Source organism: Kitasatospora sp. NPDC090308 (assembly GCF_044769485.1).
In the GTDB taxonomy this organism is placed as follows: Bacteria; Actinomycetota; Actinomycetes; order Streptomycetales; family Streptomycetaceae; genus Kitasatospora; species Kitasatospora fiedleri.
The window spans coordinates 199,047-255,748 of sequence record NZ_JBIVXY010000002.1; the positions used below are offsets into that span (position 1 = coordinate 199,047).

At 74.3% G+C, this 56,702-nt stretch carries 50 protein-coding genes and 1 tRNA gene; 24 read left to right on the plus strand and 27 right to left on the minus strand.

The genetic code is table 11. The annotated features are described in order from the left end of the window. Positions 1-162 precede the first annotated feature (162 nt). A complete protein-coding gene (locus tag ACIQVD_RS04895; protein ID WP_014137624.1) occupies positions 163-891 on the minus strand; it encodes a GPP34 family phosphoprotein in 729 nt (242 codons plus the stop codon). 299 nt (positions 892-1,190) lie between these two features. Between ACIQVD_RS04895 and ACIQVD_RS04900 the strand changes: the two genes are divergently transcribed. Next, complete coding sequence (locus ACIQVD_RS04900; RefSeq protein ID WP_402286067.1) at positions 1,191-3,599, plus strand: hypothetical protein; 2,409 nt, start codon at positions 1,191-1,193, stop codon at positions 3,597-3,599. 137 nt (positions 3,600-3,736) lie between these two features. On the opposite strand, the gene ACIQVD_RS04905 is transcribed toward ACIQVD_RS04900, so the two are convergent. The 3 genes from ACIQVD_RS04905 to ACIQVD_RS04915 form a co-directional block, all read right to left on the minus strand. Further along, entirely contained in the window at positions 3,737-4,648 is a 912-nt protein-coding gene (locus ACIQVD_RS04905) for a ribonuclease BN (RefSeq protein WP_400682370.1), read from the minus strand. A gap of 73 nt (positions 4,649-4,721) precedes the next feature. Next, on the minus strand, positions 4,722-5,483 hold the full coding sequence (locus ACIQVD_RS04910) for a polyprenol monophosphomannose synthase (protein WP_402286069.1): 762 nt from the start codon (positions 5,481-5,483) through the stop codon (positions 4,722-4,724). A 153-nt stretch (positions 5,484-5,636) separates the two neighbouring features. Further along, positions 5,637-6,491: a helix-turn-helix domain-containing protein gene (locus tag ACIQVD_RS04915; RefSeq protein WP_400682367.1), complete on the minus strand. Its 855-nt coding sequence runs from the start codon at positions 6,489-6,491 to the stop codon at positions 5,637-5,639. Between the two features lie 144 nt (positions 6,492-6,635). Between ACIQVD_RS04915 and ACIQVD_RS04920 the strand changes: the two genes are divergently transcribed. Further along, positions 6,636-7,238 (plus strand): NADPH-dependent FMN reductase, encoded by a 603-nt coding sequence (locus ACIQVD_RS04920; RefSeq protein WP_402286072.1) that lies wholly within the window; start codon positions 6,636-6,638, stop codon positions 7,236-7,238. 47 nt (positions 7,239-7,285) lie between these two features. Here ACIQVD_RS04920 and ACIQVD_RS04925 read toward each other — a convergent pair whose 3' ends face one another. Together ACIQVD_RS04925 and ACIQVD_RS04930 are read right to left on the minus strand one after the other, a co-directional pair. Then, positions 7,286-7,939: a ScbR family autoregulator-binding transcription factor gene (locus ACIQVD_RS04925; RefSeq protein ID WP_402286074.1), complete on the minus strand. Its 654-nt coding sequence runs from the start codon at positions 7,937-7,939 to the stop codon at positions 7,286-7,288. Positions 7,940-8,156: 217 nt separating this feature from the next. Further along, the gene (locus tag ACIQVD_RS04930) at positions 8,157-9,119 is read right to left on the minus strand and encodes a zinc-binding dehydrogenase (protein WP_402286076.1); all 963 of its coding nucleotides are present in this window, start codon (positions 9,117-9,119) and stop codon (positions 8,157-8,159) included. Positions 9,120-9,217: 98 nt separating this feature from the next. On the opposite strand from ACIQVD_RS04930, the gene ACIQVD_RS04935 reads away from it, so the two are divergent. Both ACIQVD_RS04935 and ACIQVD_RS04940 read left to right on the plus strand, forming a co-directional pair. Beyond that, the gene (locus tag ACIQVD_RS04935) at positions 9,218-9,856 is read left to right on the plus strand and encodes a TetR/AcrR family transcriptional regulator (RefSeq protein WP_400682360.1); all 639 of its coding nucleotides are present in this window, start codon (positions 9,218-9,220) and stop codon (positions 9,854-9,856) included. A gap of 256 nt (positions 9,857-10,112) precedes the next feature. Beyond that, positions 10,113-10,185 (plus strand) — tRNA-Arg (locus ACIQVD_RS04940). 78 nt (positions 10,186-10,263) lie between these two features. Here ACIQVD_RS04940 and ACIQVD_RS04945 read toward each other — a convergent pair. Then, on the minus strand, positions 10,264-11,178 hold the full coding sequence (locus ACIQVD_RS04945) for a LysR substrate-binding domain-containing protein (protein ID WP_402286079.1): 915 nt from the start codon (positions 11,176-11,178) through the stop codon (positions 10,264-10,266). A gap of 115 nt (positions 11,179-11,293) precedes the next feature. On the opposite strand from ACIQVD_RS04945, the gene ACIQVD_RS04950 reads away from it, so the two are divergent. The 4 genes from ACIQVD_RS04950 to ACIQVD_RS04965 all read left to right on the plus strand — a co-directional run bounded on the left by ACIQVD_RS04950 (position 11,294) and on the right by ACIQVD_RS04965 (position 14,971). Next, a complete protein-coding gene (locus ACIQVD_RS04950; RefSeq protein WP_402286082.1) occupies positions 11,294-12,106 on the plus strand; it encodes an inositol monophosphatase family protein in 813 nt (270 codons plus the stop codon). 81 nt (positions 12,107-12,187) lie between these two features. Then, on the plus strand, positions 12,188-12,826 hold the full coding sequence (locus ACIQVD_RS04955; RefSeq protein ID WP_402286084.1) for an NADPH-dependent F420 reductase: 639 nt from the start codon (positions 12,188-12,190) through the stop codon (positions 12,824-12,826). A 728-nt stretch (positions 12,827-13,554) separates the two neighbouring features. Then, complete coding sequence (locus ACIQVD_RS04960) at positions 13,555-14,055, plus strand: hypothetical protein (protein WP_402286087.1); 501 nt, start codon at positions 13,555-13,557, stop codon at positions 14,053-14,055. A 424-nt stretch (positions 14,056-14,479) separates the two neighbouring features. Next, positions 14,480-14,971, plus strand: a complete 492-nt coding sequence (locus tag ACIQVD_RS04965; protein WP_402286090.1) for an HPP family protein — start codon at positions 14,480-14,482, stop codon at positions 14,969-14,971. Between the two features lie 28 nt (positions 14,972-14,999). Here ACIQVD_RS04965 and ACIQVD_RS04970 read toward each other — a convergent pair whose 3' ends face one another. The 3 genes from ACIQVD_RS04970 to ACIQVD_RS04980 form a co-directional block, all read right to left on the minus strand. Next, the gene (locus ACIQVD_RS04970; protein ID WP_402286092.1) at positions 15,000-15,485 is read right to left on the minus strand and encodes an ATP-binding protein; all 486 of its coding nucleotides are present in this window, start codon (positions 15,483-15,485) and stop codon (positions 15,000-15,002) included. A gap of 238 nt (positions 15,486-15,723) precedes the next feature. Further along, complete coding sequence (locus ACIQVD_RS04975; protein ID WP_400682342.1) at positions 15,724-16,533, minus strand: ABC transporter permease; 810 nt, start codon at positions 16,531-16,533, stop codon at positions 15,724-15,726. Further along, a complete protein-coding gene (locus tag ACIQVD_RS04980) occupies positions 16,530-17,507 on the minus strand; it encodes an ABC transporter ATP-binding protein (protein WP_402286095.1) in 978 nt (325 codons plus the stop codon). Before ACIQVD_RS04980 ends, ACIQVD_RS04975 begins: the two co-directional genes overlap by 4 nt. A gap of 274 nt (positions 17,508-17,781) precedes the next feature. Here ACIQVD_RS04980 and ACIQVD_RS04985 point away from each other — a divergent pair, with 274 nt between their 5' ends. The 8 genes from ACIQVD_RS04985 to ACIQVD_RS05020 all read left to right on the plus strand — a co-directional run bounded on the left by ACIQVD_RS04985 (position 17,782) and on the right by ACIQVD_RS05020 (position 32,117). Next, positions 17,782-17,946, plus strand: a complete 165-nt coding sequence (locus tag ACIQVD_RS04985) for a hypothetical protein (RefSeq protein ID WP_157852240.1) — start codon at positions 17,782-17,784, stop codon at positions 17,944-17,946. Positions 17,947-18,079: 133 nt separating this feature from the next. Then, positions 18,080-19,330, plus strand: a complete 1,251-nt coding sequence (locus tag ACIQVD_RS04990; protein WP_402286098.1) for a cytochrome P450 — start codon at positions 18,080-18,082, stop codon at positions 19,328-19,330. Further along, complete coding sequence (locus tag ACIQVD_RS04995; RefSeq protein ID WP_402286101.1) at positions 19,327-20,196, plus strand: biotin/lipoyl-containing protein; 870 nt, start codon at positions 19,327-19,329, stop codon at positions 20,194-20,196. Before ACIQVD_RS04990 ends, ACIQVD_RS04995 begins: the two co-directional genes overlap by 4 nt. After that, positions 20,193-22,703: an ATP-binding cassette domain-containing protein gene (locus ACIQVD_RS05000; RefSeq protein ID WP_402286103.1), complete on the plus strand. Its 2,511-nt coding sequence runs from the start codon at positions 20,193-20,195 to the stop codon at positions 22,701-22,703. Before ACIQVD_RS04995 ends, ACIQVD_RS05000 begins: the two co-directional genes overlap by 4 nt. Continuing rightward, positions 22,700-24,943 carry an ATP-binding cassette domain-containing protein gene (locus ACIQVD_RS05005; protein WP_402286106.1) on the plus strand — a complete coding sequence of 748 codons (2,244 nt, stop codon included), beginning with the start codon at positions 22,700-22,702 and terminating at the stop codon, positions 24,941-24,943. The genes ACIQVD_RS05000 and ACIQVD_RS05005 overlap by 4 nt, the downstream gene beginning before the upstream one ends. Before the next feature lies 1 nt (position 24,944). Continuing rightward, complete coding sequence (locus ACIQVD_RS05010; protein WP_402286108.1) at positions 24,945-28,187, plus strand: DUF4135 domain-containing protein; 3,243 nt, start codon at positions 24,945-24,947, stop codon at positions 28,185-28,187. Between the two features lie 28 nt (positions 28,188-28,215). Beyond that, on the plus strand, positions 28,216-30,537 hold the full coding sequence (locus tag ACIQVD_RS05015) for a TOMM precursor leader peptide-binding protein (RefSeq protein WP_400682334.1): 2,322 nt from the start codon (positions 28,216-28,218) through the stop codon (positions 30,535-30,537). A gap of 53 nt (positions 30,538-30,590) precedes the next feature. Continuing rightward, positions 30,591-32,117: a SagB family peptide dehydrogenase gene (locus tag ACIQVD_RS05020; RefSeq protein ID WP_400682333.1), complete on the plus strand. Its 1,527-nt coding sequence runs from the start codon at positions 30,591-30,593 to the stop codon at positions 32,115-32,117. Positions 32,118-32,273: 156 nt separating this feature from the next. Here the strand turns inward: ACIQVD_RS05020 and ACIQVD_RS05025 are convergent, their stop codons facing one another. The 3 genes from ACIQVD_RS05025 to ACIQVD_RS05035 form a co-directional block, all read right to left on the minus strand. Continuing rightward, positions 32,274-32,969 (minus strand): response regulator transcription factor, encoded by a 696-nt coding sequence (locus ACIQVD_RS05025; RefSeq protein WP_100836674.1) that lies wholly within the window; start codon positions 32,967-32,969, stop codon positions 32,274-32,276. 31 nt (positions 32,970-33,000) lie between these two features. Continuing rightward, complete coding sequence (locus ACIQVD_RS05030; RefSeq protein ID WP_400682329.1) at positions 33,001-33,282, minus strand: hypothetical protein; 282 nt, start codon at positions 33,280-33,282, stop codon at positions 33,001-33,003. 250 nt (positions 33,283-33,532) lie between these two features. Further along, entirely contained in the window at positions 33,533-33,862 is a 330-nt protein-coding gene (locus ACIQVD_RS05035; RefSeq protein WP_400682328.1) for a hypothetical protein, read from the minus strand. 271 nt (positions 33,863-34,133) lie between these two features. Here ACIQVD_RS05035 and ACIQVD_RS05040 point away from each other — a divergent pair, with 271 nt between their 5' ends. Continuing rightward, entirely contained in the window at positions 34,134-35,153 is a 1,020-nt protein-coding gene (locus tag ACIQVD_RS05040) for a LuxR C-terminal-related transcriptional regulator (protein ID WP_402286112.1), read from the plus strand. 59 nt (positions 35,154-35,212) lie between these two features. On the opposite strand, the gene ACIQVD_RS05045 is transcribed toward ACIQVD_RS05040, so the two are convergent. The 3 genes from ACIQVD_RS05045 to ACIQVD_RS05055 form a co-directional block, all read right to left on the minus strand. Then, positions 35,213-38,515 (minus strand): N-acetylmuramoyl-L-alanine amidase, encoded by a 3,303-nt coding sequence (locus ACIQVD_RS05045; RefSeq protein ID WP_402286115.1) that lies wholly within the window; start codon positions 38,513-38,515, stop codon positions 35,213-35,215. A gap of 373 nt (positions 38,516-38,888) precedes the next feature. Beyond that, positions 38,889-41,045 carry a murein biosynthesis integral membrane protein MurJ gene (gene murJ, locus ACIQVD_RS05050; RefSeq protein ID WP_402286117.1) on the minus strand — a complete coding sequence of 719 codons (2,157 nt, stop codon included), beginning with the start codon at positions 41,043-41,045 and terminating at the stop codon, positions 38,889-38,891. Between the two features lie 305 nt (positions 41,046-41,350). Beyond that, positions 41,351-42,058 (minus strand): phosphatase PAP2 family protein, encoded by a 708-nt coding sequence (locus tag ACIQVD_RS05055; RefSeq protein ID WP_400682322.1) that lies wholly within the window; start codon positions 42,056-42,058, stop codon positions 41,351-41,353. Positions 42,059-42,519: 461 nt separating this feature from the next. On the opposite strand from ACIQVD_RS05055, the gene ACIQVD_RS05060 reads away from it, so the two are divergent. Then, the gene (locus tag ACIQVD_RS05060) at positions 42,520-43,491 is read left to right on the plus strand and encodes an RNA polymerase sigma factor RpoD/SigA (RefSeq protein WP_111555682.1); all 972 of its coding nucleotides are present in this window, start codon (positions 42,520-42,522) and stop codon (positions 43,489-43,491) included. Positions 43,492-43,541: 50 nt separating this feature from the next. Next, on the plus strand, positions 43,542-43,733 hold the full coding sequence (locus tag ACIQVD_RS05065; RefSeq protein ID WP_400682320.1) for a hypothetical protein: 192 nt from the start codon (positions 43,542-43,544) through the stop codon (positions 43,731-43,733). A gap of 13 nt (positions 43,734-43,746) precedes the next feature. Here ACIQVD_RS05065 and mscL read toward each other — a convergent pair whose 3' ends face one another. From mscL to ACIQVD_RS05100, 7 genes are all read right to left on the minus strand, one after another. Beyond that, complete coding sequence (gene mscL, locus ACIQVD_RS05070; protein ID WP_100836667.1) at positions 43,747-44,163, minus strand: large conductance mechanosensitive channel protein MscL; 417 nt, start codon at positions 44,161-44,163, stop codon at positions 43,747-43,749. A 540-nt stretch (positions 44,164-44,703) separates the two neighbouring features. Beyond that, positions 44,704-44,922, minus strand: coding sequence for a DUF397 domain-containing protein (locus ACIQVD_RS05075; protein ID WP_402286122.1), 219 nt, complete (start codon positions 44,920-44,922; stop codon positions 44,704-44,706). Between the two features lie 157 nt (positions 44,923-45,079). Next, positions 45,080-45,298 carry a DUF397 domain-containing protein gene (locus ACIQVD_RS05080; protein ID WP_400682316.1) on the minus strand — a complete coding sequence of 73 codons (219 nt, stop codon included), beginning with the start codon at positions 45,296-45,298 and terminating at the stop codon, positions 45,080-45,082. A 155-nt stretch (positions 45,299-45,453) separates the two neighbouring features. Then, entirely contained in the window at positions 45,454-45,672 is a 219-nt protein-coding gene (locus ACIQVD_RS05085) for a DUF397 domain-containing protein (protein WP_402286124.1), read from the minus strand. A gap of 119 nt (positions 45,673-45,791) precedes the next feature. Continuing rightward, entirely contained in the window at positions 45,792-46,010 is a 219-nt protein-coding gene (locus ACIQVD_RS05090) for a DUF397 domain-containing protein (RefSeq protein ID WP_402286127.1), read from the minus strand. A gap of 168 nt (positions 46,011-46,178) precedes the next feature. Further along, positions 46,179-46,397, minus strand: a complete 219-nt coding sequence (locus tag ACIQVD_RS05095; protein ID WP_400682311.1) for a DUF397 domain-containing protein — start codon at positions 46,395-46,397, stop codon at positions 46,179-46,181. Next, the gene (locus tag ACIQVD_RS05100; protein ID WP_400682310.1) at positions 46,394-47,224 is read right to left on the minus strand and encodes a Scr1 family TA system antitoxin-like transcriptional regulator; all 831 of its coding nucleotides are present in this window, start codon (positions 47,222-47,224) and stop codon (positions 46,394-46,396) included. Before ACIQVD_RS05100 ends, ACIQVD_RS05095 begins: the two co-directional genes overlap by 4 nt. Before the next feature lie 221 nt (positions 47,225-47,445). Here ACIQVD_RS05100 and ACIQVD_RS05105 point away from each other — a divergent pair, with 221 nt between their 5' ends. The 3 genes from ACIQVD_RS05105 to ACIQVD_RS05115 all read left to right on the plus strand — a co-directional run bounded on the left by ACIQVD_RS05105 (position 47,446) and on the right by ACIQVD_RS05115 (position 48,427). Beyond that, positions 47,446-47,652 carry a hypothetical protein gene (locus ACIQVD_RS05105; RefSeq protein WP_402286131.1) on the plus strand — a complete coding sequence of 69 codons (207 nt, stop codon included), beginning with the start codon at positions 47,446-47,448 and terminating at the stop codon, positions 47,650-47,652. 67 nt (positions 47,653-47,719) lie between these two features. Further along, positions 47,720-48,040, plus strand: a complete 321-nt coding sequence (locus ACIQVD_RS05110) for a hypothetical protein (protein ID WP_400682307.1) — start codon at positions 47,720-47,722, stop codon at positions 48,038-48,040. 96 nt (positions 48,041-48,136) lie between these two features. Then, the gene (locus ACIQVD_RS05115) at positions 48,137-48,427 is read left to right on the plus strand and encodes a hypothetical protein (RefSeq protein ID WP_402286133.1); all 291 of its coding nucleotides are present in this window, start codon (positions 48,137-48,139) and stop codon (positions 48,425-48,427) included. A 108-nt stretch (positions 48,428-48,535) separates the two neighbouring features. Here the strand turns inward: ACIQVD_RS05115 and ACIQVD_RS05120 are convergent, their stop codons facing one another. The 3 genes from ACIQVD_RS05120 to ACIQVD_RS05130 all read right to left on the minus strand — a co-directional run bounded on the left by ACIQVD_RS05120 (position 48,536) and on the right by ACIQVD_RS05130 (position 52,086). Beyond that, entirely contained in the window at positions 48,536-48,868 is a 333-nt protein-coding gene (locus ACIQVD_RS05120) for an FmdB family zinc ribbon protein (protein WP_402286136.1), read from the minus strand. A 94-nt stretch (positions 48,869-48,962) separates the two neighbouring features. After that, complete coding sequence (locus tag ACIQVD_RS05125) at positions 48,963-50,261, minus strand: MFS transporter (protein WP_400682302.1); 1,299 nt, start codon at positions 50,259-50,261, stop codon at positions 48,963-48,965. A gap of 220 nt (positions 50,262-50,481) precedes the next feature. Beyond that, positions 50,482-52,086: a potassium/proton antiporter gene (locus ACIQVD_RS05130; protein ID WP_402286139.1), complete on the minus strand. Its 1,605-nt coding sequence runs from the start codon at positions 52,084-52,086 to the stop codon at positions 50,482-50,484. 218 nt (positions 52,087-52,304) lie between these two features. Here ACIQVD_RS05130 and ACIQVD_RS05135 point away from each other — a divergent pair, with 218 nt between their 5' ends. Continuing rightward, entirely contained in the window at positions 52,305-55,049 is a 2,745-nt protein-coding gene (locus tag ACIQVD_RS05135; protein ID WP_402286141.1) for a penicillin acylase family protein, read from the plus strand. Positions 55,050-55,194: 145 nt separating this feature from the next. Here the strand turns inward: ACIQVD_RS05135 and ACIQVD_RS05140 are convergent, their stop codons facing one another. Continuing rightward, a complete protein-coding gene (locus tag ACIQVD_RS05140) occupies positions 55,195-55,782 on the minus strand; it encodes a 5-formyltetrahydrofolate cyclo-ligase (RefSeq protein ID WP_402286144.1) in 588 nt (195 codons plus the stop codon). 64 nt (positions 55,783-55,846) lie between these two features. Here ACIQVD_RS05140 and ACIQVD_RS05145 point away from each other — a divergent pair, with 64 nt between their 5' ends. Next, the gene (locus tag ACIQVD_RS05145) at positions 55,847-56,686 is read left to right on the plus strand and encodes a GGDEF domain-containing protein (protein WP_400682296.1); all 840 of its coding nucleotides are present in this window, start codon (positions 55,847-55,849) and stop codon (positions 56,684-56,686) included. The last annotated feature ends 16 nt before the right edge of the window (positions 56,687-56,702 follow it).

Consider the following 56,702-nt stretch of genomic DNA (forward strand, 5'->3'; position numbering starts at 1 on the left):
GGGTCGCCCCTCACAACCCCCCGCCCACCCACCCCCCCGGCCCGGGGGGGTCTTCCCGCGGCGGTCTTTATAAAATCTCAATAAAAAACCCCCCCCCCCCCCCCCCCCCCGGCCCGCCCCCCCCGCCCTCCTGCCGAACCGAACGCTAACGGCGTGCGCCGCTCATCGCGCGCCCACCCGACTGGCCACACCGCGCCCCGCGGCAGCGGGACGACCGGCCGGACCGCGCGAACCCGCGGGTGCCGACCTGCCCTGCTGCTGCTGGGCGGGCAGACCGTTCTGCACGTCCATCACCGCGTGGGCCACCATGCCGCCCAGCGGGTCGTACCTGATCAGGTCCCGCAGCCGGGAGCGCGAGGACCGCCCTTCGTTGCCCGGGTACAGGTGCTTGCCCAGGCCGACCGCGTGCGCCAGCGCCGCCAGCGCGGCCGTCCGCGGGTCCGGCGGCACGCCGGTGCGGATCGCCGTGTCCAGCCGCTGCTTGATCGCCGCGTTGGTGCAGTCGTCCGACGCCTGGTAGCGCGTCGTCGGCAGCACCCCGCAGACCTGGCCGGCCACAGCCGTCACCATGCCGCACCGTTCCAGGTGCGCCAGGTACGTCTGCCGGAGGCCCAGGCGCGGGCCACCGATCCAGTGCGCGGCGCGCACCGGACTGCCGCGCCGGCGCAACAGCTCCAGTGCGTGGTCAAGTGTCGGATCACCGGTCGGCCGTGGCACCACCACGGCGATCCGGTCCCCGTCCGGGACTATCCTTCCGGCCAGGGACAGCTCGACGAGCTGCGCCCCGGCAAGTCCGAGGTCGAGGGTCTGCGGCTGTGCGGTGGTACCCGTGGCCGGGTCCAGCGCGAGCAACAGCAGCTCCTCGGGAATGGTTCGACGGCCTCTGCCCATCCAAGCCTCCCCGCGTGGATGAATGACAGGGTGACGCCTCTCACACAGGCTTGTCGAGTACGCCTCCGAATCGTGACCTTGCCCGGGCAGGCTGGAACCGCCGTCCGACGGCGCCGCGTCTGACCGGGCAACAGCCCGTACGGGCAGGAAAAACCGCCGGTCGGGCGGGGTGCGGCGGGCCCTTGCGGGCTCGGTGCCGGAGACTGTACAGGTGCTGGGCCGGGCCGAGAACCCGCCCGAAAAAACCAGCTTGTGTGATCGGACCGGCGGTGCCGGGCGGACGAGGAGGAGTGGGTTACGTGGGCGAGTCCCCGCAGAGCGAGCGGCGCGACGGCGAGACGCGGTCGGCCGAGACCGAGGAGACCCCGCGCGAACCCGGCGAGCGCGCCGGGGGCAACGGCACTGTCCACCTGCGCGTCCGCGATGCGGACACCCGCACCGCCGCCCTCCGCCTCCCCGCCGACCTCCCCGAGGCGAGCGCCGCCCTCACCGACTCCCGTCCCACCCCTCGGGACGAGGACACCCCGGAATCCGAGACGGAATCGGCCCCGACACCCGCGCTGCCGGACCGGCCGGAGACGCGGGACGCGGAAGACGAAGGGGAAGAGGGCGCGGGAGCAGAGGAAGGGGAGGGCGCGGAGGCGGAAGCCGTTCCGGCCGGGCCGCAGCGGACGATGATGCTGCGGATGCCGGAGCTGCCCGAGACGGGGAGCGAGGACGGGGCCGCGCCTGCTGCTGAGCCCGAGGACGAGGACGAGGACGAAGCTGCGCCCGCCGGTGGGGCGAGTGCCGAGGACGAGGCCGCGCCGGCGGACGAGGGCGGTTCCGGTTCCGGTTCCGCCGCGAAGCCCGAGCCGACCATGATGCTCCGGCTGACGGACCTGCCCGAGGCCGCTGACGAGGGCGAGGGCGAGGGCGAGTCGGAGGGGAAGTCCGTTCCGGCCGGGCCGCAGCCGACCATGACCCTGCGGGCGGCGGGCCTGGCGGAGGCCGGTGCGGCGTCGGACCAGGGCAAGGCCGAGGACGCTGGGGCAGAGGACGAGGACGAGGGGGCCAAGGGCGAGGGTGGGTCGGAGGGGGAGTCCGTTCCGGTCGGGCCGCAGCCGACCATGACCCTGCGGGCGGCGGGCCTGGCGAAGGCCGAGGCCGCTGGGGCCGAGGACGGGGCCGAGGACGCGGAGCGGGCCGAGAGCGGCTCCGACGCCGAGCCCGCCGCGAAGCCCGATCCGACGATGACGCTGCGGGTCGACAAGGACCGTCCCGAGCAGACCGTGATGCTCCGGCTGCCCCCGGAGGCCGCGGCGCCCGGGTCGGAGCCGAAGGCCGGGCCGAAGCCCGCCCCGGCTGCTGCCGCGTCCGTCCCCGCGCCCGTTCGGGCGTCCGCGCCCGCCGCGCCCGCCGTTCCGCCGCCGGCGCCTGCCGAGCCCGGGCCGGAGAGCACCATCGAGGCGCTGGAGGTGCTGAAGTCGCTCAGCGCCCGTCCGATGACGCCGTTGCGCCGGGCGGTGAAGCGGATCACGGTCTGGGGCGTCTTCCTGGCCGTGGTGCTGGGCGTGCTGGTCGCGGCGCAGTTGCTGCGTCCGCTGCCGACGCCGAAGGCGAAGCTCTCGCTGGCGGACTCGTTCACCTTCGGGGGCGAGCAGCCGACCATCCCGTGGCCGACGAAGGGCCAGGCCGCGGCCGAGGTGGTGGGCGTGGGCAGCCTGGGGGCGTCGGGGGAGGAGACGCCGGTGCCGATCGCGTCCGTCACCAAGGTGATGAACGCGTACCTGATCCTCCAGGCGCACCCCTTGAAGAAGGGGGAGAGCGGCCCGGTGCTCACCGTGGACAAGCTGGCCGCGCAGGAGTCGGGCAACAACGACGAGTCGACGGTGCCGCTGACCGAGGGCCAGCAGCTCACCGAGTACGAGGCGCTGGAGATGCTGATGCTGCCGTCGGCCAACAACGTGGCCCGGCTGCTGGCCCGTTGGGACTCCGGCAGCGAGCCGGAGTTCGTGAAGAAGATGAACGACACCGCCGCGCAGCTCGGCATGGGCAACACCACGTACGCGGACGCGGCCGGGTACAGCAACGACACCAAGTCGACCGCGAAGGACCAGCTGAAGCTGGCCGAGAAGGCCATGCAGCTGGACATCTTCAAGCAGGTCATCGCCGAGCCGGACACCCGGTTCAACGGCCAGCGGATCTACAACACCAACAAGCTGCTGGGCAAGAACGGCATGATCGGCGGCAAGACCGGCTCCTCCACCCCCGCCCAGTCCTGCCTGATGTGGGCGGCGGTCAAGGAGATCGGCGGCGTGCAGCGGATGGTCCTCGGCGTGACGCTGGGCCAGCCCGCGACGAAGGAGGACCCGAGCCTGGTCACCGCCGCCCAGGCGCCCAGCCAGCGGATCAACGTCGCCGCGCAGACCGCGCTGGCCGGACAGACCCTGGCCAAGCAGGGCGACGTAGTCGGCCACGTGGACGACGGCGTGGGCGGCAAGGTGCCGGTGGTGGCGGCCAAGGACCTGACCGTCGCGGGCTGGAACGGCATCACCGCGCACCTGACCCTGACCCCGGTCGGGAAGATCGCCCACACCCTGCCGGCCGGCACCCAGGTCGGCACGATCGCGGCGGGCGAGGGCGACGGCCGGGTCGAGGTGCCGGTCGTCCTCCAGTCGGACCTGGCCCCGGCGTCCATCACCTCCCGCCTGCTGCGCCTCGGCTGAGGCCCCACCACGGCCCCACGGCCCCACGGCCCCACGACCCCAGGTCCCGCGCCCCGGCCCCGGTCCCCGTCCACTGCGGCGGGGACCGGGGCCGGGGCCGTTCCGGGGGAGGGGGAGGGGGAAGCGGAGGCGCGGGGCTACCAACTGCCGGGTTCGGTGCGGGTGCCGAGGGCGCGGGCCACGATCGGCTCCTCGGAGACCACCCGGCCCAGCACCAGTGCCAGGGTGATGGCGGTGAACAGCGCGATCAGCCAGGACAGCACGGTGAACACCACCCCGTACGGGCCGAACTTGTCGATCGACGCGGACATCGCGTGCGGCAGCCACACCTGCGAGGCGATGCCGAAGCCGACCTCGCCGACGCCGCACAGCACCGCGCCCGGCAGCAGCGGGTACCAGCGGACCCGGCCGCCGAGCAGCAGGTGCTGCGTCCACCACCACACGCCGGTGGAGGCCAGGAAGGTCAGCGGGACGCCCAGCCACAGGCCGGCGCCGAAGCCCTTGCGCAGCGGCACCTGGACGACCAGGAACACCAGCCACGCCAGCAGCCACACCACCCAGCGCCACAGGGCCAGCCGGGCGCTGTGTTTGGGCATCTCCCAGGCCCGTTCGCAGACCCGCTGGAGCGCCCGGCTCAGCGCGGTCGCGGACGCCAGGGTGACCAGCAGGCCGAGCACCCCGAAGCTCTGGCTGGCGCTGTCGTCGTGCGGGGTGTTCATCAGCAGCTGGACCTGCTGCTGGGCGGTGCCCTGCAGGCCGAGCTGTTCGCGCAGCGAGCCGGTGATGCTGTGCTTGAGCGTCGCGGGGGCGAACACCGCGACCACGAACAGGGCCGGCAGCGCGGACAGGAAGGCCTGCGCGGCCAGCCGGGTGGCGTTGTCCAGCAGGTTCACCCGGATCAGGTTGCTGACGGCCCGCCCGACCAGCGGGAAGCGCTCGGGGGCGCCCTTGGCGGTGGCGGTGAGGCGGGCCGCCCGCTCCTTCGCGGACTCCCACCGCCGGGGGCCCGGGTCGGGGTCCCGTCCAGCCCGTCGCAGTGACTCCGTCACGCCGCCACCTCCGCAAGCTCCGCCGGCCGGGAACTCCCATCGTCACCGGCCGGTGGAGTCGGAGGGCGGCCGCCTACTTCTTCCGGGTGAGCTTGGCGACCCGGTCGCCCACGCCCCAGGCGGTGACCCGCCACAGCGCCTCGACCACGATGTCGCGGCTCATCTTGGACGCGCCGTGCTCGCGCTCCACGAAGGTGATCGGCACCTCGGCGACCTTGAACCCGGCCCGCACCGCGCGCCAGGCCAGGTCGACCTGGAAGCAGTAGCCCTGCGAGGAGACCTGGTCCATGCCGAGGCCCAGCAGGGTCTCCTTGCGGAAGGCCCGGTAGCCGCCGGTGACGTCCCGGATCGGCACGTCCAGCATCAGCCGGGAGTAGGTGGAGCCGCCCTTGGACAGCAGCAGCCGCGACTTCGGCCAGTTCACCACCGCGCCGCCGGGCACCCAGCGGGAGCCCAGCACCAGGTCCGCGCCGCGCAGCGCGGTGAGCAGCCGGGGCAGCTCCTCCGGCTGGTGCGAGCCGTCCGCGTCCATCTCGACCAGCACGTCGTAGCCGCCGTCGATGCCCCAGTGGAAACCGGCCAGGTAGGCCGCGCCGAGGCCCTCCTTGCCCGGGCGGTGCAGCACCTTGACGTGCGGGTCGTCGGCGGCGAGGGCGTCGGCGAGCTTGCCGGTGCCGTCCGGGCTGTTGTCGTCCGCGACCAGCACGTGCGCCTCGGGGACGGCGGCGCGGACGCGGGACACGATCCGTTCGACGTTCTCGGCCTCGTTGTAGGTCGGGATGATCACCAGGATCTTGCCGAGTCCGGCGAACGGGGTCTCCGGGGAGGAGCTCACAGGTGGGTGCCTTTCAGGAGCGACTGGCCGGGGCGGCACACGGGTGCGCGCGACTTCCACGGTAGGTCACCCGGAGCGGTGCCCACGGCCACCGGGTGGGTCCGGGCGTCCGTCCGGGCGTCCGGCCCCCGGTCCGGCGGCGCGCGGGCGGTGTCAGGCGGGCACCGCCCGCAGGGCGCCCGGGTGGCGGCCGGCCAGCCGGTCGAGCGCGGCGGCGGTGGCCGGGTCGGCGGGCAGCTGGACCACCAGCCGCTGGTCGTCGTCGGCGGGCAGCTGGAGCGTCTCGTAGGCCAGCCGCAGCTCGCCGGCCTCCGGGTGGTGCAGCCGTTCGGTCCCGGTGGCGTCCGGCAGGCCGGGCAGCCGGGCCAGCCGGGTGGTGAACTCCGCGCCCGCGGCGAGCGCCAACTCGTCCATCAGCGCGGCGACTTGCCGGTCCGACCGACCCGGGCCCTGCTTGAGGGCGGCCACCTGCTGGTCAGCCGTCCGCGCCCAGTCCGGGTAGGCGGTCCGGGCCCGGGGGTCGGTGAAGACGTACCGGGCCAGGCTCGGCCGCTCGCCGTCCAGCAGACCGACCGGTCCGGCCAGCCGCCGGTAGGCGGCGGTGCAGGCGAGGATCTCGCCGAGCCGGTTGAGCACCAGCGCGGGGGCGGGTTCGAGGTGGTCGAGCAGCGCCCGGACGGCGGGGCGGACGGTGCGGTTCGGCGCGGCCCCGCCGGTGCAGGTGAAGGCGCCGCCCAGCGCCTTGCCCAGCCGGTGCAGGTGGACCCGTTCGGCCGTGCCCAGCCGCAGTGCGTCGGCCAGGGCGGAGAGCACCGGCACCGACGGGTGGCGGTCGCGCCCCTGCTCCAGCCGGGTCACGTACTCGACGCTGACCCCGGCCAGGGTGGCGAGCTCCGCCCGCCGCAGGCCGGGCGTCCGGCGGCGCGGGCCGGCCGGCAGCCCCACCTCGGCCGGGGTGACGGCCTCCCGGCGGGTGCGCAGGAACAGCCCCAACTCGTTGTCGCTCACCCCTCGAACGTAACAGCCCGGCCCCGTACGGAGGGTGGCCCCGGTACTACCAGCCTCCGTGCGGTCTCCCCGGCCGCTGCCGGGCCCGCGAGCCTGGTGGAGCGCCCCGTCCGGGGCGGCCGTTCCGTCCCAGGGAGTCAGGTCATGACCGATCAGCCGCTCAACCTCGCCGTGATCGTCGGCAGCGTCCGGGAGGGCCGGTTCGGCCCGGTGGTCGCCCGCTGGTTCGTCGACCGGGCCGAACGGCACGGCCGGTTCGCGGTCGACCCGGTCGACCTCGCCGAGATCCCGCTCCCGCTCGAACTCCCGGCCGTCCCACCGGCCCTGGAGCCGAACCCGTCCCGTCCCGCCGGGCTGGCCCGCCTCGCCGACCGGCTCGCCGCCGCCGACGCCGTGGTGGTGGTCACCCCCGACTACAACCGCAGCTTCCCCGCCTCGCTGAAGGCCGCCATCGACTGGCACCACACCCAGTGGCAGGCCAAGCCGATCGGCTTCGTCGGCTACAGCGGGGCCAGCGGCGGCCTGCTCGCCATCGAGCAACTCCGGCAGGTCTTCAACGAGTTGCAGGCCCACACGGTCCGGGACTACGTCTCCTTCCCGCGCTACTACGCGCTCTTCGGCCCGGACGGCACCCCGCTCGACCCGGACGGACCGAACGCCGCCGCCCAGGCGATGCTCGACCAACTCGACTGGTGGGGCTCGGTCCTGCGCGACGCCCGCCGCGACCGCCCGCGCACCGCGCGCTGACCCCGTGGCGTCCGACGCACCCCCTGGCCGCGGCCGTCCCCGGCGGGTCAGGCGGTGTCGGCGCTGGCGGTTCCGGCGTCGGCGGGGGTCTCCGGGCGGGCGCGGAACTTGTGCAGGCGGCGCGGCGGGACGACGGTCGGCAGGATCAGCTCCCACATGTCGCCGACCCGGCGGGAGAGTTCGGTCCGGTGGTCGAGGACGCCGGAGACCAGCTGGATGCCGGTGAAGGAGCTGATCACGAAGCGGGCCAGGTCGGCGGGGACGACCGTGGCGCGCAGGTCGCCGACCCGGTGCGCCTCGGTGAGCAGCTGCTCGATCACCTCGATCCAGCGCAGGTAGGGCCCGGGGTCGGGCTCGGTGAACGCCTGCTCGATGACCAGCCGGATGCTGGCCTGCATCATCGGGTCCTCGCGCAGCGAGCGCCCGATCCCGTGGCTGAGGTCGATCGCGGCCTGCAGCGCGGGGCCCTCGGGCAGCGGGGCGGCCTCGCCGTCCGCGGCGGGGGCGAACTGCTCGTTGACGACGGCCCGGGCGAGCTCCTCCTTGGAGGAGAAGTGGAAGTAGAGCGCTCCCTTGGTGACGCCCGCCTCGGCGAGGATCTGGGCGAGGCTCGTCCCCAGGTAGCCGTTGACGGCGAACACCCGGGCGGCCGCGTCCAGCACCGTCCGACGGGTCTGCAGGGCGCGTTCTTGCTTGAGCACGTGCGGTCCTTCCCCAACCTGTGAGCGACCCGGCCAACATTTCACATCGGGGCCCGGAAAATAAACCGCTCGCAAGGTATTCAACTTTTGAACCGGCGCCAGCCAGGGTGCAGGACCGCTCCAGGTCACGCGCGTACCACTGGGACCGGACACGGCCGTCGACCGTTCCGATGGTTCGTTCGGAGCCCACCGGGGCGCCCGTACCGGGAGTGCCGGGCTACGGCGTCAGCACGATCCGGCCGAAGACCTCGCCCGCGTCCATCTTCCGGTGCGCCGCCACGGCTTCGTCCAGCGGCAGCAGTTCGTACACCACCGCCTCGATCTCGCCGCGGACGGCCGCGGCGAACAACTCGCCGCGCACGGCGCTCAGTTCGGCCGGGGGGACGGTGGACGCGCTGAAGGCGGCGAAGGACGGCGACTTCCGGAACGCCGCCATGATCCTCGTGCCGAAGTCGGCGGGCGGCTGACCTGCGACCGCACCCAGGGCCACCAGGCGGCCGTTCGGGTCGAGCCGGTCGAGGAAGGACGGCAGGTCCGCCCCGGCCACCACGTCGAGGATGACGTCGTAGCCCGCGGGAGCCGTCCCCCCGCCGTCGCCGCTGCGGTCCAGCACGTGGGTCGCGCCGAGGCGGCGCAGCCGGGCGCCGCGTCCGGCGGACGAGGTGGTGACCGCCACGGCGGCGGCACCGGCGCGGGCGGCGAGTTGCACGGCCATGATCCCGATGCCGCCGGCCGCGCCGCGGACCAGGACCTTCTCGCCGGGGACGAAACGGGCGTGGCGGAGCCCGAAGTGGGCCACCGCGCCGGAGCCGCCGAGCGTCACCGCCGCCGCGGCGGACAGGCCGTCGGGCAGCGGGACGACCTGCTCGACCGGCACCACGGCCTGTTCGGCGTACCCGCCGCCGGTGCCGGTGGGGCCCCACACCCGCCGGCCGGTCCACGCCGCGTCGACGCCGTCGCCGACCGCGGTCACGGTGCCCGCCACCTCGCCGCCCGGGACGTGGCCCGCCCGGAAGCCGTAGGCGGCCAGCGCCCCGCTCCGGACGACGGTGTCGACGCCGCCGACGCCCACCGCCTCGGTGGCCACCAGGACCTGCCCGGCCGCCGGCGCGGGCACCGGCAGGTCCACGACGGCCAGGCCGTCCGGGCCGCCGAAGCTCCGGATCGAGATCGCTTTCAACAGGGCCTCCAGGTCTCCGGTTCGGTCGAGCGTGCGAGCCGCTCCCCACGTCCCGGACGGTAACGGACGCCCCCGTCCGGCTGGCTAAAGTGAGAGCGGTGACCGACCGTCTGCCTCAGGTCCGGCGCTCCGACGCGCTGGACAACCGCGCCCGCATCCTCGACGCCGCCCGCGCGCTGTTCTCCACCGACGGCCTGGACGTGCCGATGCGGGAGGTCGCCCGCCGCGCCTCGGTGGGGCCCGCCACCCTGTACCGGCACTTCCCGACCAAGCGGACGCTGCTCGCCGAGACCTTCGCCGACCAACTGCACGCCTGCCGCGCCATCGTCGACGAGGGGTGCGCCGACCCCGACCCGTGGCGCGGCCTGTGCCTGGTGATCGAGCGGATCTGCGAACTGCACGCCCGCGACCGGGGCTTCACCGAAGCCTTCCTCTCCGGCTACCCGGAGGTGGCGGACGCCGCCGCGGGCCGCGCCCACACGGTGAAGGCGGTCGCCGGACTGGCCCGGCGGGCGCAGCAGGCCGGGCGCCTGCGCCCCGACTTCGTCCTGGACGACCTGATCCTCGTCCTCATGGCCAACAAGGGCATCCACGCCGCCTCGACCACCGCCCGGGTCAGAGCCTCCCGCCGCTTCGCCGCGCTGGCCGTCCAGGCCCTCGAAGCCTGCCCGCGCCACGCCCCCCTGCCACCGCCGGCCCGACTGGCGCCCGCACCGCCCCCCGACCCGTCGCTGTAGCGGGAGCAGGCCCCCGCCCGGCACCGCGAAGCACGAAACCCCAGCTCGCACCCCCACGACGGCGGGAGCCCGGGTAGTTCACTCCGCCGCTCCACGCCGATCCGCTACGCTGTTCACGTCAGTGGCCAGGCCAGGCCGGATGTCCGCCCGGGAAACCGTCGCGCACACCCGCAGACCCCCACCGACCGACGAGCCCGCACCCCGAGGCCGAAGACCCGCCCGCCGGACCTTCGCCGAGGACCCTCCGCGGGCCCCCGCCTCAGTAGCTCAGGGGATAGAGCACGGCTCTCCTAAAGCCGGTGTCGCAGGTTCGAATCCTGCCTGGGGCACGAGCGTGACCGCAGGCCCTCCGCCCACCCGGGTCGGGGGGCCTGCGGCGTTCTCCGCGGCCGGTGCCGGCGGGGCCGTCACGGTCCGGTGGGTGGGGCGAACAGGGCGCGGACGGTGGTGGTGGCCAGGTCGCGGAGCCAGGTGTGGGCGCGGTCGTCGTCGTGGCGCTGGTGCCAGCGGAGGTGGAGGGGGGCGTCGGGGAGGGGGAGCGGCGGGGTCAGGGTGGTGAGGCCGAGCCGTTCCCGGGTGGTGCGGGTGACCGCGTCGGGGAGGGTGACGACCAGGTCGGTGTCGCAGGCGAGTTGCAGGGCGAAGGCGGTGGTGGGGCCGGCGGCGACGACGTGGCGGGTGAGGCCGTGGGCGGCGAGTGCGTCGTCGATCGGGTCGTGCAGGCTGCCGCGGCGCGACACGGTGAGGTGTTCGGCGGACGCGTAGCGCTCGACGCTCAGCGGTTCCTCGGTGAGCGGGTGGCCCGGCCGGACGGCGACGACCAGCCGGTCGGTGCCGACCAGGCGGTGGCGGATGTCGGGGAGGGCCGGGACGCCGGAGCTCGATTCGAGGTCGACCTCGCCCCGGCGCAACTCGGCGTCGTCCGAACCGGGTTCGGCCGGCAGGCGTAGTCGGACGCCGGGGGCCTGGCGGTGGACGGCGGTGATCAGGGCGGTGCCGCAGGCGGCGGTCAGGGCGTCGTGCCAGCGCAGGGTGAACACCCGGTCCAGGGCGGCGAGATCGAGTTCCTGCTGCGCGGAGAGCAGGTGGTGGGCCTGCTGCACGAGGACGTGGACCTGGGCGCGCATGGCCAGCGCGCGGGTGGTGGGGACCATGCTGCGGCCGGTGCGGACCAGGATCTGGTCGCCGGTGGCCTTGCGGATGCGGCCCAGGGAGCGGCTCATCGCCGGTGCGGTGACGTGCAGGCGGGCCGCGGCACCGGCGACGCTGCCCTCCTCCAGCAGTGCGTCGAGGGCGGTGAGCAGGTTCAGATCCAGTTGCATGGCAGTAACTCTACGAGTGAACAGCATGCACTTGTTGTTAACGATCGGGAAGCCTACCGTCGAAGTGCGGGCGCGGAACGAACCGCCCGCCCACCTCGACCCCAGGGAGACCGCCATGAGCACCGCCATGCCTTTCGCCGCCGACACCACGCTCCTGCCCGAGGTGACCGCGGCGGTGAAGAGCGCGGGCCGCACCCTGCGCGACCGCCACACCCCGCACGCCCGGGGCGTGAGCCTGGACGAGATCGTCGCGGAGATCCACGCCAACGACGACGCGGTGCTGGACGTGCTGCGGGAGCCGCTGCTGCGGGCCCGGCCGGGATCGCGGTGGGCCGAGGACGAGTTGGCCGGCGGCGCGCTCCCGTCCGGGGAGTGGTGGGTCGTCGACCCCGCCGAGGGCAACATCAACCACGTCCACGGCATGGACGACTGGGCCGTGACCGCCACCCTGGTCCGCGACAACCGGCCGGTGCTCACCGTCGTCCACCTGCCGCTGACCGGCCACACCTACACCGCCGTCGCCGGCGGCGGCGCCCGCCTCGACGGCCGGCCGCTGGCGGTGTCCGCCAAGACCGACCTGGGCGCCGCGCTCGTCGGCACCGGCCAGGCCCGGCCCGGCGAGGACGAGCGCACCTTCCGGCGGATCGGCGACTCGGTCACCGCGATGCTCGTCAACGGCCTGGTCGTACGGGTGTCCGTCCCCGCGACGATGCAGCTCATCCACGTCGCGGCCGGACGCACGGACGCCTTCTGGCAGTTCTCCGACGTCCGCTCCGGCCTGGTCGCGGGGGCGCTGCTGGTCTCCGAGGCCGGCGGCACCGTCACCGACCTGGCGGGCGAGCCCTGGACCGCGGGCAGCCGCGACTTCCTGGCCGCCGCCCCCGGCCTCCACGCCGCCGCCCTCGACGTCCTGTCACCGCTCGCCTGACCCGGGCACCCCCGTCCCGCCCGCCCCCGTCCCGCCCACCCCCGTCCCGCCCACCCCTCCCACCGCAAGGAGCACCACCCCATGACCAGCATCGGCATCCTGGGCGCCGGCCGCGTCGGCACCCACCTGGCCGCCAAGCTCTCCGCCGCCGGACACCGGGTCACCCTCGGCGTCCGGAACCCGACGGAGACCGCCTCCCCCGGCGCCGTTCCACCGACCACCATCGCCGACCAGCGCACCACCGCCCGCACCGCGGACATCGTGATCAACGCGACGCCCGGCGACACCGCGCTGGCCCGCCTCACCGACCTGCGCGCCGAACTCGCCGGAAAACTCCTCGTCGACATCTCCAACGCCACCCGCGACGCCGACGACGGCCTGCCCGGCGAGCTGTGCTACCCCGGCAGCAGCCTCGCCGAACGACTCCAGGCCGCCCTCCCCGACACCCGGGTGGTCAAGACGCTCAACACCATGCTGTTCACGGTCATGACCGCCCCCGAGACCCTGGCCGCCCCGCCGACCGCCTACCTCTCGGGCGACGACCCGGACGCGAAGCGGACCGTCACCGGCCTGCTCGGCGACCTGGGCTGGCAGCCCGCCTGGATCGAGGACCTCGGCGGCATCACCACGGCCCGCGCCACCGAGGCCATGGTCCTCGTCGTCCCGCACGTCCTGCGCCTGCACGGCTTCGCGCCCTTCGCGGTCTCCCTCGCCCGCTGAGCCGCGCGGCCGGGGCGGTGACGTCCCGTGATCGATTCATTCCACCGACAGGGCGTCAATTCCTCTCTTACTGAACGTCATTGACCCAGGAGAGAGCGAATCCGCCCGCTTCGATCAAGGGGTGAGGAGTGTGTTACGTTCCGTGTCCAGACCGCGAAATAGTGGACCCCGGCGGTGCTACCAACACCCCGGGGCCTGGCACTAGGAGCAACAGACTCCCCATGCACATCCATCGTAGCGCGCGCATGCGCGGGTTCGACCCCTTCCCGGAGCTTCGGCCCGAACGTTCCGGGCTCTCCAAGGGCGCGTTCGGGCTCGCGGTCCAGATCCTCACCAGCCCCACCGGCTGCGACGCGGACGGCCGACAGCTCGCCGAACAGGGTCCGGACGGGCGGGCGGGGATCGCCAGGATGCTCCGGGAGTTGAAGAAGGCCGGGTTCTACTGGGTCATCACGTTCCGGCTCCCGGACGGACGGATCATCAGCCAGTCCCACCTCTTCGACACTCCGCAGCACGTCGCGCCGGATCCCATCCCCCCGGGTCCCGGCGGCCCCGGGTCCGGGGCACCTGACGTCCTATGGAAAACCCGGGAGGGAAAACCCTCCCTCCCGGCCGCCAGGACGGCCGCCGAGCCCGAACCGGAGCCGGAGCCGGAGCCGCAACCGGAATCTGCGCCCGCACCCGAACCCGGACCCCAGCCCGGACCCCAGCCCGGACCCGAGCCCGAAGTGCCCGCCGAGTCGCGGGCGGCAGCGGCCCTGCTGCACCGGGTGGTCCGGCCGGAGCCCCGGCTGCGGATCGGCGAGGTGGAGGCGCTGGAGCTGGCCCCGCTGGTGGCGGAGTGGGTGCGACGCGGCAGCACCCCCGAGGACCTGTCGCGGGCCCTGGTGCCCGGCCTGCCGGCGTTCATGTACTCGGCGGCGGCCGTCCTGCGGGACCGCCTGTCGCGCAAGATGCCGCCCGAACCGGGCCTGCTCCCGGAGACCCCGGCGATCGCAGCCGCCAAGTCGGCCCGGCCGAGGTCGAGTTACGCCGAGTGCGCCAAGTGCCATGACCCGGTGCCCAACCCGGGCATCTGCGGCCCCTGCGCGGGCCTGGCCCCCAGGCCGATCGCGGTCGGCACCGGCTCGGCCGCCGTCCGAGCCGGAGCCCAGCGCGCCCGAGCCGCCCTGCGCTCCGCCCGCGACACACTCCCGATCGCCCACCGCCCGGCCCCGGCAGGCACGTGACGCAGGCCCGACACCCGCCCCACCGAAACCCCCGGAACGGGTAACCCACCGACCGGGCGGGTCCCCCGTACGAGCGACCCCCGCCACCCCGCCCAGACACCCGGCCACCGCCCGACACCCGGCACGCCGGACTGCAAACCACCAGGCAGGGAAGCACAACCCACCCAGGCCCCCACCGCCGGCGGCCCCCGCCACCCCGTGACAGCCCCACTTGCATCCCGCGCGAACAGCCCCCTTCGCGCGCCGGGCCCGAGCCCGCGACACCGGCTTCAGGAGAGCCGTGCTCCGGGTCCGGAGGTCGGAGAGCGGGTGCGGGCTTCTGGGCGTGAGGGGAAATTTTGCCTCTGGGGCAATGAGGTTCTTGAAGTGTCAACAGGTTGTTTAAGGTCGTGTGGACCGTACTGCCTGATCAGGGAGCCTTCGCATGTCCGTCGTCTCGAACGTCGTCGCGCTGGGAAGTCGGGTGTGGCATGCGGTGCGGGCCGGGAGTTTTGCCATGGGGGCACTGTTGGTGTTGGTGGCGGTGGGGGGCGCGTTGCACCAGGCGGTGTTGATACCGCCGTTGGCGGCGAGTGCGGCGTTGGTGCACGGGGCGCCAGGGTTGCCGATCTCGCAGCCGCGGAACCTGGTGGGTGGGCAGTTGTTGTCGGCTGCGGTGGGGTTCGGGGTGCTGGCGGTGGTCGGGGCGGGGCCGTGGGCGGCGGCGGTGGCGGGTGGGGTGGCGCTGGGGGCGATGCTGGTCGCGCGGGTGCCGCACTCGCCGGCGGCGGCGACTGCGGTGATCGTGGTCCTGCAGTCCCCGCGTCCGGTGGTCTTCCTGCCGTTGCTGGCGCTCGCCACCGCTGTGCTGGTTCTCTTCGGGTTGCTCCCGCACCGGGTCGGCGGTCATCCGGTGCGTTATCCCGTCGCCTGGTGAGGCGCCGTCCGGAGGTGGGCGCGGGGCCTCAGTGGCAGCGGTCGGCGGGAGGGGAGATCGGGACGCGGGGCTGCCGGGCGTCGATCAGGGGGGTGGTCGTGGGGGTGGTGTCCTCGGGGCCGGTGGGGAGTTCGGCCCAGACCACCTTGCCGTTCGGCGGGGTGCGGTAGTAGCCCCAGCGGGAGGAGAGTTCGTCGACCAGGTGCAGGCCGCGGCCGCCGGTGGCGTCGGGCCCGGTTTCGCGGGGGCGGGGCGGGCGCGGGTCCTGGTCGCCGACCTGCACCAGCAGGTGGTCGTCGCGGAGGGCCAGGGAGAGGGTGAAGCCGCTCGGCCCGCCGCGGGCCCGGACCGCGTTGGTGGCCAGCTCGGAGACCACCAGCCGGGCGGCGTCGGAGAGCCCGTCCCGGGCGTGCCAGCAGTGCAGCACCAGGACGGTGTGGCGGCGGGCCCCGGCGACCGACTCCGGGGTGCTGTCGAGCGTCAGCAGGCTGAGTCGTGGCCGGCTTCGGGACATCGCGGGCCTCCCGGTGGGACGCGTACGGGCACCCGCCGACGGCAGGAGACGGCCCGCACGGACCAGCCTCCGCCGGAACGCCGACGGCCCGCCACGGCCGGAAGTCCCCCGGGGCGCGGGCACTTCGGGACGGGCGGGCCGGTCGGAGGTGGGTAAGCGGCGTTAACCGACGCTGGATCAGCCGCGCGCGGACTCAGCCCCGGCGGACTCAGCCCCGGCGGGCTCAGCCCCGGCGGGCTCAGCCCCGGCGGGGCTCCCAGCGCAGCAGGCGGCGGGAGAGCATCGCGGCGGCGGCCAGCCAGGCGGCGAGCAGCAGCAGCGAGGGCCCGGCCGCCGTCCAGCCGTGCAGCAGGTCCAGGCGGGGGAGCGGGCCGCCCGCCCAGGTCTCCGGGCCGAAGCCGCGGCCGAACCAGGCCGTCCGCAGCCCCCGGATCACGGGGGAGAGCGGCAGCGCCCCGGCGGGCCCGCGCAGCCAGTCGGGCAGGCCCGCGACCGGGGTGAACACGCCCGCGCCGAACATGCACAGCACCAGCACCGGCGTCGCCACCAGCGGCGCGGACTCGGCGGACGGGGTCACCCCGGACAGCGCCACCGCCAGCACCGAGAACAGCAGGTAGCCGCCGAGCAGGGTGAGCAGCAGCAGCGCCGGATCGGCCGGCAGCGGCGCGCCGAACCAGCCCACCGCGACACCGCCCAGCACCAGCGCCTGGATCAGCACCACCACCCCGCCCGCGCCCAGCTGCCCCGCGAAGATCGCGCTCGGCGGGCACTCGGTGCCGCGCAGCCGCTTCAGCACCAGCTCCTCGCGGCGCGACACCACGCTGCCCAGCAGGTTGACGAACGAGGTCACCAGGGCCAGCCCGAGCAGCCCCACCGCCACGTACCCGGCGGCGTTCACCCCGCCGATCTCCTTGTCGCGCAGCGGCGCGGCGATCACCAGGTTGAGCAGCACCGGCAGCAGGAACCCGATGAAGGTGGAGCGCCGGTTGCGCCAGAACACCTTCCAGGACAGGCCGAACTGGCCCTTGGCGTACGTGAACCAGCTCATCGGGACGCTCCTGCGGTGGTGGTGGTGGCGGGCGTGGGGGTGGGGGCGGGAGTGGCGTGGTCGTGGTCGGCGAGGTCGAGGAAGACGTCCTCCAGCGAACTGGCGCGCACCTCCAGGCCGTCCAGCTCGACGCCCCGGGAGGCCGCCCAGGCGTGCAGCGCGGCCAGCGCGGGCGCCGAGCGGGGCACCCGGTAGACCGCTCGGCCGTCCGCCGAGGTGGGTGCGCTGCCCAGCAGTTCGGGCAGGGCGGCGAGGTCGCCGCCGGGCGGCAGCGGGAGGGTGATCAGGTCGCCGCGGCCGGACAGCACCTCGGCGACGGTGCCGGTGGCGGCGATCACGCCCCGGTCCATGATGGCCACCCGGTCGGCCAACTGCTGGGCCTCCTCCAGGTAGTGGGTGGTCAGCACCACCGTGGTGCCCGCCGCCCGCAGCTCCTCGACCAGCCGCCAGGTGGCGCGCCGGGCCTCCGGGTCCATGCCGGTGGTCGGCTCGTCCAGGAACAGCAGCTCCGGGTCGTTCAGCACGGCCAGCGCCAGGTCCAGGCGGCGGCGCTCGCCGCCGGACAGCTGGGAGACCCGGGTGCCCGCCTTCGGCTCCAGCGCGACCCGCGCCAGCACCTCGGCGGTCGGCCGGGCCCGGCTGGTGAAGGAGCGCCAGCAGTCGACGGTCTCCTTGACCGTCAACTCCTTGAAGAACCCGCCCTCCTGGAGCATCGTCCCGGTGCGCCGGCGGACCTTCGGGCCCGCCGTGAACGGGTCCAGGCCGAAGACCCGGACGTGCCCGGAGGTCGGCGGGTGGTAGCCCTCCAGCACCTCCAGGGTGGTGGTCTTGCCCGCACCGTTGGTGCCGAGCAGGGCGAACAGTTCGCCGCGGGCGAGGGAGAAGGAGATGCCGCGCACCGCCTCGTAATCGCCGTAGCTGCGCCGCAGGTCCACTACCTCCACGGCCGGGGAATTCTCGGAAAGAGGTGTCATGTATGCAGCGTGACGGGTCCGGGCGGGGAACGGCAAGTAGCGCATCGCCGCAGGTCAGAACACGTGCAAAATGTCATCTCGGGTGGTGACATTTGCGTCCGTCGGAATCTGACATCTCCTACTGCACGGATTTTCGAGGGTCGGTCATAGTTGAGACATCGCCGAGAGCGGAACCGGGGAAAGCGAAACCGGGAAAGCGAAGGGCGGGAAAAGAGTAAACCGAGGCGGCCGGTCCGATCAGCGGGTCGGCGCCGCGAAACCGAGGGAGATTCCCATGGCGCAGAACGAGATCAACAAGGACGAGCAGTTCGACATCGAGGTCGAGGAGCTGGACACCGTCAACGGCGGCGTCTCCGTCTCCTCCCTGCTCTCCGCCGCCTGCCCGGTGTCGAGCTTCAGCTCGGTGTCGAACTCCGTCGCCGAGGTCGCGGCCGAGTAATTCGGGACCTGTGCGGGGGTGGTCCGCTCTCCGGCGGCCCACCCCCGCACCCCCCACCCGGCCCACCGGCACCCCGGCACCCGGACCGGACCCCACACCCCAGCCCCACCGCCAGATTGAAGGAGAGCCGGGCATGGACAGCCTCCGGCACGAGCTGACGCGGTTCATCCAGCAGCCCGCCGCTCAGCAGGACCCACCCGCGCTCTACCGCCGGCTGCTGACCGAGGCGCCCGTCCTGGACCTCGGCCCGCTGTACGTGGTCTCCGGCTACCAGGAGATCCTCACCGTCCTGATGAACCCCGGGACCAACGTCGACCCGACCACCGTCGGCCTGCCCCGGGCGGGCAACACCGCGCTGCTCAAGGTCGTCAACCGGATGCTGCCGATGCGCGACGGCGCCGACCACACCCGGCTCAAGCGGCTCGCCACCGCCGCGTTCAGCCACCGCCGGCTGGAGCAGATGCGCGAGCGGATCGAGAGCACCGCCGCCCGGCTGCTCGCCCCGCTGATCGCCGCCGGCTCCTTCGAACTCGTCGCCGACCTGGCCGTCCCGCTGCCGGTCGCGGTCTCCTGCGCCATCCTCGACGTCCCCGACTCCGAGCAGGGCCGGATCACCGGCTGGGCGAGCCTGGTGGCCCGCTCGATGCTCGACCCCTTCGGTAACGGCCCCGAGGCCGCCGAGCTGGACGCCGAGTTCGCCGAATTCCACGCCTACGTCGAGGAGTTGTGCGCGGCCCGGGCCGCCGACCCCGGCGACGACCTGATCAGCCGACTGACCACCGCCCGCGGCGAGGGCCGGCTCGACACCGAGGAACTGCTCGCCTTCGTGGTGATGCTGCTGGCCAACGGGCTGGAGACGCTCACCTCCGGACTGGCCGTCGGCGCCTGGGAGTTGATCCGCACCCCCGGCCTGACCGCCCGGGTGCGCGAGGAACCCGCGCTGGCCGCCGCCGTGTTCGACGAGGCCCAGCGGCTCGGCAGCCCCGTCCGGGCCAGCGCCCGGGCCCTGACCCGGGAGGTCGCGCTCGGCGACACCGTCGTCCCGGCCGGGAGCGTCGCCATGCTGCTGTACGCCGCCGCCAACCGGGACCCGCGCCGCTTCGCCGACCCCGACCGCTTCGACCTCGACCGCGCCGAGCGCCAGCACCTCGCCTTCGGCCACGGCCCGCACCACTGCCTGGGCGCGCCGCTCTCCCTGATCGCCGGCTCCGCCGTCCTGCGCGGCCTCGCCGAGGCCGACGCCACCAGGGAGTTGAGCACCACGCTGACCGACGCCACCGCCCGCCCGACCGAGCAGTTCGCCTTCGGCGGGGTGCGCGAACTGCCGGTGGCCTGCCCGCCGCGGACCGCGCCGGTGCCCGAGCTGATGGAGGTGGCGGCATGAGCATCACGACCGAACCCCGGCCCGAGACCGAGTCCGGCACGAAGGTCGACACGAAGGCCGACACGAAGGCCGGGACACCGCGCGAGACCGAGGCGGAGTCCCGGGCGCGGAACGCCGTCGCCGCCGTCGCCGCCGCCCGGGCCGCCGCCGTGCTGGAGCCCGGACTCGACCAGCCCGTACGGCTGGTCGGGGCCCGGCTGTGGCTGGCCGGCGCCGCGCTGGTGCTGGCCGTCGGCGCGGGCGCGAGCTGGACGGTGTGGGGCAGGCTCCCGCACACCCTGACCGTGCACGCGGTCGCCGCCCACGGCGACGCCCCCGTCCGGGTGGCCGCCGAACACCCGGGCAGCGTGCTGGAGTTCAAGGTTCGGCCGGGCGAGCACGTGACGGCCGGGCAGGTGCTCGCGCTGGTCGGCGCGGAGGGGTCCACCACCGAGGTCACCGCTCCCGCGGCCGGCACCGTGAGCGCGCTGCTGGCCGCGCCCGGAGCCCGGCTCGCCGCCGGATCACCCGTGCTGACCCTGGACGCGAGCGCCGCACCGGCCACCGTCCGGCTGCTGGTGGACGACCCGAAGGACGCCGCGAAGCTCGCCCCCGGCCTGCCCGTGCTGGTCCCGGTGCCCGGCGGGGGAGCGATCCGCGCCGTCGTCGACCGGGTCGAGCCGCTGCCCGTCCGGGCCGACTCGCTCGACGGCACCCTGCCGGTCGCCGTCCCCGGCCTGCCCGCCGGCACCGCGCCCGTCTGGGTGGCGTACGCCCGGCTCCCGCAGGGCGTCGCGCTGAACGGCCCGCTGGCGCTGGACGTCCGGGTCGACCTCGGCAGCCGGCACCCGTACCAGGCGGTGCTCGGACAGGAGGCCAAGCGATGAAGCCCACCCGCACCGCCGCCGTCGAACCGCCCGCCACCGAGCCGCGCACCGCCAACAGCGGCGAGCCGAGGACGGAGCCGAAGAAGGCGGAGTCCGAGCAGCCCGAGCCCGGGACCGAGCGGGCCAACCGGACCGAGCAGGCCAGCCGGACCAAGCAGGCCGAGCAGCCCGAGCAGCCCGAGCAGCCCGAGCCCGGGACCGAGCGGGCCGAGCCCGAGAAGAGCAAGCCCAGGACCAAGCAGCGCACCTACCTCCGCACGCCCGTCGTGCCGCAGATGGAGGAGCAGGACTGCGGGGCGGCCTGCCTCGCCGTCGTGCTCGGGGCGTTCGGGCGGCGGGTGACGCTGAACGAGGCGTCCCGGGCCTGCGGGGTCAGCCGGGACGGGGTGAGCGCGGCGGCCGTCGCGCGGGCCGCCGGGCGGTACGGGCTGCTGGCCCGGGGGCGCCGGGTGGTGCGGCGGGAGGACGACCGGCTGGAGGGGCTCGGCGCGGTGCCGGTGCCGTCGATGGTGCTGGTCACCGGCCCGCACTTCGCGGTCTTCGAGGGCGTCAGGCGGGGCCGGGTGCACGTCAACGACCCCTCGCTGGGCTCCTACTCGGCGACCCCGGCGGAGTTCTGGGACTCCTTCGCGGGCATCGCGGTGGGCTTCGAGCCCGGCCCCGACTTCGAACGCGGCGGGCGCCGCTTCCCGCTGCTGCGCTCGCTGACCGCCCGGATGCGGCCGTACGCGTGGCCGATGCTGGTCGCGGTGCTGGTCGGCATGCTGATGACGGTGCCCGGCGTGGCCTCCGCGTTCCTGCTGCGCACCTACCTGGCGACCGTGGTCAACGGCGGCGCGGGCGGCTGGGCGCTGCCGCTGACGCTGGCCGGGCTGGCGGTCGCCGGGCTGGTGCTGGCCGGGAACTGGCTGCGCTCCGCGATGGTCAACCGGGTGCTGGAGGCGATGGCCGCCCGCTCCTCGGCGTCCTTCCTGTGGCGGATGCTGCGGCTGCCCGGCGCGTTCTTCCACCGCCGCCAGCTCGGCGGCCTGGTCACCCGGGTGCAGCTCAACGACGGCCTGGCCAACCTGCTGTCCTACCGGGTGGCCGGCGCGGCCTCCTCGCTGGCCGCCGCCGCCGTGCACCTGACCGCGCTGCTCTGGCTGGCGCCGAAGCTCGCCGCCATCCCGGTGGCGGTCGCGGTGCTGGACGCGCTCGCGCTGCGCTCCGCGGACCGGCGGCGCGGCGGCACGATCCACCGGCTGCACGCGGAGGGCCACAAGCGGGACGGTGTCGCGTTCGCGGGGGTGTCGGCGATCGAGACGGTCAAGGCGGAGGGCGCGGAGGACGCGCTGTTCCGCTCCTGGGCCGGCTGGCAGGCCCGGGCCGCGCACACCGGGCAGCGGGTCGCCGAGAGCGTCCTGGTGCCGCTCTCGCTGCCCGGCGCGCTCAACTCGGCCGCCGCGGCCGCCGCGGTGGTCGCCGGGACGGTGCTGCTGCTGGCCGGCTCGCTCTCCTTCGGCACCCTGCTGGCCTTCCTGCTGCTGCTCAACGGCTTCCTCCTGCCGGTCTCCCAACTCGTCGGAACCGGAGCCGAGTTCACCGTCGCCCGGGCGCAGAACGCGCTGCTGGAGGACATCGAGACCAGCGAGGTCGACCCGTACCTCGTCCCGGTGCTCGACGCCCCGGCCGAGCCGGTCCGGCTGCGCGGCGAACTGGAGCTGCGCGGGCTGGAGTTCGGCTACGACCCGAACCGGCCGCCGGCCCTCGCCGGGATCTCGCTGCGGATCGCCCCCGGCGAGTGGGTCGCGGTGGTCGGCGGCAGCGGCAGCGGCAAGTCCACGCTGGCCCGGCTCGCGGCGGGCGTGCTGCGCCCCTGGAAGGGCGAGGTGCTGCTCGACGGGCGGCCCCGCGACGACTGGCACCGGGGCACCGTCACCGCCCAGGTCGCCTACGTGGAGCAGCAGTTGCGGCTCTTCGAGGGCACCGTCCGGGAGAACCTGACGCTCTGGGACCCGTCGGCCGGCGAGGACGCCCTGCACCGGGCGCTCGCCGACGCCGAGGCCACCGAACTGGTCCGCCGCCGCGGCGGGTTGGACGCCCGGATCGACGAGGACGCCCGGAACTGGTCCGGCGGCGAGCGCCAGCGCCTGGAGATCGCCCGGGCCCTGGCCCTCGACCCGGTCCTGGTGGTGCTCGACGAGGCCACCAGCGCCCTGGACGCCCACACCGAGGCCGCCGTCAACGAGCACCTGCGCCGCCGCGGCGTCAGCTGCCTGGTGCTGGCCCACCGCCTGAGCACCATCCAGGCCGCCGACCGGGTGGTGGTGATCGAGGCCGGCCGGATCGTCCAGCAGGGCCCGCCCGCCGAGCTCGCCGGACAGGACGGCCCCTACCGGGAGCTGCTGCGCGACGCCGAGCGGAAGACCCCCGCCGCCGCCACCAGCACCGCGGCCGCCACCACGACCACCACGACCACCACGACCACCACCGAGAACCGCACCGTTCGGACGGAGGAGCAGGCATGAGCACCACGACCGCCGCCCGTCGGGGCGGACCGCAGACCGCCGCGGAGGACGAGGAGCGCGACCCGGCGACCCGGGCCGACGCCACCGCGGCCGCCAACCGGACCGCACTCGCGGACGCGTTGGCCGAGTTCGGCACCGTCACCCGTCCGCACACCTCCCCGCGCCCCGGCGGCACCACGCCGACAGCGCCGCGCCACCGCGCGGACCTGGCGCGGGAGGTGCTGCGGGCGCTGGGAGTGCCGGTGCCGAAGGAGATCCCCGCCGCGGTGCGGGACGCCGCCGACCCGGTCACGGCGCTGCTGCGCCGGGCCGGGGTGCGCTGGCGCCCGGTCACCCTCGCCGACGGGGACGAGACCGGCACGGCCGGGCCGATGGTGGCGTTCGCCGCCGAGGACGGCCGGCCGATCGCCCTGATACCCCGGGCCGGACGGCACCGCCGCCACGACCCGGGCTCCGAACGGGCTGCCACCCGTGCGGAGTTGAGCCGCCAGGCGCTGCTGCTGTACCCGCCGCTGCCGCCGGGGTGCCCGTCCCCGGTCGACCTGCTGCGCTTCGCCCTCGCCGTGCCCGGTGCCCGCCGGGACCTGGGAGTGCTGAGCCTGGCCGGTCTGGTGTCGGCGCTGCTCGGCCTGCTCGTCCCGCTGTCCACCGGAGTGCTGCTGCCCGGCCTGCTGCTGGCCGAACGGCACCCGGTGCGCTGGCTGGCCGTGCTGCTGGGCTCCGCGGTGGTGGCGTCCTGGCTGCTCACGCTGGTCCGCAACACCGCCGCCGTCCGGCTCACCAGCCGGGTGCAGCACGCGCTCGAACCCGCCGTCTGGGACCGGCTGCTGGCCCAGGACGCCAGGTTCTTCCGCGACTACACCACGGGTGACCTGGTGCACCGGGCGAACGCGGTGGCGCAGGCCCGCCAGGCCCTCTCGGAGGTGCTGGTGGGCGCCGTACTCGGTGCGGTGTTCGCCGTCACCGGGCTGACGGTCCTGCTGCTGGTGGACTGGCGGCTCGGCGGGCTGCTGCTGCTCGCCGTGCTGGCGGTGACGGCCGCGCTGCTGCTGCTCGGCCGTCGCCGCCAGGAGTACGAGTCCCAGGTGTACGCGGCGCACGGACAGCTCCAAGGGGTGCTGTACGGGCTGCTGCTGGGCATCGACAAGATCCAGACCGCCGGCCGGGAGATCCAGGCGTTCGCCCGCTGGGCCGCCCCGTTCGCCGGGCAGAAGCGGGCCGACGCCGCCGCGATGCGCAGCGAGGCCCTGTCGAGCGCACTGACCACCGCGCTCCAGCCGCTGCTGCTGGCCGTCCTGCTGGCCGGGGCGACCTTCGGCCCGGCCGCCGAGGCCGGGCACCTGATGGCCGCCGGGGTGGCGGCCGGACAGGTCGCCCTGGCGCTCGGCCAGGTCACCCACGCCGCGGTCGGCGCGTACGGCGTCGCCCCGGTGCTGGAGCGGCTGCGCCCGATCCTCGCCGAACCGGCCGTGAACGCCGCCGAGCGGGCCGGACAGCTCACCGACCCCGGCCGGCTGAAGGGGCGGCTCGCCCTGGAGGACGTGGTGTTCCGCTACCCGGGCAGCGCGCTGCCCGCCCTGGACGGGGTGTCGCTGCGCGCCGAGCCCGGCGAGTTCGTCGCCGTGGTCGGCCCGTCCGGCGCCGGGAAGTCCACCCTGATCCGGCTGCTGCTCGGCTTCGAGCGGCCCGAATCCGGCGCGGTCCGCTACGACGGCCGCGAACTGGCCTCGCTGGAAGCCCGGTTGGTGCGCCGCCAGCTCGGCTCGGTGCTCCAGCACGGCCGGATGCTGCGCGGCTCGCTGCTGGAGAACCTGGCCGGCGCCGACCCCGACGTCGCCGAGGACCGGATCTGGCACGCCGCCGAACTCGCAGGGATCGCCGACGAGTTGCGCGCCCTGCCGATGGGCCTGGGCACCCGGGTCGGCGAGGACGCCCAGGGCTTCTCCGGCGGCCAGGTGCAGCGCCTGCTGCTGGCCCGGGCCCTGGTCCGCGACCCGGCCGTGCTGCTGCTCGACGAGGCCACCTCCGCGCTCGACAACGCCACCCAGCAGCGGGTCGCCGAGGCCGTCGCCGGACTCGACCGCACCCGCCTGGTGATCGCCCACCGACTGAGCACCATCCGCACCGCCGACCGGATCTACGTGCTGGACGGGGGCCGGGTGTCCGCCGCGGGCACCTACCGCGAACTGCTCGGCACCGACCCCCTGTTCACCCGCCTCGCCCGCTTCCAGGAGATGTGAGATGTCGCTCGACGTTCAGACCTGGCTCCGCACCCCCGGGACCCCGGGCCACGCGGCCCCGACCGCCGCCCTGCTGCCCGGCCTGCCCGGCGCCGACGAGCGGCTGCACGCCGTGATCGCCGCCGCGGCGAGTTTCGAGGAACGCGCCGCCGCCCGCGACGACGGGCAGGCCCTGTTCACCCCCGACCCGGCCGAGGACCGGCGCAGCCGCGCCGCCGCCGTCGAGACCTGGCTGCGCCGCGCCGCCGGCGACCAGCGCTCCGCCGGGGTGCTGCTCGACCACCTCGCCGAGACCGGCCGCCCGCTCGGCGAGGGCCTGCGCCGGGTCCGGCTGACCGACCCGGCCGCGCTGCCCTCCTGGGCCCACGCGCTGGCGGTGTTCCTGCGCGCCCAGAGCGAGGCGCCCGCCACCGGACCGGGCGCGGTCACGGCCGGCTTCCGGGCCGCCGCCGACGCCCTGCTGCCCGCCGGGGACGGCTCCGTGCTGGGCGTCCCGGTCACCGCGAAGGGTCGCGCCGACGTGGTCGGCACCCTGACCGGACGGCTGGTCGAGGCCGCCAACCTGACGCTCTGCCAGGAGTTCCAGCTCGCCACCGGCCGCCCCCGCGCCACCAGCTGGGACGCCGAGGGCGGCCCGGACGCCTCCGCCGCGGGCTGGCTGGCCCGGCTGGAGCGGCTGCCCGCGCTGGCCCACCTGATCGGCACGGTCTGCCGGCAGTGGCAGGAGATGTACACCGAGATGTTCGCCCGGCTCTCCGCCGACCGGGCCGGCCTGGTGGCCGAGATGTGGGGCGGCACCGACCCGGGCGCGCTGGACTCCGTGCACGGCGACGCCGGCGACCGGCACGCCCAGGGCCGCTCGGTGGCGCTGCTGCGCTTCGAGAGCGGCGCGGGCGTGGTCTACAAGCCCAAGGACATGCGGCACGCCACCGCCTTCCTCGGCCTGGTCGAACGGCTCAACCGGGAGCTCTCCCTCGACCTGCCGCTGCGCACCGTGCTGATCCGCTCCGACCGGGGCGACGACGGCCACGGCGCCTCGCTCAGCACCGACTGCTCCGGCGACTACGGCTGGGAGGAGCTGGTCCCGTCCCGCCCCTGCGCCGACCGCGCGGGCTTCGCCCGGTTCTACCGCCGCCTGGGCATGACCATCCGGCTGGTGCAGCTGCTGGAGGGCCGCGACCTGTGGGCGGACAACCTGCTGGCCGACGGCGAGCACCCCGTCCTGATCGACCTGGAGTGCCTGCTCTACCCGCGCGTCCAGGCCCCGCCGGTGCTGACCGCCGGACAGCACGGCCTGCTGGACGAGCTGGAGACCACCGTGGTGCGCACCGCGATGGCCTTCCAGGCGTGGACCCCGGCCGGACGCACCGACGCCCTCGACATCGGCTGCCTGTCCCGGGTCGGCAGCCTGGAGAGCGCCCCCGGCGTGCCCGCCCTGCCGCTGCCCGCCTACCGCCCGGTGCACGACGGGCAGCCCGCCGACCCGTGGCAGTACACCGACGAGGTGGTCGACGGCTACCGCGAGATGCACGCCGCCCTGCACCGGCTGCGCGGCGAACTCGCCGACCCCGAAGGGCCGCTGAGCGGGTTCCGGGGCATCTGGGTGCGCTACATCTGGCGCCACACCTGGGACGGCTACAAGATCCTGCGGGCCTCCACCAGCCCGTTCGCGCTGGACGACGGCGCGACCCGGGAGACCGTCATCGCCGGGGCGCTGCGCGGCGCCGTCACCGCCCGCGCGGGCGACGCGGCCCGGGGCGACCTGCTGGAGGTGGTGCTCGCCGAGCTCGACTCCTTCCGCTCCTTCGACATCCCGTTCTTCCGCTCGCTGACCTCCTCCTCCTCGGTGTTCACCGCCGACGGCCGGGAGATCCCCGGCCACTTCCAGTCCACCGGCTGGCAGCGCCTCCAGCTGCGGGTCGCCGAACTCGACGGCTTCGACCTGGAGGGCCACGTCGCGGTGCTCTCCGGCTGCGCGGACGCCGCCCGGGCCGGCACCGAGCGGCCCCCGGCGGTGCCCGCCCGGCCGCTGCGCGCGGCCCAGCCGCCCAGCCCCGGCGAACTGCTGTCCGCCGCCACGGCACTCGGCGACCGCGTCCTCGCCGACCGGCGCCCCACCGGCTGGCTCGGCCAGAGCTGGTACCCGGGCACCGGCCTGCGCCAGGTCGAGGCGCTCGGCCCCGACCTGACCTCCGGCACCCTCGGCATCGCCCTGCTGCTCGCCGAACTCTGGTCCGCCACCGGCGAACCGCGCTTCCACCGGGCCGCGCACGGCCTGCTCGCCGAGGCCGCCGCGCTGATCGACCCGAAGGAGCCGATGGCCTTCGCGTTCGCCGGCGACTCCCGGCTGGCCTCCGGTGCGCCCGTCCCCGGCGGCTTCTTCGGCCCCGGCGCGATCATCCACGGCCTGGCCCGGGGCGGGCTGCTGCTCGGCGAGGCCGACTTCCTCACCGCCGCCCAGGCCCTGGTGCCCGGCGCGCTGTCGGTCGCCGAGTCCGCCTCCAACCGGCCCGGCCGCCCGACGAAGGTCCCGCACGCCGACGTGCCGCTCGGCAGCGCGGGCCTGCTGCTCAACCTGCTGCGGCTGCGCCGGGCGGGCGGCAGCCACCCCGACACCGACCAGGGCATCCGGCTGCTGGCGGCCGGAGCGATCGACCGGCTCGCCGACGAGCACACCGCGTTCGACTTCCTGGAGCTCGTCCCCGGCGGCGCCGACTCGATCGCCGCCGCGCTCGCCCGCACCCTCGCCGAAGCCCCCGCGCTGCTCACCGACCCCGAGGACCTGCGGGCCCGGCTGCACGCGCACCGCTTCGCCACCGGCACCCGCTCCGGACGCCTCGCCTGCCTGGACACCGCCGTCTCGCTCGGCGCCGACGCCGTCGACCAGGCCGACCTGGGCGCGCTCGCCCCGCCCGTTACCGGCCCCGAACTCGCGGCCCTCACCGGCCGCGCCCTGCTCTCCGCCGCCACCGAGGCGCTCACCGCCGCCGAGGCGGGCCTGGTCCACACGCTGCCGGAGGACGTCGAGGCGCTGCTGCCCGGCCCGTTCTACGACGGCCGCGAGGCCGCCGCCCTGATGGTCCGCGAACTGCTCACCCGCCACCGCCTGCACGGCACCTGGTTCCCGGACCGGGCCGCGCACGACGCCGTCAACCTCGGCGCGCTGGACGGCACCGTCGCCGTCGGCCTGCTGCTGCTGCGCCTGCACGACGCCTCCGCCGCCCCGCTCGCCACCCTGCGCTGACCGCGCGCCGCTTCGAGGAGTACCCGCCATGTCCGAACTCATCGGCTTCAAACGCCACTTCACCCCGTACGTGGTCGACGGCGAGGCCGTCTACCTGGTCTCCGAGCGCGGCGTCTCGGTGGTCGACGGCAGGCTCGCCCAGGCCCTCGCCCCGCTGCTGGACGGCACCCGCACCGCCGAGCAGATCGGCGCCGCCCTGGACGGCGTCGTCCCGGCCGACAAGCTGCGCGCGGGCGTCGACAAGCTCCGGGCCGGCGGCTGGGTGACCGCCGCCGACCCGGCCACCGACCGCCCCGGCGCGGCCTTCTTCGAGATGGCCGGGCAGGACGGCGACACCGCGATGGCCGCGCTGCGCGGCGCCACCGTCCGGGTCGAGGTGTACGGCGAGCTGGACGCCGCGCCGTTCCTGGCCGCGCTGGCCGCGGCCGGCGTCACCGTCGACCAGGACGCCGCGTTCACCGTCGCGCTCACCGAGGACTACCTGCACCCCGGCCTGGCCGAGCGCAACCGGCGGGCCCTCGCCGACGGCCGCCCCTGGCTGCTGGCCCGCCCGGTCGGCTCGATCGTCTGGGTCGGCCCGGTGTTCAGCCCGGACGCCCCGGGCACCGAAGGCGCCGGGAACACCGGGAACACCGAGAACACCGAAGGCCCCGAGGACGCCGGCGGCTCCGGCTGCTGGGAGTGCCTGGCGCACCGGCTCTCCGCCAACCGGCAGTCGCTCAGCTACCTCCAGCACCGCCTCGGCCAGGACCAGCCGATCTCCACCGCCGGCGCCCACCTGCCCGCCACCCTGGCGCTCGGCACCCAGCTCGCCGCCCTGGAGACCGCCAAGTGGCTGGCCGGCGCCCGCCCGCCGCAGCCCGCCGTCACCACCCTGGACACCGTGCTGCTGGAGAGCGAGAAGCACGTCCTGGTGCGCCGCCCGCAGTGCCCGTCCTGCGGCGACGACGCGATCATGGAGCGCCGCCAACTCGCCCCCGTCGCCTTCGAGTCCCGCCCCAAGGCGTTCACCGCCGACGGCGGCCACCGCTCCGCCTCGCCCGAGGACATGCTGGAGAAGTACCGCCCCCAGCTCAGCCCGATCACCGGCGTGGTCACCACCCTGGTCCCCGCCGCCCGCACCCCCACCGGCCTGCGGGTCTACGTCTCCGGGCAGAACCTGTCCCGGCAGAGCGGCGACCTCAAGCAGCTGCGCACCGGCCTGCGCTCGGTCAGCTGCGGCAAGGGCCGCACCGACGTGCAGGCCCGGGCCTCCGCGCTCGGCGAGGCCATGGAGCGCTTCTCCGGCGTCTTCCAGGGCGACGAGGCCCGCCGCACCGCGACCTTCGCCGAACTCGGCGACGCCGCGATCCACCCCGCCCGCACCCTGCTCTACTCCGACCGGCAGTACGCCGAGCGCGACCGCTGGAACGTCAAGCAGTCGATGTTCAACGTCGTCCCGGTGCCGTTCCGCGCGGACGACCCGATCGAGTGGTCCCCGGCCTGGTCGCTCACCGAGCAGCGGCACCGCTGGCTGCCCACCCAGGCGATGTACTACGGCTACCGGCACAGCGGCCGGTTCTACGCCGCGGGCGACTCCAACGGCTGCGCGGCCGGCACCTCCTTCGAGGACGCCGTGCTCCAGGGCTTCCTGGAACTCGTCGAGCGGGACGCGGTCGCGCTGTGGTGGTACAACCGGGTCCAGCGCCCGGCCGTCGACCTGGACTCCTTCGGCGACCCGTACGTCGACCAGCTCCGCGAGGTCTACCGCGGCCTGCGCCGGGAGGTCTGGGCGCTCGACCTGACCGCCGACTTCGGCATCCCGGTGGTGGGCGCGTTCTCCCGGCGCACCGACGCCGCGCCCGGCTCGGGCACCAACGAGGACGTGCTGATCGCGTTCGGCGCCCACCTCGACCCGCACATCGCGCTCACCCGCGCCCTGACCGAGATGAACCAGTTCCTCGGCCCGGTCGCCGGGGACGAGCACGGCCGGGTCAGCTACGCGGGCGCCGACCCCGAGCAGAAGGCCTGGTGGACCACCGCCACCGTCGCCAACCAGCCCTACCTGCTGCCCGACCCGCACGCCCCGCGCTCCACCCCCGCCAGCTGGCTCCCGCTCGCCGGGGCCGACCTGGCCGACGACCTGGCGCTCGTCCAGCGGATCGTCGAGGACCGCGGCATGGAGTTCCTGGTCGCCGACCAGACCCGCCCCGACGTGGGGCTGCCCGTCGCCCGGGTGATCGTCCCCGGCATGCGGCACTTCTGGGCCAGGTTCGCACCCGGCCGGCTCTACGACGTCCCGGTCCGGCTCGGCTGGCTGGACACCCCGACCCCGGAGAGCGAGCTCAACCCGATCCCCATCTTCATCTGACCGACGCGCGGGGCAGCCGGGCCCGGCTGCCCCGCCCATCCGGGGAGGTCCCCATGACCGTCATCGAACACCTGCCGCCCGCCCCCGCCACCGGGGGCCACCGCCCGCTGCGCCGCCTGCTCCGGCTGCGCCCCGAGGTCGAGGTCACCGCCCAGGGCGCCGACGTCGAACTCGCCCACCCCTGGGGCCGCCAGCGCGTCCACGCGCTCGGCGAACGCACCGTCGCCGCCCTGCTCGACCTGACCCGCTCCGACGCCGACCTCGACCTGCTGGCGCTCGACCACGTCCGGCTGCTGAAGCTGCTCGAACGCTTCCCGTACCTGGTCACCACCACCGTCGCCGACCCGCTCGGCACCCCGCTGGCCACCGCCGTGCCGATCGCCCGCTCCGCCGCACTGCCCGGATTCGCCCGCCCCACCGGCCGGTTGGTGCTCTCCCGGTTCGCCTACCTGCGCCGGCTGCCCGACGGCCAGGGCCAGGACGGCGAGAGCTGCGTCCTCGAATCGCCGATGGCGCCGTTCCGGCTCACCCTCCACCAGGCCGCCGCCGGGGCCTTCGTGGCGGCGCTCAGCGCCTCCCGCACCGCCGAGGAGGCCGCCCTGCTCGCCGGGATGTCCCCCGGCGAGGGCGAGGCGCTGGCCGGACTGCTGGCCGGCGGCGGCTTCCTGGACGCCGGGCAGGGCTCCGAGGCCCCGCTCTGGGACTTCCACGACCTGCTGTTCCACGCCCGCAGCCGTCCCGGCCGGCACGACTACCCCACCGGCGGCGTCTTCGCCCACCAGGACGTCCCGCAACTGCCCGCGGTCTCCACCCCCGGCGCCCGCGAGGAGGGCGAGGGCATCGACCTGCCCGTCCCGGACTGGGACACCGTGGTCGCCCGCGACCCCGCGCTCAGCGAGGTCCTCGAAGGCCGCCGCTCGGTGCGCTCCTACGCCGACACCCCGGTCACCCTCGACCAGCTCGCCGAACTGCTCTACCGGGTGGCCCGGGTCCGCCGGGTGATCCCCGGCGACCCCGCCGACCCGCACGGCTACGACGGCGTCGAGCGCCCCTACCCGGCCGGCGGCGCCACCGGCGAACTGGAGGTCTACCTCTCGGTGGTCAAGTGCGTCGGCCTGGAGCCCGGCGTCTACCGCTACGACGCCGCCGCCCACCGGCTGCGCCCCCGCCCGTTCCAGCACCCCGGCGAGGAGGCCGCGTTCAACGAACTCGTCACCGCCGCCTGGCGCGCCACCGCCTGCACCGTCGACCCGCAGGTGCTGCTCACCGTCACCAGCCGGTTCGGCCGGCTGTCCTGGAAGTACAGCCAGATCGCCTACGCGCTGACCCTCAAGCACGTCGGCGTGCTCTACCAGACCCTCTACCTGGTGGCCACCGCGATGGGCCTGGCCCCGTGCGGACTCGGCTCCGGCGACACCGACGCCGCCGCCCGGGCGCTCGGCCTGGACTGGACCGCGGAGTCCTCGGTCGGCGAGTTCCTGATCGGCAGCCGCCCGGCCGGGGTGCCGCGCACCGCGCACGGCTTCGCGGACGTGGTGGCCGCCGCCCGCGCCGGGGAGGGCTTCGGCGAGAACTTCTGACCGGCCCGCCGCGCCGCACCCGGCCGCGCGACGCCGCACGCGCGACGCCCGGACGCACAGCGCCCGTGCGCGCGACACCCGGACGCAGGCACGCCTGCGACCCGTCAGCGGGAATCTGACGGGTCGTCGGCGAGCCTGCGTTCTTGTCCTGCCGTCCTACAGCCAGCCGCACTCGCGGGCGATCCGGATCGCGTCGCAGCGGTTGCGGGCCCGGGTCTTGGCGATCGCCGCCGAGACGTAGTTGCGCACCGTCCCCGGGGAGAGCGACAGCGCCGCGGCCGCCTCCCGCACCGTGCTGCCCGCGGCGATCTCGCCCAGCACCGCCAGTTCGCGGCGGCTCAGCGGCCCGGCCTGCCCGGTGCGCACCACGTCCAGCACCAGCCGCGGGTCGTACACCCGTCCGCCGCGGGCCAGTTCGCGCACCGCCGCGATCAGCGCGGGCGCCTGCACGTCCTTCAGCAGGACCCCGGCCGCGCCCTCCACCAGGGCCCGCCGCAGCTCCGCCGTCCGCGGCAGGGCCGGCACCAGCAGCAGCACCGCCGCGCCCGGCGCCGCCTGCTGCACCTGCCGGGCCAGCGCCGGCCCGTCCGGCTGCTCCGGGTCCAGCCCCAGCACCGCGACCGCGGGCCGCACCCGGGCCGCCGCCGCGACCGCCTCCTCCCCACCGGCCGCCTCGGCGACCACCGCGAGGTCCTCCTCCCGGTCCAGCAGGGCCCCCAGGCCGGAGCGGAACAGGTGGTGCCCGTCGGCCAGCAGGATCCCGGTCGAGTCCGTCGCCGCCGCGATCCCGGGGACCGGGAAGCGGTGGGCCGTGGCCCGCTGCACCAGCGGGCGTTCCAGTGCGGTCGTCATCCGCGTGCCTCTCCGGTCCGCTCCGGTCCGATCAGCCCCAGCCCCAGGTCCCGGACTGCTGCGGGCCGCTCGGGCTGCTGGTCGGGGTCGGGCTGCCGGACGGGACCGGGCTCGGGTCCGAGACGCCGCCGCCGACCACGGCGTTCTGGGCGGCCGCGTCCCCGGGCTGCTGCGGACCGCCGACGACCGCCCCGTCGGCGGTGACGACGGCGCCCGGTCGAGCCGGGCCGGCCAGTTCGGCGGCGGTGGCGACGCCGCCGACCGTCAGCGCACCAAGTACCGCAATCGTGACAATTCGGATGTTCAGCGCCATGGGAGTGCCCGATCCTCTCGCGTTCGGCTGATGCCCCGGGCTGCCACCGGGGCGTGTGGTGTGAGCCGTCGTCAGGTGCCCGGTGCGATCCGCGTCCCCCGCCGGGGGCTGCTCCCGCTTCCTCGCTCCGTCGTCCTGCCGACAACAACGAGAGTGCTCCCGGTGGCACCTCCGTGTCAGTAGTCGGAGCTGTCACCACAGTGCCGTGACACTGTGGTGCCAGCTCCACCACCGGGTTGTTGATGTACCGTCAGCTACGGGCGCTGTCCTGCCACGTGCCCAGCGCGATCCACGGGTCCGCCTCGCAGAGCGCCACCGACCAGCCCGCCAGCGGCCCGTCCGGCCCCACCAGCGCCGCCGCGCCCGCCCGCAGCGCCCACTCCGCCGACAGCAGCGAGGCCGCCGTCAGGAAGCACATCGCCGCCAGCCCGCCCGCGACCTCCAGCACCCGGACGTGGCACACCCGGGCCCCGTCCAGCGGCAGCCGCAGCAGCGCGGCCCGCACCGGACCGGCCCCGGCGGACACCGCGCACCGACCCGACACGGGCGGCGGGTCCAACTCCAGGCGGATCGCGTACATCCGTCCAGCGTGGCAAATCCGCATCCGATCCGCGCGGTACGACGGGTGTCACATCCCCGCCTGGCACGAATATGACAGTTGCCGGGCGCTCTTCACGGCTCGCCCACCTGTACGACAGAATCTCCGCAAGCCAGTTCTCGACGGTGACCGGTCAGCGCTAGTCTGACGCCCGGTCAGCAGGAATCCGGGGGGCGCGCCACGGCGCGCTGGAGGTCGACATGGGCAGAACCACGCGGACGGACTCGATCCGGGGCACGCGGAAGACCGGATCTTGACCGCCGGCGGCCCGATCGGGCTCGACCCGTTCGGCGAGGCGGTCTACCGCGCCATGCTGCTCCACCCCGACCTCGACACCGGTGGCCTGGCCGGCCACCTCGACTCCACCGAGGCCGAGGTCGGCCACGCCCTCGACCGGCTCGCCGACCTCGCCCTCACCCGCCCCACCAGCTGCGGCACCCGCTGGCGCGCCGTCAACCCCGAACGCGGCCTGGCCGCCCTGCTCGCCCACCAGGAGGCCGAGGAGGCCCGCCGCCAGCGCGAGGCCGAGCGCAGCCGGGCCGCGATGGCCGGGCTGATCGCCGAGTACGCCAGCATCCACGCTCCCGGCGCCGACGGGCAGCGCGGCATCGAGATGCTCTCCAGCCTCGACCAGGTCCGCGACCGGCTGATCCAACTGGCCTCCGACGCCACCGCCGAGGTGCTCTCCTTCGCCCCCGGCGGCCCGCAGCCCGCCCCCGTCATGGAGGCCAGCCGCGCCCTCGACCAGGAGACCCTGGAACGCGGCGTCCGGATGCGCACCGTCTACCAGGACAGCGTCCGCAACGACCCCGCCACCGTCCAGTACGCCCGCTGGCTGCACGGCCTCGGCGGCGCCGTCCGCACCACGCCCACCCTGCCGCTGCGCATGATCGTGGTCGACAACGCCACCGCCATCGTCCCGATCGACCCCGACGACCCCCGCAAGGGCGCCGTCCTGCTCCAGAGCCCCGGCGTGGTCGCCGCCCTGCGCGCCCTGTTCGACCAGGTCTGGGAGCACGCCCGCCCGCTCGGCGAGAAGAGCCCCCAGCGCGACCCGCACGGCCTCACCGGCCAGGAGCGCGAACTGCTCCGCCTGCTCGCCGACGGGCTCACCGACGAGCGCGCCGGGCAGCGCCTGGGCGTCTCGCTGCGCACCGTCCGCCGGATGATGGCCGACCTGATGGTCCGGATGGACGCCCGCAGCCGCTTCCAGGCCGGCATCCAGGTGGCCGCCCTCGGCTGGCTGGAAGCCGCCGAGGACGCCCCCGCGTGACGGCAGCGGCCCCCGCCCCCTCGGAAGGGGACGGGGGCCGCCGGCACGGGCCCGGCGGACTACCGGTAGTAGCCGGTGATGTCGGCGATCAGGTCGACCGTGCCGTCGTTGTTGTACAGGTCGACCTTGCCGTTCAGCACCGGGACGACGACCAGGTTGGGGATGGTCTGCCCGGCGGTGAAGTTGAGGTTCGACGCGGACGTGCGCTGCTGCCCGTCCGGGTAGACCGCGACGTAGCTGGAGCTGGTCGGGTTGGTCGCCGTCACGTTCAGCACCACGGCCTTCGCGTCCGACGGCACCCCGGCCCGGCCCGCGACCTGCAGGGCGACCGTCCGGCCCGCGCCGACCTTGGCCTGCGGGGCGCCCAGGCCGGAGCGGGTGTCCATCAGCCGGACCGGGCCCGCGCTGACGAAGGACGCGCCGCCGCCCTGGGTGTAGTACCCGGAGATGTCGGCGATCAGGTCGACCGTGCCGTCGTTGTTGTACAGGTCGACCCTGCCGTTCACGACCGGGACGACGACCAGGTTGGGGACGGTCTGCCCCGGGGTGAAGTTGAGGTTCGACGCGGACGTGCGCTGCTGCCCGTCCGGGTAGACCGCGACGTAGCTCGGGCTGGTCGGGTTGGTGGCCGTCACGTTCAGCACCACGGCGGTGATGTCGTTCGGCATGCTCCGGCCGCCGCCCAGGTCCGCCCCCGCGACCTGCAGGGTGACCGTCCGGCCCGCGCCGACCTTGGCCTGCGGGGCGCCCAGGCCGGAGCGGGTGTCCAGCAGCCGGTACGGGCCGGCGGTGGACAGCTTCGAGGCGCCCGACGGCGAGTAGTAGCCGGTGATGTCGGCGATCAGGTCGACCGTGCCGTCGTTGTTGTACAGGTCGACCTTGCCGTTGACGACCGGGACGACGACCAGGTTGGGGATGGTCTGCCCGGTGGTGAAGTTGAGGTTCGACGCGGACGAGCGGGGCTGTCCGTCGGGGTAGACCGCGACGTAGCTGGGGCCGGTCGGGTTGGTGGCCGTCACGTTCAGCACCACGGCGGTGATGTCGTTCGGCACGCTCCGGCCGCCGCCCAGGCCCGCCCCCGCGACCTGCAGGGTGATCGACCGGGCCGGTCCGACCTTGGCCTTCGCCGCGCCGGTGCCGTCCCGGGTGTCCAGCAGCCGGTACGGGCCCGCCGGGGTGTAACCGCTGGGCGCGGGCGCGTTGTTGGCGACCACCTGGACGTCGGAGGACTTCAGGTACGCCAGCCGGTGGTTGAACCGGATCGGGTAGTAGGTGTCGGTGCCGACCACCCGGGTGCGGTCCTTCGGCGCGTCGCCGTTGATGTTCTGCGCGTAGAAGAAGTCGCTGTCCAGCGCCACCGGGCTGCCCGCCAGGTACCCCTGGCCGGCCGGGACGGTCGCGCTGTACGCCACCGGCGCCAGGTTGGCGGTGCTGATCTCCGCCGGGTACGCCGACAGCTCCGGGTAGGTGCGCCCGTACACCGGGATCGAGGCGGCCCCCGGCTTCGCGGTCAGCACCACCTGGCCGGCCCGGTCGTCCGCCACGCCCGCCGTGAAGCCCGGGTTGGCGAACCAGGCCTTCTGGCCGCCGTACCAGATCGCCGTCCAGTCGCCCTGCTGGTCGGCCACCACGAAGCTGGTGCCGGCCACCGCCTTGGCCCGGACGTCCGCGGCCTGGGTGGTGCCGCCGTTGACCAGGGTGCCGCTGTTCGGGCCGGTGTACAGGTAGACGAAGTTCTCCGGCCGGGCCGGGACGCCGTCCACCGGCGGGGTGTTGCTGCCGTCGAAGGCCGGGGCGATGGTCACCTTGCCGCCGGGCAGCAGCACGCCGCCCCCGTTGGCCCGCACCGGCGCGCCGAGCAGGTCCATGTAGTGGTTCCAGTCCCAGAAGGTGCCCGGGTCCCAGTGCATGCCCGAGATGGTCTCCTGGGTCGGCCCCGGCACGTCGTCGTGGCCGATGACGTGCTCGCGGTCCAGCGGCACCCCGTACTTCTCCGCCAGGTAGCGCACCAGGGTCGCCGAGGACTGGTACAGCTGCTCCGAGTACCAGGGCTGGCTGCCGGTCGGGAGCGCGTAGCCCTCGTGCTCGACGCCGATGCTGTGCATGTTGACCGTCTTGTTGCCGGCCTGCCAGGCGATGTTCTTGTCGTTCACCAGCTGGGTGACGTGGCCGTCGCTCGCCCGCACGATGTAGTGCGCGCTGGACTGGGACTTCGGGTCCTGGAAGGTCCGGATCGACCCGGCGTACCCGCCCTCGGTGTCGTGGATCACGATGTACTGGATCCGGTCGCCGTCGGCGGGCCGGTTCGCGATCGTGTAGTTGCCGTACGAGGTCGGGTCGGCGGGGTTCGTCAGGTCGTACGCCGCCTCCTGGAAGTCGCAGTTCAGCGCGGCCGGGCACTCGATCGGGTGCGGCTCGGGGTTCGAGGAGAGCGGGGCCAGCGCCGGTCGCGCCGAGCCGCGCGAGGCCGCGGCGGTGCCGGTGGCGGCCTTCGGCGCGTCCTTGCCGCGGACGGCCTTGTCCGCGCCCCGGGTGGGGGCGGGGGCGGTCGCCGGCAGCGCGGGCAGCGAGCCCTGGCCGTCGGAGGAGCTGCGCGGCGCGGTCGCGGTGCTCGCCGATCCCTGCGACACCCCGGTGTCGGCGGGCAGTTCGACCCGCTCGCCGTCCGCTGTGGTCCGGGCCGCGCCGAGCCGGATGGTGTTGTACACCCGGTCCGCGAAGGCGTGGCCGCTCGCGTCGTCGCTCGCCTCGCTGAACCGGGCCACCGACTCGTACCAGGCGGCGGGGTCACCGGAGAGCGGCCGCCCCGCGTCCTTCTGGTACTTCACCAGCAGCGCCGCCGCACCGCGGATCGACTGCGCCGGGTCCGACTTCAACTGCCCCGCCGGACGGTCGATCAGCTTCGCGGCGCGCGCCAGCGTGTGCAGCGCGGGGGAGTCCTCCACCGGCACCGGATCGGCCTTCGCGGCCGGCGCGGTGCCGTCGCCCCGCCCGTCCACCTCCGCCCCCGGCCCCTGGGCGAGCGCCCGGGCGACCGCGGCCGGGTCGACCTCGGTCAGGCCCATCACGTTGTAGTTGCCGGTGGTGCTCGGCTGGCCGCCGTGCTGCTCCCAGCGGCTCTGCTGGTACGACAGCGCCAGCAGCACGCTCTGCGGGACGTGGAACTCCCCGGCGGCCGCGGCGAAGGAGCCGCGCAGCTTCTCGCCGGGCGCCGCGGCGGCGGCCCGGTCGTCGGCCGAGGCGAACACGGACAGCGCGGTCGCCGAGACGACCGCGGCGGCCGTCAGGGCCAGCGGTATCCGCAACCGGTGCGAGCGGCGGTGCCGCCCGCCACCGGCCGATGGGTCCTGGTGGGCAGTCAACAGGAGTGCGCCTTCCGGACGAGTCCGGCCGCGGGCGGCCGGTTCAGGTGGGAAACGGACCCGGTACGCACGACGAGGCACCCCCGGGGCGAGCGCTGACGCTAGCACCGATCGATACGCACCCGGACGGTCGGAGGTTGCGCGACACCGGTGGAGATCCGGTGAAGGCCACTCCGTCCCTGCTCCGGCCCCCTGCCACCTGCTCCGGCCCTCTGATCCGGCCCCGCTCGGGTCGCCGATCCGCCCACTCCGGCCGTCGGTCCCTGCTCCGGTCGCGCCGGTCGACGGCCCGGCCCGGGCCCCGCCGCGCCGCCTACCGCCGCGCCGCCTACCGCCGCGCCGCCTACCGCCGCGCCGCCTACCGCCGCGCCGCCTACCGCCGGTGCTTGCCGCTGGTCGGGGCCGGGGTCGGGTACGGGATGCGCAGCTTGCGGGCGAACGGGGCCACCGAGGCGCCCACGCCCAGCGGGCGGGCCAGCACGAACAGCGAGAGCAGCACCGCCAGCGCGCCCGCGGCCAGGCCCGCCAGGCTGCCGAACAGCCCCGCGCCGAACCGCCCGGCCAGCCAGTGCGCGGCCAGCGCGCCCGGCGCGCAGGCCGCCAGCAGCCCCAGGTGCAGCACCACCAGCCGGCCGCCCTCCAGCCCGCTGCCGCGCCGCCAGTCGCGCCGCACGCCCAGGTCCACGGTGGCGTTCGCCCCCGGCGCGAAGGCGTCGGTGCGCAGCACCATCGTGGCGTCCGGCCCCTGGCCCGGCCCGGCCTGCGCGGGCACCGCCGCCGGGGCGGCGCCCCGGGACAGCCGGCGGCCCAGCGCGATGCCGGTCACCGCCACCGAGACCAGCGCGGCCGTGGTGTGCGCGAACGCCATGCCGACCACCTTGTAGCGCAGCGGCAGCGTCTCGTACGCCACCCAGCACATCAGCGCGTTGGTGCCGGTGGTCACCAGGGTCAGCCAGAACGGGGTGCGCGCGTCGCTCATCGCGTAGAAGCCGCGGGCCAGCGCGTACTGGGCGCAGAACGCGGGCAGGCCGATCGAGAAGGCCATCAGCAGCGAGGCCACCACCATCGCGTCGGCGTGCACGGTCGGCCCGGAGCCGTAGCCGTACGCGGCCATCGCGATCTGCGGGGCCAGCGCCAGGAAGAGCACCGCGGCGGTGACGATCATCGCGGCCGAGGAGCGGAGCATCCCCGACAGGTCCTCGCCGATCTTCCGGTAGTCGCCCGCCGTCGCGGCCCGCGACATCCCCGGCAGCAGCGCCGTCACCAGCGAGATGGTGATCACGCCCTGCGGGACGACGAACAGCTGGTACGCGTTGGCGTAGGCGGCGTAGCCGCGTCCGCCGACGATGTGCGCGGCCGCCGCCGCCTTGCCCGCGCCGGTGCCCAGGCTGGTGATCACCGCGAAGGACAGCTGGGTGGCCACCACCAGCAGCAGCGCCCAGCCCGCCGAGCGCAGCGGCCGGGTCAGGCCCGCGCCGCGCCAGTCGAAGCGCGGCCGGAAGCGGAAGCCGGAGGAGCGCAGCGAGGGCAGCAGCGCGGCGGCCTGCACCACGATGCCCATGGTCGAGCCGAGGCCGAGCAGCAGGGTGTCGCCGGAGGTCACGTCGCCGACCTGGTAGGCGTGCCGGCCGATCACCAGGTAGATGCCGAACACGCCGATCGCCACGACGTTGTTCAGCACCGGCGTCCACATCATCGCGCCGAACCGGTCGCGGGCGTTCAGCACCTGCCCGAGCAGGGTGAACACGCCGTAGAAGAAGATCTGCGGCAGGCAGTACCGGGCGAAGTCGATCGCCAACTCGCGCTGGGCGCCGTCGAACTGCGAGTACAGGTCGACGATCTGCGGGGCGAACAGGAACGCGCCGACCGTCAGCACCACCAGGATCACGCCGCACAGGGTGAGCAGCCGGTCGGTGTACGCCTGGCCGCCGTCCCGGTGGGTCTGCATCGCGTGCACCAGCTCCGGCACGAACACCGAGGCCAGCGCGCCGCCGATCAGCATCATGTAGACGATGTTCGGCAGCGAGTTCGCCACGTTGAACGCCTCGCCGACCGGGCCGTTGGTCAGCGCCGCCACGATCACCGCGCTGCGCACGAAGCCCAGCGCCCGGGAGGCCAGCGAGCCCAGCGCCATGATCAGGCCGTTGCGGCCGGTGGAGGCGGGCTTCTTGGCCGCGGGCTCCGGCCCGTCCGGCTCCTCGCCCGCCCGCGGCGCCGGTACCGGCCGCTCGGCGGCCGGCGGGGGGGCCTGCGGCGGGAAGGGCGGCCGGCCGTACTGCTCGAACGCCTGCGCGGGGATCCGGCCCAGCTGCATGGTCGGCTGGTCCTGCCCCGGGTACGGTCCGTCCGGCGGCGGGTAGTACGGGGCGCCCTGCGGGTGCGGGCCGCCCTGCGGCGGCTGCGGCTCGTCCCGGCGGTACGCGGTGTCCGGCCGGTGCGGTCCGCCCTGCCCGTGCGGGGCGCCCTGCTCGTACGGTCCGCCCTGCGGGTGGTACGGGTCGCCGGGGCCGTCCGCAGTGTGCAAGGTCATCGGACCCCCCGTCGATCGGTGCCCGTCCGGCGTTGCGTGGGTGAGTGCGGGAGATTCGGCCCTGGTCCGGACTCCGCCTGCCGGTTGCAGGGTGCACCAGCCGCAGAAGTCTGCCCCACTTCGGCACCCGATGGGGAGTCGGGTGCCGACCGGCGAGCTGTTCGAGCCGGTCGCACCGGTGTCCGGGGGCCTTGCCGCACCGGCCGTGGAGCGTCGTTTGCGCCCGGAAACACGCGGAATGCTGCCCGCGCGGTTCCCCCGCGCGGAGGAGGCGGGCGACGCGGTGTGACGTTGCTCACGATCCGTCAGGAACGCCCCGGATCACGCTCCGCGGCGGGTTCCGCCGGTGGCAGCGGCGCGGCCAGCACCCGCTGCACCCGGGGCCGGTTCCGCCGGTGCAGCAGCCGCACGTCCCGGCCGAACCGGCCCGGCCGCCACAGCTCGACCGCCAGCGCCGACCCGGCCAGCACCGCGACCGCCGCCGCCCAGCCCGCCAGCACGTCGCTCGGCCAGTGCACGCCCAGCGCGATCCCGGTCCAGCCCGCCGCCAGCACCACCAGGCCCGCCGCGGCGCCCGCCGCCACCCGCACCGGCCGCTCCGCCCGCGGCCACGCCAGCACCAGCAGCGCCCCGCAGGTGACCGCCGAGGCCAGCGCGGGCCCGGACGGGAAGGACCCCCCGGAACCGGCGGCCACCGGATCGGCGAAGTGCGGCCGGGGGCGGTTGACCAGCGCCCCGCCCGCCCGGCCCGCGGCCCAGCCCAGCAGCGCCACCGCCACCGTCCAGCCCGCCGGCACCCGGGCGCCCAGCGCCCACAGCCGCACCGCGACCGCCCCGAGCAGCGCCCGCATCACCCAGGTCGGCCCCAGGTCGGCCAGCGTCTGCAGGGCCGCCGTCCACACCGGGTGCCGCAGCGCGTAGCGGTGCAGCAGCGCCACCCAGCCCCGGTCCAGCCGGGCCAGCGGCGGCCAGCCCGCCCGCACCAGCACCAGCAGCGCCGCGAACGCCAGCACGCCCGCCAGGGCGGGCCAGGCACAACGGAGCGCCCCCGGGCGTTGTACCCGTGGAGGGGCCGCGAGACGGCCGGTGCCCCGGCCGCCGCCCGGGCACCCGGCGGCCGACCGGGAGCCGGGGTCGATGGGCTGGTGCATGACAGAAACCTTCCCAGCGGCAGGAGGCGAACCGGCGCTGGTCCGATCGCGATTCGGCATCGGTTGTGCGGACGTGCCGCGAAGGCCGCGCACGGATTCGGTGCCGATCGTCCGGTGCGCACCGTGCAGGGTGCGTCACGCTCCGTCTATCGTCCGAGTGAAAATCGGCAGGATACTGCATGGCCGGTGGAAAGCTGAGTCACTTGGGAATGTTGTCCGTTTTCTGTGCGTTGGATCGTTACGTGTGAGCCACGAACGGGCCCACACGGTTGTGCCGAGTGGCGGAACGGAGCGCCCCCGGCAGCGTCAGTGAGGGAGCAAGCATGGCCACCCGTGCCGTCGTACGCGACAGGGCCGATCGGACTCGCACCGCCCGCCCGACCAACCTCGAAGCCGACCGCGACCTGGTCGGCATGTACCTCGACGAAATCGCCAGGACACCCCTGCTCGACGCCGCCGAGGAGGTCGAGCTGTCCCTGCGCATCGAAGCCGGGGTCTTCGCCCAGCACCTGCTCGACGAGGAGGAGCGGCCCGACGGCGTCACCACCGAGGAGCTCCAGGCGATAGCCGACGACGCCGAGCGCGCCAAGGACGTCTTCATCCGCTCCAACCTGCGCCTGGTCGTCGCCGTCGCCCGCCGCTACCCGCGCAGCGGCCTCCCGCTGCTCGACCTGATCCAGGAGGGCAACGCCGGCCTGGTCCGCGCGGTGGAGAAGTTCGACTACTCCAAGGGCTTCAAGTTCTCCACCTACGCGACGTGGTGGATCCGGCAGGCGATCACCCGCTCCATCGCCGACCAGTCCCGCACCATCCGGCTGCCCGTCCACCTGGTCGAGGAGCTCGGCCGGATCCGCCGGGTCCAGCGCGAGAAGGCCAAGGAGCTGGGCCGCGAGCCCGAGCCCGCCGAGATCGCCGCCGAGCTGGACACCACCGAGCAGCGGGTCAAGGACGTCCTGGACTGGGCCCGGGACCCGGTCAGCCTCAACATGTCGGTCGACGACGAGGGCGAGACCCAGTTCGGCGACCTGGTGGAGGACACCGGCGCGGTCTCCCCGGAGGACGCGGTCATGGTGATGATGCGCCGCGAGGAGCTGGACGACCTGATCGGCCGCCTCGACGACCGCACCGCCTCCATCATCCGCAGCCGCTACGGCATGGAGGACGGCCGCGAGCGGACGCTCACCGAGGTCGGCAAGCAGCACGGCCTGACGCGCGAGCGGATCCGCCAGATCGAGAAGCACGCCCTCGCCGAACTCAAGAAGATCGCCGACCACGCGGGCTTCGAGGCGGCGTAGCCCCCCGGCGGGCGGGCCGCCGGGGCCCGCGGCGGTCCTACAGTGGAGGCATGACCTCCCCGGACGCGCAGAAGCCCGAGCCCCGGCCCGAGACCGGCCGCCCCCGGCCCCGACTGGTCTTCACCGACCCGTTCGACCAGCAGACCTCCGACGACACCGACCGCGGTTGGGGCGGCACCTCGGAGGAGCGGGGGCTGGACTGGTACCGCAGCCAGCGGCCCCCGCACCACGGCGAGAAGTAGGGGAACGGCGGGATCAGCCGCGGCGCACCAGCGCGTCGCGGATCTCGGCGAGCAGTTCGACCTCCTTCAGTTCGACGTCCAGCGCCTCGTCCTCCACGGACTTGCGCCTCCGCATGAAGTGGTTCATCGGCAGGATCAGCAGGAAGTACACGACGGCGGCGGTGATCAGGAAGCTGAGCGCGGCACTGAGCACCGAACCCCAGAGGATGAAGATGCCCGAGGTGACGTTGCCGGCGTCGTCCACCGTGCACGGCCCCTTGAGGCAGGAGCTGTAGGCGGCCAGGTCCTTGGTGCCGAACAGACCGACCAGCGGGTTGATCACGCCCTTGACGAACGCGTTGACGACGCTGGTGAAGGCCGCGCCGATGACGACGGCGACGGCCAGGTCCACCACGTTGCCGCGGAGCAGGAATTCCTTGAAGCCTTTCATGCCGCGTCGAACGGCGGACGCCCCCGAAAGTCACGGGTGAACCCCCCACCGTCAGGTTGACGCCCGAGCACACCCCACCACCCCGCCACCCGCCCCCGACCCGGGCGGCGGCGCCCCGCAGAGCAGCACGGCGGACAGCGCCAGACAGACCACGGCAAGCAGACCGGAACGCCGCCGCAACGCCCGCCACAAGCGGTGGCGCCCCGACGCGACGCCCAGGATCGGCGGGAAATCAGGCACCTCACGGCGCGGCGGAACGAGCACGGCGGGCAGCAGGAAAGAGGTCACGGCACGGGCCTTCCCGAACGAAGCACACGACCCCGGACGGAGCCGCGCCAGCCATCCTGCGACCCACCCGGACAATCCCGCCCCGAATTCCCCCACCCTGTGGAAAACCCGCCCCTGTGGAAAACCGACCTCACCCCACCGAGTGAACCCCTACGCCGTCCGGCCCCCACCCCGTGACCCACCCGCCCCCACCGTCCGGAGGAACCCGCGTAACCCGCCCCCGACAGCGGGTCCGCGAGTCCCGGTGGTGGATCAGACCTCGGTGAAGTGGCCAGCCCTGACCGCCGTGACGAAGGCGGCGAAGGCGGCCCCGGTGAAGAGGAGAGCGGGGCCGTGCGGGTCCTTGGAGTCGCGGACCGGGACGATGCCGTGGGTGGCGGTGAACTCGGCCGTGAACTCGACGCAGTTGCCGCCATTGCCGCTGTGGCTGCTCTTCACCCACCGGGCGCTGGACAGGTCGATGTGGGTCATGCGAGTTCCTCCCGTGGCGGTTGTTGTGATGGCCGGCGGGGCCGCTTGGTGCTGGCGGCCGTGTTGTCGGGGCAGAGCGAGCCAGGAGAGCTTCCCGTTCTCAGATGCGAAGAAGCCCCACAGGCGGTCGTTCTGGCCTTCGACAGCCGGTGGTGGGTCAGACCTCGTTGAAGTTCCCGGCCTTGACCGCCGTGACGAAGGCGGCGAAGGCGGGCTCGGTGAAGAGGAGAGCGGGGCCGTGCGGGTCCTTGGAGTCGCGGACCGGGACGATGCCGTGGGTGGCGGTGAACTCCGGCGTGAATTCGACACAGTCGCCGCCGTCTGTGCTGTGGCTGCTCTTCACCCACTGGGCGTTGGGCAGGTCGATGTGGGTCATGCGAGTTCCTCCCGTGGCGGTTGTTGTGATGGCCGGCGGGGCCGCTTGGTGCTGGCGATCGTGCTTTCGGGGCGGAGCGCGTCAGGAGGGAATTCCCGACTTCCGGTGCGATGAAGCCCCGCAGACGGGCCGCGCCGACCTGCAGGGCCGGTGGGTCAGGCCTCGGTGAAGTGGCCGGTCTTGACCGCCGTGACGAAGGCGGTGAAGGAAGCCTCGCCGAAGAGCAGGGCGGGGCCGTGGGGGTCCTTAGAGTCGCGGACCGGAACGATGCCATGGGTGGCGGTGAACTCGGGTGCGAACTCGACGCATTCTCCGCCGTCGGAGCTGTAGCTGCTCTTCACCCATCGAGCATTGGGCAGGTCGATGTGGGGCATGTGAGTTCCTCCTGCGGCGATCGTGGCGTGAGCCAGAGGAGGCTTCCCGGATTGGGACGCGCAGAAGCCCCGTGCGTCCAAGTGGCTTGGCTGCGCGACCATGCGGTACTGGTTTTAAGTCAGATGCCTTGGAAGCGGTCGGCCTTGATTGCCGTGACGAAGGCGGTGAAGGCGGGCTCGGTGAAGAGGAGGGCGGGGCCGTGGGGGTCCTTGGAGTCGCGGACGGGGACGATGCCATGGGTGGCGGTGAACTCGGGTGCGAACTCGACGCAGTTGCCGCCGTCGGTGCTGTGGCTGCTCTTCACCCACTGGGCATTGTGCAGGTCGATGGGTGTCATGCGAGTTCCTCCTGTGGCGATTGCAGTGGTGGGTCGGTGGGGCTGCTTGGCGCTGGCGATCGTACTTCGGGGCGGAAGCGACGGGGTGAGGTTTTCCGGTGTCGGGCATGAAGAAGCCCCGCGCGCCCAAGTAACCGGCCTGCGGGGCTCGGTGGTTCTGGTGGCGGGTCAGATCGATTCGAAGTTTCCGGCCTTGATCGCCGTGACGAAGGCGGTGAAGGCGGGCTCGGTGAAGAGGAGGGCGGGGCCGTGGGGGTCCTTGGAGTCGCGGACCGGGACGATGCCGTGGGTGGCGGTGAACTCCGGCGTGAACTCGACGCAGTTGCCACCGTCGGAGCTGTGGCTGCTCTTCACCCACTGGGCGTTATGCAGGTCGATGTGGGTCATGCGAGTTCCTTCCGAGCAGTTCGGATCATGTCTAGTGAAGGGGCCGTTGGGAGGGACTCCACCAGAAGCCGATCGTAGCGCTTGGACCAGGAGGCAACAGTCTCCCGGTTCCGCTCTACATGTCCTCGGGCCAGGGATTCCGCATAGCCGAGCACCGACCTGTCGGGCAGGGTGAGCAGGACTACCGACGTTCTGAACGGTGCCCACTCGCCCAGTGTGAACGGAGCGATCTGCAGCACGATGTGAGGGCTCGCTGCCATGGCCTCAAGATGCGCAAGTTGGTTCGCCATGACTTCGGGTCCGCCTATGACCCGACGGATGCACCCCTCGTCCAGCACCGCGTGGACGATAGGTGCGGCGGGGCGCTGGAAGATCTGTTGGCGGTTCAACAGGAAAGATACTCGCGCCTCCGCCTGGGCTTCGGTGATGTCTCCACGCTGCGCCGCCGCCATCGCCAAGGCTGAGGCGTAGGCGCGCGTCTGAAGCTGTCCCGGAACGATGCCCAACTCAAAAGTGCGGAGCATCCGGCACCTCGCCTCTGCTTCGACATACTCCGTGAACCCCTCCACCAGGCTCGCGTTCGAGTAGAGCCGCCAGAGTTCCTGGAATCGCGAGCCGGTGCCGAACACCTCGTCGGCTTTTACAGCGAAAGTAAAAGTCAGGGCCCGCTTACCTCGTTCGATGAGCGAGATGTAGCCGTTCGTGTAGCCCATGTGTTTGGCCAACCTGACCTGCGACCACCCGCGAGCCGCCCGTGACCTGGCAAGTTCCCGGCCGAAGCGCAGGGCGGGAGATGACACCAGATCAACTTCGTTTCCGGTTTCCATGGTTGTCCCCCTTTGACGGACCGGAACGGTCAACGGTCAAGCCCTGGTGAGCGTAGCCGTTCCCGCCGATGCTTGTGACGCAGAGAACGCAGAAAGAAGCGGACGGTGACCGGCGCGCGGGAGCTCGCTCCCGGCGTGCGTGTCGTCCGGGCCGTCCGAGGGGGCGTGAGCGCTCTCCGAACTCCCCTTGCACAGCGCAACCAGCCGTGAGGTCGATCGCCATGCCGAACCACCAGGACCCGGAGCCGAAAGCGAAGTTGACGATCCGGGTCTACACCGTGCGGGCCGACGGAGCCCGGGTGCAGGTCTCGTCCTGCACGTCCGAGGAGGAACGCTTCCTGCCGCTGGTCTCCGCGCTGGTCTGGCCGGCCTGCCGGTGCCCGCGCTGCGGCGACCGCGACGGGGCCCAGGCACCGGACGCGGCCTGACCGGCCGGTCGTCCCGCCCACCCGACACCCGACACCCGACACCCGACACCCGAACGAAGGGATGCACGTGTTGTACACCGGACAGCCACCGGAGGCGGTCGATGCCCTCCGGCGCTTTCTGCGCGCGGGGTTCGCCGACTCCGAACAGGCCGCCGACCTGCTGGAGCGGGCGTTCCGGCTGGCCCGACTCGATCCGCCGCCGGGGCTGTCGCCGGTCTACCGAGTCGAGGTGCCGCCGGAGTCCGGCGGCGTCGCGCTGGGGTGCGCCGGGCTGCCGTGGGTGCAGCGGTTGGCCGAGGCGCTGCTCGAACTCGCCCTCCTGCGCGGCGACCTGTCCTTCGTCCGGCCCGGTTGCGAGGGCCGTCCCGCGCTGGAGGTCGCCTCATGAGCGGCGGTGAGCGTGGCGAAGCCCGGAGGATCACGTCCGCGGTCCGGGTGGCGGCGCCGGCGGTCCTCGTCGCGTCCGGCCGTCCGCACTGATCCCGTGGGGGACGCGGAGGCGCGGCAGGCCGCCCGGGACCGGGCGTGGGCGATCGCCGAGAAGCTGGCGGCAGCCGGTGGCGGGGAGGCCCGGCTGACCGCTATCCCCGGCGGCTACCGGGTCGAACTCCACCTGACCGGGCCCGCGCCGGACGAGCTCGGGGTGCTGGAGGCGCTCGCGCTGGGCGACCGCTGGGGGCACCGCCGCTCGCCCCCGTCGCGCAACGGCGGGGTGGCGAAGGAGACCGTGTGGAGCGAGGTCCGGGAGCCGTCCGGGCCGGTGGCGGCCGGGTGAGCGGTCACGGCGTGGCGGGGAACGGGGCGGGGGAGGGGCGCCGCGGGCCGTGCCGTCAGCGCGGAACACCGGGCCCGTGCGGGACCCGGTGTCCGCGGAGCGCCGCGGTCAGCTCGTGCTGGAGGCGGAGCTGCTGGAGCTGGAGCCGGAGCCGGAGCTGCCGGAGCCCGTCGAGGAGGACGAGGCGCTGCCGCCGGAAGAGGCGGTCGAGGAGGACGGGGACGTCGAGGACGACGACGACGAGCCCACCGAGCTGCTGGAGCTGGAGCGGCTGTCGGTGCGGTAGAAGCCGGAGCCCTTGAAGACCACGCCCACGGCCGAGAAGACCTTGCGGAGCTTCCCCTGGCAGTCGGGGCACGTGGTCAGCGCGTCGTCGCTGAACTTCTGCACCGCCTCGAGGCCGTTGCCGCACTCGGTGCACTGGTACTGGTACGTGGGCACTTTCCGCTTCCTCCTGCACTCCCCCTGGCACTCTCACGCTATGAGTGCTAACGACGGTCCATGATGCGGCATTCCGCTGGAGGAGTCCAGCGGCTCAGCCGTGGCGGGCGGCGCCGACCGGCTCCTCGCGGACCGCGCCTCCCCGGGCCACGGTACGGGGCGCGGGTGCCGGAACGGCCAGCAGGCGGCGCATCGTGACGAGCGCCACCAGGCCGAGGCCGGAGCCGGCCAGGGCGACGGTGAAGCCCAGCGAGGGCCCGGAGCGGTCGATCAGCTGCCCGGCGGCGGTGGAGCCGAGCGCCAGGCCCAGGCCGATCGCGCCGGTGAGCCAGGTGAACGCCTCGGTCTTGGCGCCGTCCGCGACCAGGGTCTCCACCAGGGTGTAGCCGGTGATCAGGGTGGGCGCGATGGCCAGGCCGCAGAACAGGCCGGCCGCGGTCAGCGCGGCCAGGTTGGGCATCGCCCACAGGGTGGAGCAGCCGAGCACCAGCAGCGCGTAGCAGGCGGTCATCCGCCGCCGGGGGGTGGAGCGCCAGGGGACCAGGCCGTAGAGCACGCCGGCCACCATCGACCCGGTCGCGAAGAGGCCGTAGACCAGACCGCTGAGCCCGCCGGAGCCGGCGTCCTCGGCGAAGGCGGTGATCGAGACCTGGAGGGTGCCGAAGACGGTGCCGAGGCCGAGGAAGGCCCCGGCCAGCAGCCGCACGCCGGGGGAGGAGAGCGCGGAGACCCGCCGGTGGCCGGGGGCGGCGGGCCCGGTGGGCGCGGGCGCGGTGTCCCGGCGGGCGGCGAAGGCGAGGCCGCCGAGCAGGGTCAGGGCGGCCTCGGCGGTGAGCCCGACGGACGGGTTGACCAGGGTGGCGATGCCGGTGGCCAGCATCGGACCGATGACGAAGGTGAACTCGTCGGTGACGGACTCGAAGGCGAAGGCGGTGTTCATCAGGGCCGGCCGCTCGCCCAGTCGGTGCACCCAGCGGGCCCGGACCATCGCGCCGACCTGCGGCACCGCCGCACCGGCCGGCGCGGCGGCCAGGAACAGCGTCCAGTCGGGGGCGCCGGCGTGGGCCAGCACGATCAGCGCGGCGACCGCCCCGGCGTGCACCAGCACGGCCGGGACCAGCACCGCGGCCTGGCCGTGGCGGTCGGCGAGCCGTCCGGTCTGCGGGCCGATCAGGGCCTGCGCGACGGCGGCGGCCGCGGCGACCGCGCCCGCCAGGCCGTAGGAGCCGGTGGTGTCGTGGACCAGCAGCACGACGCCGAGACTGAGCATGGCGTACGGCAGCCGGGCGACCAGCGCCGGGAGCAGGAAGGTCCAGGCGCCGGGGGTGCGCAGCAGCGCCCCGTAGCCGGAGCCGTGGGTGGTGGTGTCGTCGACCGGTCGGCGCGCCGCCACGGTCGGTCCTCTCTGCTGCCTGGTAGCGCCGCGGTCGGGGGTGGGGACCGGTCCGGCGCCGAGAGTCGTCCTCTCGCGCGTCGACCGGGGTTGTTACCGGGCCCGGGCGAGGTGCCGCGGGGCCCGGCCGCCGAGCGGTCGCGCCGACTCTGCATCAGGCAGATACGGAAAAGCGGGTGTATCGGGTGTATCGGGGTGTTCCGGCCTTCAGCTTAGCGGTTCAGCCGGTCTTCTTCCTGGCGATGGAAGGCTTCCCGGCGGTGGGGGCCTTCCCGGCGGCGGAAGGCTTCCCGGCGAGGGAGGGCGCCCGGCGGGACGTCCGGGAAACGGCGGACGGACCTTCCGCGTGCTCCAGCCACCCGGCGAGCTTGCCGCCGCGGTCGACGGCGCGCAGCCGGCGCTCGGCGGCCTCGGAGACCTCGTCGGTGGTGACCACCAGCAGTTCGTCGCCCTCGCGCAGCACCGTCGTCCGGTCCGGCACGAAGCTGGAGCCCTCGCGGACCACCAGGGTGACGGCGGCGCCCTTGGGCATCCGCAGCTCGGAGACCTCGACGCCGGACATCCGGGAGCCGGGGGCGAGGTGGACGGAGAGCAGGTGGCCGTGCAGCTTCTCCAGCGGGGCGGACTCGATGCCCAGGTCCTGGCCGATGTCGCCCTCGCCGATCCGCAGCCACCTGGCGACCAGCGGCAGGGTCGGGCCCTGGAGCAGGGTGAAGACCACGACCAGGATGAAGACCACGTTGAACAGCTGCTGGGCGTCGGTCGCGCCGGACACCAGCGGGATGGTGGCGAGCACGATCGGCACCGCGCCGCGCAGCCCGGCCCAGGACAGCAGCGCCTGCTCCTGCCAGGGGATCCGGAACGGCGTCATGGTCAGCAGCACCGACAGCGGCCGGGCGACGAACACCAGCACCGCGCCGGCCACCAGGCCCGGTACGACCGCCGCGCCCATGCTGGTGGGCGTCACCAGCAGGCCGAGCACCACGAACATGCCGATCTGCCCGATCCAGGCCAGCCCGTCGGCGAAGCCGCGCACCGCGGGGCCGTGCGGCAGCTTGGAGTTGCCGAGGATCACCGAGGCGACGTAGGTGGCGAGGAAGCCGGAGGCGTGCAGCAGCGAGCCGCCCGCGTAGGCGAGCACGATCAGCGCCAGCACCGCGATCGGGTACAGGCCGGAGGAGGGCAGCGCGACCCGGCGCACCGCGTACGCGCCGAGCTTGCCGACCGCGTAGCCGACCGCCCCGCCGACCACCAGCTCGACGATGATGGTGCCGACCAGCACGTACCAGGGGTCGAGCTCGCCGGTGGCGGCGAAGGCGACCACCAGGATCACCACGGGCGCGTCGTTGAAGCCGGACTCGGCCTCCAGCAGGCCGGTCAGCCGCTTGGGCAGCGGGACCATCCGCAGCACCGAGAAGACCGCCGCGGCGTCGGTGGAGGAGACGATCGCGCCGAGCAGCAGCGCGGTGCGCCACTCCAGGCCGACCAGCCAGTGCGCGCCGGCGGCCGTGACGAAGACCGAGACCGCGACGCCCAGGGTGGCCAGCACGGCGGCGGCCGGGACCACCGGCCTGATGGACCGCCAGCTGGTCTTGAGCCCGCCCTCGGCGAGGATGACCACCAGGGCGGCGTAGCCCAGGACCTGGGTGAGCTCGGCGTTGTTGAAGCTTATGCCGATGCCGTTCTGGCCGAGGGCGACGCCGATGCCGAGGTAGATCAGCAGCGAGGGCAGCCCCGAGCGGGTGGAGATCCGCACCGCCACGACGGCGAACAGCAGGATCACGGCGGACTCGAGCAGCAGGGTGTTCAGGTGGTCAACGGTCACGCAGGGGCACCTCGGGGCAGGGAGGGGGCTTCTGGCGGATCGTTACTCATCCTAACATTTTACTTGATCTTTACGCCAGCCCCTCCGCCCGGCCGCACCCGGTAAGGTCCCTGCGGTGCCGTCGAACCGCCGGGGCGTCCCCCGTGCACGGCCGCCGGTGCGCTCGCCCTAATGTGGTGACCTGTCACGGCCGCACGCTCCCTCATACAAGGACTCGGATGCCCCGCTCGAAGAAGTTCCGGCGCGCACGTCTGATCATGATCCTGCTCGCCGTGCTGCTGGTGGCGGGTCTGGTAGGCGGCGGCTGGTGGGCGGTGGACACCGTCCGGTCCTCCTTCCCGCAGGTCAGCGGCACCGTCAAGGTGGCCGGCATGTCCGCGCCGGTGGACGTGGTCCGCGACGACAAGGGCGTCCCGCAGCTGTACGCCGACACCGACGCCGACCTGTTCCGCGCGCAGGGCTACGTGCAGGCCCAGGACCGGTTCTGGGAGATGGACGTCCGCCGGCACATCACCTCCGGCCGGCTCTCCGAGATGTTCGGCTCCTCCTCGGTCGAGCAGGACACCTTCCTGCGCACCATGGGCTGGCGCAGGGTCGCCGAGAAGGAGTGGAACGAGGTCCTCTCCGAGGAGACCAAGCGCAACCTGACCGCCTACACCGAGGGCGTCAACGCCTGGCTCGCCGAGCACCCCGGCGGGGCCGGCGCCTCGCTCGAGTACGCGCTGCTCGGCACCGTCAACTCCGGCTACCGGCCCGAGAAGTGGGACCCGATCGACTCGGTGGCCTGGCTCAAGGCGATGGCCTGGAGCCTGTCCGGCAACATGCAGGAGGAGATCGACCGCTCGCTGCTCGCCCAGGACTTCACCGCCGAGCAGATCGACCAGCTCTACCCCGGGTACCCGTACGACCGCAACGGCACCATCGTGAAGACCGGCAAGGTCTCCGCCGACGGCACCTACACCCCCGGCGCCGGCGACACCGTGCCCCCGCTGGCCGGCGGCTCCGCCCCGGCCGAGAGCTCCCAGGCCCGGGCCGCCACCCAGTCGCTGCTGAGCGGCCTGTCCCAGCAGGTCGGCGCGCTGCCGCAGCTGCTCGGCCCGCAGGGCCAGGGCATCGGCTCCAACTCCTGGGTGGTGGCCGGCACCCACACCACCACCGGCCTGCCGATGCTCGCCAACGACCCGCACCTCGGCCCCGGCATGCCGTCCATCTGGTACCAGATGGGCCTGCACTGCCGCACCGTCTCCGCCACCTGCGGCTACGACGCGGCCGGCTACACCTTCGCCGGCATGCCCGGCGTGGTCATCGGCCACAACAAGGACATCGCCTGGGGCTTCACCAACCTCGGCGCCGACGTCACCGACCTGTACCTGGAGAAGGTCACCGGCCCCGACACCTACCTCTACGACGGCAAGGACGTGAAGTTCACCGTCCGCAAGGAGACCATCAAGGTGGCCGGCGGCGAGGACCGCACCATCACCGTCCGCACCACCCAGGACGGCATGCCGCTGATCTCCGACCAGTCCTCCGAGGAGCAGGAGGTCGGCCGGTACGCCCCGGCCGGCAACGCCGCCCCCGACCGGGCGGCCGGCTACGCCGTCGCGCTGCGCTGGACCGCGCTCGTCCCCGGCCGCACCATGGACGCCGTCTTCGAGATCGACCGGGCCACCGACTTCACGTCCTTCCGGGCCGCCGCCAAGGACTTCGCCGTCCCCGCGCAGAACCTGATCTACGCCGACACCAAGGGCAACATCGGCTACCAGGCCCCCGGCCTGATCCCGGTCCGCGGCAAGAAGAACGACGGCCGCTACCCCTCGCCCGGCTGGGACCCCGCGTACGCCTGGAACACCGCCTTCCTCCCGTTCAAGTCGCTGCCCTACGCGTACAACCCGCCCGAGGGCTACATCGTCACGGCCAACCAGGCCGTCGTCGACCAGAGCTACAAGCTGACGCTCACCACCGACTGGGAGTACGGCACCCGCGCCAAGGAGATCGCCGACCAGATCCAGGCCAAGCTCAAGAACGGCGGCAAGGTCTCGCTGGACGACATGCAGTCCATGCAGCTCGACAACACCAGCGTGATGGCCAAGGAGCTCGTCCCGCTGCTGCTCAAGGTCAAGATCGACGACCCGTACGTGCGCGAGGCCCAGGACCTGCTCAAGGACTGGAACTACCACCAGGACGCCGACTCCGCCGCCGCCGCCTACTACAACGGCGTCTGGCGGGCCCTGCTCACCCTCGCCTTCGGCCAGAAGTTCCCCGCCGACCTCCGGGTCGAGGGCGACTGCCTGCTGGTGCGCCAGAAGCGCGACAACACCCTGCCCGACGACGCCCTCGGCGGCGCCGCGCAGGCCGTCACCGAGTGCGGCACCCGCGAGCCCGCGCAGGCCCAGCCGGACGGCGGCGACCGCTGGATGGAGGTCGTCCGCCAGCAGCTCGCCAACCCCGACTCGTCCTGGTGGGACTACATCGACTCCGACCACCAGCAGCAGCACGGGCTCGGCAATCTGCTCGCTGAAGCGCTCAAGGACGCCCGCCAGGACCTCACCTCGCGCCTCAGCAAGGACATCTCCACCTGGAGCTGGGGCCGCCTGCACCAGCTCACCCTGCAGGAGCCCACCCTCGGCAGCGACGACTCCTCGATCGCCTCCGGCGTCGTCCACAAGCTGCTCAACCGGGGCCCCTACAAGCTCTCCGGCGGCAGCGCCGCCGTCGACGCCACCGGCTGGAACGCCGCCGCCGGCTACGACGTCGACTGGATCCCCTCGATGCGGATGGTCGTCGACCTCAGCGACTTCGACGCCTCCCGCTGGATCAACGTCGGCGGCGCCTCCGGCCACGCCTTCCACCCCCACTACAACGACCAGACCGACCTGTGGGCCTCCGGCCAACTCCTGCCCTGGGCCTACACCAAGGACGCGGTCGCCAAGGCGGGCAAGGACACCCTCACCCTGACCGACTAGGCCCCGTCCGGTCGGTCCTGCCGGATCGGCGCGCGGCGTCGCGCGCCCGGCACGACCGACCGGACAGGACCTGGCGCGGACACCCGGCGGCGCGCGTCTCCGGCGGCCGGGGAGCGGACCGCCGGGGCCCGCTCCCCGCCTCCGGCTAGAAGCGCGTCACGCCCTCCGGCGTCACCACCGCGTGCACCGGCAGGTCGTGGGGTTCGGCCGGGAGGGCCGGGAGCAGCTCGCCCGGGTAGAGCAGGGTGGCCAGCAGCGGGCGGGCCCCGGCCCGGGTCAGGCGGGCCAGGACCCGGTCGTAGGAGCCGCCGCCGCGGCCGAGCCGGGTGCCGCGCGGGTCGACGGCCAGGCCGGGCAGCAGGACCACGTCGGCGCCCAGGACGGCGTCCGGGCCGAGCCGGGGCGCGGTGGGTTCGAGCAGGCCGCGGCCGGCGGGGGAGAGGCGGTCCTCGCCCTCGTACGCCGCCCAGTCCAGGTCGTTGTCCGGCAGCAGCACCGGCAGCAGGACCCACACGCCCGCCCCGGCGAGCGCGGCCAGCAGCGGGCGGGTGCCGGGCTCCGCGCCGACCGAGACGTACGCGGCGACGGTGCCGCCCGGCGGCACCAGCGCGGCGGCGTGCCGGGCCAGCGCCCCGGCCGCGGCGGCGCGTCCGGCCGCGTCGAGCGCCCGTCGTTCGGCGAGCAGGCGTGACCTCAGCGCCGCCTTGTCGTTGGACAACCGATCCGCAGTCACCGTTCGATTCCCTCCACTCCGTTCCGTGCACTGACACGAGCCTGACACGCCCCGAGGCCGCCGCATGTCCACCCCGCTCCTGCTCCAGGCCCTGGCCGCGCTCGGTGCGGCCGCCCCGGCCGCCGCCGGCGTCCTCGCGCTGCGCCGGCGGCGGGACCGGGCCGAGCGGGGCGGTCGGGAGGCGGAACTCCTGGCGAAGATCGCGGAACTGGCGGCGGAACGCGACGAACTGGTCCGCACCGCCTCCTGCGACCCGCTGACCGGGGTGTGGAACTACCGGCACCTCCAGCTCACCCTGGACCGCGAGATCGAACGGGCCCGCCGGGCCGAGGCCACCGCGATCGACCCCCGGCCGCTGGCGGTGCTGATGATCGAGGTCGCCGGGTTCGAGGCGGTGGTCGCCGAGCACGGCCGGGCCCGCGCCAACGCGATGCTCCGGGACCTCGCCCAGCGCCTGGCGATGGAGATCCGCGGCTGCGACACCCTGGGCCGCTACGGCGGCGAGGAGTTCCTGGCGCTGCTGCCCGACACCGGCCCGGAGGGCGCCGCCCAGGTCGCCGAGCGGCTGTGCTGGTCGGTGCGCCGCCACCGGCTGACCGACCGTCACCCCGGCGAGAGCGCCGACCCGGGCGAGCGCAGCGGCCTGACCGCCTCCGTCGGCCTGGCCGTGCTGCCCCGGGACGGCGCGCACTCCGCCGTCCTGCTGCGGGCCGCCGACCGCGCGCTGGCCGCCGCGCGCGCCGCGGGCGGCGACCGCTGGCGCTCCACCGAGCAGCTCCCGCCCGAGCCGGCCGGTCCGGACGCTTCACCGGCGCCCGGTAAGGTGTCTTCCGGCCCCGGCGGGGGACCCCTCGCCCCGCATGCGACCACCGTCGGCCCGGGCCCGACCGGTGACAGGCCCTAACCAACGTTTCACGCCG

Coding starts and splice junctions, on each gene's coding strand:
- ACIQVD_RS04920 (WP_402286072.1), top strand. CDS start 6,636: ATGACCGATCAGCCGCTCAACCTCGCCGTGATCGTCGGCAGCGTCCGG.
- ACIQVD_RS05030 (WP_400682329.1), bottom strand. CDS start 33,282: ATGGCGCTGAACATCCGAATTGTCACGATTGCGGTACTTGGTGCGCTG.
- ACIQVD_RS05095 (WP_400682311.1), bottom strand. CDS start 46,397: ATGACCCACATCGACCTGCATAACGCCCAGTGGGTGAAGAGCAGCCAC.
- ACIQVD_RS04990 (WP_402286098.1), top strand. CDS start 18,080: ATGGACAGCCTCCGGCACGAGCTGACGCGGTTCATCCAGCAGCCCGCC.
- ACIQVD_RS04965 (WP_402286090.1), top strand. CDS start 14,480: ATGTCCGTCGTCTCGAACGTCGTCGCGCTGGGAAGTCGGGTGTGGCAT.
- ACIQVD_RS05015 (WP_400682334.1), top strand. CDS start 28,216: ATGTCCGAACTCATCGGCTTCAAACGCCACTTCACCCCGTACGTGGTC.
- ACIQVD_RS04955 (WP_402286084.1), top strand. CDS start 12,188: ATGACCAGCATCGGCATCCTGGGCGCCGGCCGCGTCGGCACCCACCTG.
- ACIQVD_RS04985 (WP_157852240.1), top strand. CDS start 17,782: ATGGCGCAGAACGAGATCAACAAGGACGAGCAGTTCGACATCGAGGTC.
- ACIQVD_RS05005 (WP_402286106.1), top strand. CDS start 22,700: ATGAGCACCACGACCGCCGCCCGTCGGGGCGGACCGCAGACCGCCGCG.
- ACIQVD_RS05010 (WP_402286108.1), top strand. CDS start 24,945: ATGTCGCTCGACGTTCAGACCTGGCTCCGCACCCCCGGGACCCCGGGC.
- ACIQVD_RS04950 (WP_402286082.1), top strand. CDS start 11,294: ATGAGCACCGCCATGCCTTTCGCCGCCGACACCACGCTCCTGCCCGAG.
- ACIQVD_RS05080 (WP_400682316.1), bottom strand. CDS start 45,298: ATGACCCACATCGACCTGCCCAACGCCCAGTGGGTGAAGAGCAGCCAC.
- ACIQVD_RS05060 (WP_111555682.1), top strand. CDS start 42,520: ATGGCCACCCGTGCCGTCGTACGCGACAGGGCCGATCGGACTCGCACC.
- ACIQVD_RS04895 (WP_014137624.1), bottom strand. CDS start 891: ATGGGCAGAGGCCGTCGAACCATTCCCGAGGAGCTGCTGTTGCTCGCG.
- ACIQVD_RS04980 (WP_402286095.1), bottom strand. CDS start 17,507: ATGACACCTCTTTCCGAGAATTCCCCGGCCGTGGAGGTAGTGGACCTG.
- ACIQVD_RS05090 (WP_402286127.1), bottom strand. CDS start 46,010: ATGACACCCATCGACCTGCACAATGCCCAGTGGGTGAAGAGCAGCCAC.
- ACIQVD_RS05100 (WP_400682310.1), bottom strand. CDS start 47,224: ATGGAAACCGGAAACGAAGTTGATCTGGTGTCATCTCCCGCCCTGCGC.
- ACIQVD_RS05085 (WP_402286124.1), bottom strand. CDS start 45,672: ATGCCCCACATCGACCTGCCCAATGCTCGATGGGTGAAGAGCAGCTAC.
- ACIQVD_RS05135 (WP_402286141.1), top strand. CDS start 52,305: ATGCCCCGCTCGAAGAAGTTCCGGCGCGCACGTCTGATCATGATCCTG.
- ACIQVD_RS04995 (WP_402286101.1), top strand. CDS start 19,327: ATGAGCATCACGACCGAACCCCGGCCCGAGACCGAGTCCGGCACGAAG.
- ACIQVD_RS05000 (WP_402286103.1), top strand. CDS start 20,193: ATGAAGCCCACCCGCACCGCCGCCGTCGAACCGCCCGCCACCGAGCCG.
- murJ (WP_402286117.1), bottom strand. CDS start 41,045: ATGACCTTGCACACTGCGGACGGCCCCGGCGACCCGTACCACCCGCAG.
- ACIQVD_RS04970 (WP_402286092.1), bottom strand. CDS start 15,485: ATGTCCCGAAGCCGGCCACGACTCAGCCTGCTGACGCTCGACAGCACC.
- ACIQVD_RS04945 (WP_402286079.1), bottom strand. CDS start 11,178: ATGCAACTGGATCTGAACCTGCTCACCGCCCTCGACGCACTGCTGGAG.
- ACIQVD_RS05035 (WP_400682328.1), bottom strand. CDS start 33,862: ATGTACGCGATCCGCCTGGAGTTGGACCCGCCGCCCGTGTCGGGTCGG.
- ACIQVD_RS05020 (WP_400682333.1), top strand. CDS start 30,591: ATGACCGTCATCGAACACCTGCCGCCCGCCCCCGCCACCGGGGGCCAC.
- ACIQVD_RS05105 (WP_402286131.1), top strand. CDS start 47,446: ATGCCGAACCACCAGGACCCGGAGCCGAAAGCGAAGTTGACGATCCGG.
- ACIQVD_RS05075 (WP_402286122.1), bottom strand. CDS start 44,922: ATGACCCACATCGACCTGTCCAGCGCCCGGTGGGTGAAGAGCAGCCAC.
- ACIQVD_RS05145 (WP_400682296.1), top strand. CDS start 55,847: ATGTCCACCCCGCTCCTGCTCCAGGCCCTGGCCGCGCTCGGTGCGGCC.
- ACIQVD_RS04975 (WP_400682342.1), bottom strand. CDS start 16,533: ATGAGCTGGTTCACGTACGCCAAGGGCCAGTTCGGCCTGTCCTGGAAG.
- ACIQVD_RS05065 (WP_400682320.1), top strand. CDS start 43,542: ATGACCTCCCCGGACGCGCAGAAGCCCGAGCCCCGGCCCGAGACCGGC.
- mscL (WP_100836667.1), bottom strand. CDS start 44,163: ATGAAAGGCTTCAAGGAATTCCTGCTCCGCGGCAACGTGGTGGACCTG.
- ACIQVD_RS05025 (WP_100836674.1), bottom strand. CDS start 32,969: ATGACGACCGCACTGGAACGCCCGCTGGTGCAGCGGGCCACGGCCCAC.